Origin of the sequence: Micrococcus porci (assembly GCF_020097155.1) — a bacterium.
GTDB classification, from domain to species: domain Bacteria; phylum Actinomycetota; class Actinomycetes; order Actinomycetales; family Micrococcaceae; genus Micrococcus; species Micrococcus porci.
The window spans coordinates 1,119,892-1,175,389 of sequence record NZ_CP083691.1; the positions used below are offsets into that span (position 1 = coordinate 1,119,892).

Consider the following 55,498-nt stretch of genomic DNA (forward strand, 5'->3'; position numbering starts at 1 on the left):
GCGACGCGGTGTTCTCCCCGCGCCTGGCCGGGTTCGTGCTCGATGCCTTCCGGGGCCTGCCGACGGAGTCCGCGCCCGCGGGGCCGGCCCCGTCCGAGGGGGACCTGGACCGTCTCTCGGCGCGCGAGCGCGAGGTGATGCGGCTGATCGCGCGCGGCTACACGTACCGCGAGGCCGGCGCCGAGCTGTTCATCTCGGACCGCACGGTGGAGAGCCACGTCTCCTCCGTGCTGCGGAAGCTGCAGCTCTCCAACCGCCACGAGCTCACGCGCTGGGCCGCGCGCCACGGCTGGGCCTGAGCCCGGAGGCCCGTCCCGGGCGTGCCCGGGCCCCGCGTCGGCGCAACGCGGCGCCCGGGGAGGCGAGAAATCAGGCGGAGAGGAGGGCCCGGATGCGCTCGACGCCCTCGGCCAAGTCCTCGTCGCCGAGCGCGTAGGACAGGCGCAGGTAGCCCGACGGGCCGAAGGCCTCGCCCGGCACCACGGCGACCTCGGCCTGGTCGAGGATGAAGTCGGCCAGCTCGGCCGAGGTGGCGGGGGTGACGCCGCCCGTGTAGGTGCGGCCGAGGGCCTCGCGCACGTCCACGTAGGCGTAGAAGGCGCCCTCGGGGGTCGGGCAGTGGAAGCCGGGGACGCGGTTCAAGGCCTCGACCATGGCGCGGCGGCGGCGGTCGAAGGCGGTCTTCATCTCCTCGACCGCGTCCAGCGGCCCGGCCACGGCGGCCAGGGCGGCGCGCTGGGACACGTTGGCCACGTTGGAGGTCGCGTGGGACTGCAGGTTCGTGGCGGCCTTGACGACGTCGAGGGGGCCCGCGAGCCATCCCACGCGCCAGCCCGTCATGGCGTAGGTCTTGGCGACGCCGTTGAGGATCACGCCCTGCTCGGCGAGGCCGGAGACGGCCTTCAGGATGGAGGTGAAGGGCACGCCGTCGTAGGTGAGGTGCTCGTAGATCTCGTCGGTGACGACCCACAGGCCCTTCGCGAGGGCCCACTCGCCGATCGCCCGGGTCTCCTCGGGGGAGTACACGGCGCCGGTGGGGTTGGACGGGGAGACGAACAGCAGGACCTTCGTGCGCTCGGTGTGGGCGGCCTCGAGCTGGTCCACGGTCACCTTGTAGCCCTGATCGGGCCCGGCGAACACGTCCACGGGGACGCCGCCGGCGAGGCGGATGGCCTCGGGGTAGGTGGTCCAGAAGGGGGAGGGGACGAGGACCTCGTCCTGCGGGTCGAGCAGTGCGGCGAAGGCGTTGTAGACGGCCTGCTTGCCGCCGTTGGTCACCAGGACCTGGGAGGCGTCGAGCTCCACTCCGGAGTCCCGGAGGGTCTTGGCGGCGATCGCCTCGCGCAGCTCGGGCAGTCCGGCCGCGGGGGAGTAGCGGTGGTTCTTCGGGTCCCGGGCGGCGGCGACGGCCGCCTCCACGATGTAGTCCGGGGTGGGGAAGTCGGGCTCCCCGGCCCCGAAGCCGATGACGGGCCGGCCGGCCGCCTTCAGCGCCTTGGCCTTGGCGTCGACGGCGAGCGTGGCCGAGGGGGCGATCGCGGAGAGTCGCGCGGAGACGCGGTGGGCGGGGGTGGCCATGGGGACCTTCCTCATCTGCTCGGGAGGGCGCCGGACGCGGACGCGCCGGCCGTGGGGCCAGCCTACTGAACCGCCGTCGGGGGCCGACGTGCCCGCCCGGTTCGACGGCGCGCGCGTCATGGCGTATCCTGGATCCTCGGTACCGCGGGACGGTGCCCGGGATTCCCCGGGCCACGGACGCGGCAGCCTAGGGTAGTGGCGCAATTGGTAGCGCAGCGGTCTCCAAAACCGCAGGTTGCAGGTTCGAGTCCTGTCTGCCCTGCTCGGTGCCGGACCTCGTGTCCGGCACTGGACGTGTCAGCGTTCCGGCGATCCGATCGAGTGAGGCCACGTGACTGAGATGACGGCGAACCACGGGAGCTCGGCTTCCGGGCCCGAGTCCCGTCGCCGCGGGCCGTTCGGTCGGATCGCGCTGTTCCTGCGCCAGGTCCTCGACGAGCTCCGCAAGGTGGTCACCCCCACCGGCGACGAGCTCCTGAAGATGACCGGCGTGGTGCTCGCCTTCGTGGCCGTCATGATCCTGTTGGTCATGGGGCTCGACTGGGTGTTCGGCACCCTGGCGGGTCTGCTGTTCGGAGCGGGCCCCGCCTGAGGCGCCCGCCCGGCGGGAGAGCGGCGGCCGGCACGCGCAGCACCCGTCCGCACCGGCCCGTCGCGGGCCGTCCGAGCCCCGTGAGCAGAAAGCAGGAAGCCGTGTCCGAGCAGGAACTGGATCGTCAGGACGTCGAGGAGACCGCCGTCGCGGAGGACTCCACCGCGCTCGAGGCCCCCGTGGAGGACACCGCCGCGGAGGAGGCCGAGCAGACCGTGCAGGAGGCCGACCTCGCGATCGCCGAGGGTGACCAGGACGCCGCGGAGGCCCCCTCCGCCGAGGAGCTCGACGCCGCCGGGCAGGCGCCCGCCCAGCCCGACGTCGAGGCCGCCGAGCAGCTGCGCACCCGCCTGCGCCGTCAGCCGGGCGACTGGTACGTCGTCCACACCTACGCGGGCTACGAGAAGCGCGTGAAGACGAACCTCGAGGCGCGCATCCAGACCCAGGACATGGAGGACTCGATCTACGAGATCGAGGTGCCCATGGAGGAGGTCGTGGAGATCAAGAACACGACCCGCAAGATCGTCTCCCGCGTCCGCATCCCCGGCTACGTGCTGGTCCGCATGGACCTCGACGACGCCTCGTGGGGCGTCGTGCGCCACACCTCCGGCGTCACCGGCTTCGTGGGCAACGACGCCCACCACCCGCAGCCCCTGACCCTGGACGAGGTGTACGACATGCTCGCCCCCTCCGTGGTCCAGGAGGCCGTGCGCGAGGCCGAGAAGGCCGGCCTGGTCCCGGTCGCCGTCGCCGAGTCCGGCGCGGCGGGCGCCCCGGCCATCCACGTCGACTTCGAGGTCGGCGAGTCCGTCACCGTGGACGACGGCCCGTTCGAGACCCTCCCGGCCACGATCTCCGAGATTAAGCCGGAGACCCAGCAGCTGGTGGTGCTCGTGTCCATCTTCGAGCGCGAGACCCCCGTGACCCTGTCCTTCAACCAGGTGACCAAGGTCATCTGAGGACCCCCAGTCTTCCGCCCCGCGCCGGCCGCCTGCCGGTGGGGAGCGGTCCCGGCCGCCGCGCCACGGCGGCCACCCTCCGCGGTGCGCTCCTGCGTCGCGGGTCCCCCAGTGAGAGAAGGATCCACTCATGGCTCCCAAGAAGAAGGTCGCCGGTCTGATCAAGCTTCAGATCCAGGCCGGCGCGGCCAACCCGGCCCCGCCCATCGGTCCGGCCCTCGGCCAGCACGGCGTGAACATCATGGAGTTCTGCAAGGCCTACAACGCCGCCACCGAGGCCCAGCGCGGCAACGTGATCCCGGTCGAGATCACCGTGTACGAGGACCGGTCGTTCACCTTCATCACCAAGACCCCGCCGGCCGTCGAGCTGATCAAGAAGGCCGCGGGCGTCCAGAAGGGCTCCTCGACCCCCCACACCGCCAAGGTCGGCACCCTGACCCAGGCGCAGTGCGAGGAGATCGCCCAGTCCAAGATGGAGGACCTGAACGCCAACGACGTGAAGGCCGCCGCCAAGATCATCGCCGGCACCGCCCGCTCCATGGGCATCACCGTCGAGGGCTGACGCCCACCCCCCCCACCCTTCCCAGTGGCAGGGCCGAGCGCGGCCCACACAGACCACGACTGCACAAGGAGAACAGAGCAGATGGCACAGCGCAGCAAGGCATACAAGGCGGCCAAGGCCGCGATCGGGGACACCGTCTACGCCCCGGCGGAGGCGATCGCCCTCGCCAAGGAGACGAACCCCTCCAAGACCGACGCCACCGTGGAGGTCGCCCTCCGCCTGTCGGTCGACCCCCGCAAGGCCGACCAGATGGTGCGCGGCTCCGTGAGCCTGCCCCACGGCACCGGCAAGACCGCCCGCGTCGTCGTGTTCGCCACCGGTGAGCGCGCCGAGGCCGCCCGCGCCGCCGGCGCGGACCACGTGGGCGACGACGACCTGATCGCCAAGATCGCCGACGGCTGGACCGACTTCGATGCCGCCGTGGCCTCCCCGGAGCTCATGGGCAAGGTCGGCCGCCTGGGCAAGGTCCTCGGCCCCCGCAACCTGATGCCGAACCCCAAGACCGGCACCGTGACCCCGGACGTGGCCAAGGCCGTGGCCGACATCAAGGGCGGCAAGATCGACTTCCGCGTCGACAAGCACTCGAACCTGCACTTCATCATCGGCAAGACCTCCTTCGAGGCCAACCAGCTGGTGGAGAACTACGCCGCCGCCCTCGAGGAGGTGCTTCGCCTGAAGCCGTCCTCCTCCAAGGGCCGCTACATCTCCAAGGCCACCGTGGCCACCACCTTCGGCCCCGGCGTCCAGATGGATCCGAACGCCGCCCCGCCGAAGGACGAGGCCCAGGCCTGACAGGTCCGGCACGCGGCGCACGCCGCGCACCGCGACGGCCGGTCGCCCCGCTCGGGGCGGCCGGCCGTCGCCGCGTCCCGGGGCTCCGCGCGTGGCCGCCGGGAGATTTGGCGGCGGCCGATCGACCGTGTACGATGAGAGCACCGAAGACCGCCGGTCGCAGGTCGATGAGCTTCCGCTCCTCGCGCCTGTCGAAGGCCCTCCTGATGGAGGCGGCCCGCGCAGGTGCAGCTGAGCCCCATGTCGGCGCCTCTCCCCGGAGACGGCGTCCGCGTCATGTCGCGCCCCGTGCATCTGCACGGGGCGTTTCTCGTGTGAGGCCCCAGGCGGTCCCCAGAACCACCGAGAGGAGTGCCATGGCGACGTCCGCGAAGGAGTCGGCGGTGGCCGAGCTGACGGACCTGTTCCGCAGCTCGAGCGCCGCTGTTCTCACGGAATACCGTGGTCTGACGGTGTCCGAGCTCAAGCAGCTCCGCGACTCCATCCGTCAGGATGCGACCTACTCCGTGGCGAAGAACACGCTCACCGAGATCGCGGCGAAGGAAGCCGGCGTGGAGGGCCTCGACGCCCACCTGGCCGGCCCCACCGCGATCGCGTTCGTGACCGGTGACCCGGTCACCGTCGCGAAGGCGCTGCGTGACTTCGCCAAGGACCACGACAAGCTCGTGCTCAAGGGCGGCTACATGGATGGCCAGCCCCTGGACGAGGCCGGCATCGAGAAGCTCGCGGACCTCGAGTCCCGCGAGGTGCTGCTGGCCAAGTTCGCCGGCGCGATGAAGGGCAGCATGTCCAAGGCCGCCGCCCTGTTCCAGGCCCCGCTGTCGAAGACCGCCCGCACGGTCGAGGCCCTCCGGGCCCAGCAGGACCAGGCTGCCTGACGCAGCCCCCACCCGGGCTGCACGGCCCACCCACTTTCACACGTACACACGTCGTACACGTAAAGGAGCCATCATGGCCAAGCTGACCACCGAAGAGCTGCTCGCCGCGTTCGAGGAGCTGACCCTCATCGAGCTGTCCGAGTTCATCAAGGCGTTCGAGGAGAAGTTCGACGTCACCGCCGCCGCCCCCGTGGCGATGGCCGCCGCCGGCGCCCCCGCCGGTGGCGATGCCGCCGCCGCCGAGGAGAAGGACGAGTTCGACGTCATCCTCGAGGCCGCCGGCGACAAGAAGATCGGCGTCATCAAGGAGGTGCGCGCCCTGACCTCCCTCGGCCTGAAGGAGGCCAAGGACCTCGTCGACGGCGCCCCCAAGCCGATCCTCGAGGGCGTCAACAAGGAGACCGCCGAGAAGGCCAAGGAGCAGCTCGAGGGCGCCGGCGCCACCGTCACCCTCAAGTGACGACCGCGGCCTGAGCCGCGATCCCGCTTCACCGGACCCCCGTCCGACCCGCCCCGCGCGGATCGGACGGGGGTCCGGTCGTCGTGGGGGAGGGGGCGCCGACGGGTGCGCGGGATCACCGTGGAGGGGGTGGACGAGGGTGGAACCCCGGGTTAGGATGGTTCTTTGCACCTCCCCTGTCCCAGCGTGCTCGGAAACGGGTGACGACGGGAGGGACTGCGCGGCCTTCATATAGCGGTGGGCCCGGTCCTGATGCCTCGCAGCGGGGGAGGCTGACCGGAACCCTGCAGTCCTGTGGAAGGATCCTACGTGGTCGCCTCGAGCACCTCCAACGAAACCGCTGCCGTCTCCCCCCGCTCCGCCGCCTCGGCCGGACGCATCTCCTTCGCCAAGATCCATGAGCCGCTGGACGTGCCGGATCTGCTGGCGCTGCAGACCGAGTCGTTCGACCGCCTGATCGGCAATGAGCGCTGGGCCGCCCGCGTGGACGCGGCCGTCGCCGCCGACGACCACTCCGTCTCCGTGACGTCGGGCCTGACCGACATCTTCGAGGAGATCTCCCCGATCGAGGACTTCCAGGGCACCATGTCCCTGTCCTTCTCCGATCCGGAGTTCGCGGACGCGAAGATGACGGAGGAGGAGTGCAAGGACCGCGACGCGACCTTCGCCGCCCCGCTGTACGTCAAGGCCGAGTTCATGAACAACACGACCGGTGAGATCAAGCAGCAGACCGTCTTCATGGGCGACTTCCCGCTGATGACCCGCAACGGCACGTTCATCATCAACGGCACGGAGCGCGTCGTCGTCTCCCAGCTGGTCCGCTCCCCGGGCGCCTACTTCGAGCGCACCCCGGACAAGACCTCGGACAAGGAGATCTTCTCCGCCAGGATCATCCCCTCCCGCGGCGCCTGGTTCGAGCTCGAGGTGGACAAGCGCGACCAGGTCGGCGTCCGCCTCGACCGCAAGCGCAAGCAGCCCGTGACCGTGCTGCTCAAGGCCCTGGGCTGGACCGAGTCCCGGATCCTCGAGGAGTTCGGCCAGTACGACTCCATCCGCGCCACCCTGGAGAAGGACGGCACCGCGGACCAGAACGAGGCCCTGCTCGACATCTACCGCAAGCTGCGCCCGGGCGAGCCCGCGGCCGTCGACGCGGCGCAGAACCTGCTGAACAACCTGTACTTCACGGCGAAGCGCTACGACCTGGCCAAGGTGGGCCGCTACAAGCTCAACCGCAAGCTGGGCGTGGACGTGCACCTCGGCGATCCGAACGCCTCCGTGCTCACCGAGGACGACATCGTCCAGATGGTGCACTTCATCGCCGCGCTGCACGCCGGCGAGAAGACGATCAAGGGCGCCCGCGACGGCGAGCCCGTGGAGGTGCGCGTCGAGGTCGACGACATCGACCACTTCGGCAACCGCCGCATCCGCGCGGTCGGCGAGCTGATCGAGAACCAGATCCGCACCGGCCTGTCTCGCATGGAGCGCGTCGTGCGCGAGCGCATGACCACCCAGGACGTCGAGGCGATCACCCCGCAGACCCTGATCAACATCCGCCCCGTCGTGGCGGCGATCAAGGAGTTCTTCGGCACCTCCCAGCTGTCCCAGTTCATGGACCAGAACAACCCGCTGGCCGGACTGACGCACAAGCGTCGCCTGAACGCGCTGGGCCCGGGCGGCCTCTCCCGCGACCGCGCCGGCATGGAGGTCCGCGACGTCCACCCGTCGCACTACGGCCGCATGTGCCCCATCGAGACCCCGGAAGGCCCGAACATCGGCCTGATCGGCTCGCTGGCCACCTTCGGACGCATCAACCCGTTCGGCTTCATCGAGACCCCGTACCGCCGCGTCGTCGACGGCCGCGTCACCGACCAGCTGGACTACCTCACCGCCGACGACGAGCTCGCCTTCCAGATCGCCCAGGCCAACGCGCCGGTGGACGAGGACGGCCGCTTCGTCGAGGAGCTCGTGCTCTGCCGTCAGCGCGGCGGCGGCGGCGAGCCTGTGCTGTCCACCGTGGACGACATCGACTACATGGACGTGTCCCCGCGCCAGATGGTGTCCGCGGCGACCGCCCTGATCCCGTTCCTCGAGCACGACGACGCGAACCGCGCGCTCATGGGCGCGAACATGCAGCGCCAGGCCGTGCCGCTGCTCCAGTCCGAGGCCCCCTACGTGGGCACCGGCATGGAGAAGTACGTGGCCGTGGACGCCGGCGACTCCGTGACCGCCGCCCAGCCGGGCGTCGTCACCGAGGTGGCCGCGGACCTGGTGACCGTCATGAACGACGACGGCTCCACCACGCACTACCCGATCATGAAGTTCTCACGCTCGAACCAGGGCAACGCCTACAACCAGCGGGTGCGCGTCTCCGAGGGCGATCGCGTGGAGCGGCTGTCGATCATCGCCGACGGCCCCGCCACCGACAACGGCGAGCTCGCGCTCGGCAAGAACCTCCTCGTCGCGTTCATGCCCTGGGAGGGCCTGAACTACGAGGACGCGATCATCCTCTCCCAGCGCATGGTCTCCGACGACGTCCTCACCTCGATCCACATCGAGGAGCACGAGGTCGACGCCCGCGACACCAAGCTGGGCGCCGAGGAGATCACCCGCGACATCCCGAACGTGTCCGAGGAGGTGCTGTCCCAGCTCGACGAGCGCGGCATCATCCACATCGGCGCCGAAGTGGAGGCCGGCGACATCCTGGTCGGCCGCGTCACCCCGAAGGGCGAGACGGAGCTGACCCCGGAGGAGCGCCTGCTGCGCGCCATCTTCGGCGAGAAGTCCCGCGAGGTGCGCGACACTTCCCTGAAGGTGCCCCACGGCGAGTCCGGCACCGTCATCGGCGTGCGCATCTTCGACCGCGACGAGGACGACGACCTGCCCCCGGGCGTCAACCAGCTGGTGCGCGTCTACGTGGCGCAGAAGCGCAAGATCACCGACGGCGACAAGATGGCCGGCCGCCACGGCAACAAGGGCGTCATCTCCAAGATCCTGCCCCTCGAGGACATGCCGTTCCTGGCGGACGGCACCCCGGTCGACGTCGTGCTGAACCCGCTCGGCGTGCCCGGCCGCATGAACCTCGGCCAGGTCATGGAGATCCACCTCGGCTGGGCCGCCTCCCGCGGCTGGGACATCGAGGGCGAGCCCGAGTGGATCAAGGACCTGCCGGACTTCCCGCGGCAGTCCGGTCCGGTGAACGTCGCCACCCCGGTGTTCGACGGCGCCGAGGCGTACGAGATCACGGGTCTGCTGGGTCACGTGAACAAGACGCGCGACGGCGACCGCCTCATGGGCACCACCGGCAAGGCGCAGCTGTTCGACGGCCGCTCGGGCGAGCCGTTCCCGGACCCCGTGTCCGTGGGCTACATGTACATGCTGAAGCTGCACCACCTGGTGGACGACAAGATCCACGCGCGCTCCACGGGCCCGTACTCGATGATCACGCAGCAGCCGCTGGGCGGAAAGGCCCAGTTCGGCGGCCAGCGGTTCGGCGAGATGGAGGTGTGGGCGCTGGAGGCGTACGGCGCCGCGTTCACCCTCCAGGAGCTGCTGACCATCAAGTCGGACGACATCCACGGCCGCGTGAAGGTCTACGAGGCGATCGTCAAGGGCGAGAACATCCCCGAGCCGGGCGTCCCCGAGTCCTTCAAGGTGCTCATCAAGGAGATGCAGTCCCTCTGCCTGAACGTCGAGGTGCTCTCGGCCGACGGCCAGACCATCGAGATGCGTGACGCGGAGGACGAGACGTACCGCGCCGCGGAGGAGCTGGGCATCGACCTGTCCCACGCCGAGCCGAGCTCGGTCGAAGAGGTCTGATCCTCTCCCTCTCCCACAGACGTCCTCTGAGAACCACGGAACCAAGGAGTTCACCGGAGCATGACCACTGAAAACCCCTTCGGCCTGATGCGCATCGGCCTGGCCACCGCGGACGACATCCGCCGCTGGTCCTACGGCGAGGTCAAGAAGCCCGAGACCATCAACTACCGCACCCTGAAGCCGGAGAAGGACGGGCTCTTCTGCGAGAAGATCTTCGGCCCGACCCGCGACTGGGAGTGCGCCTGCGGCAAGTACAAGCGCGTGCGCTTCAAGGGCATCATCTGCGAGCGCTGCGGCGTCGAGGTGACCCGCTCGAAGGTCCGCCGCGACCGCATGGGCCACATCGAGCTGGCCGCCCCCGTCACCCACATCTGGTACTTCAAGGGCGTGCCCTCGCGCCTCGGGTACCTGCTGGACCTCGCCCCGAAGGACCTCGAGAAGGTCATCTACTTCGCGGCGTACATGATCACGTCCGTCGACGAGGAGGCGCGTCACCGCGACCTGCCGAACCTCCAGGCGGAGCACGACCAGGAGACCCGCGTCCTCGAGGACCAGCGCGACGCCGACATCGCCGCCGTCGCCGCCGACCTCGAGAAGGACCTCGCCAAGCTCGAGGCCGAGGGCGCCAAGGCCGCCGAGAAGAAGAAGGCCCGCGACGCCGCGGACAAGACCATGGCCCAGATCCGCAAGCGCGCGGACGCCGAGCTGGACCGCAAGGCCCAGGTCTGGGACCGCTTCAAGAACCTCAAGGTCGCCGACCTCGAGGGCGACGAGGGCCTGTACCGCGCCATGCGGGACAAGTTCGGCGCGTACTTCGAGGGCTCGATGGGCGCGGAGGCGATCCAGCGTCGCCTCCAGACCTTCGACCTCGCCGCCGAGTCCGAGCTCCTGCGCGAGACCATCAAGACCGGCAAGGGCCAGCGCAAGACCCGCGCCCTGAAGCGCCTGAAGGTCGTCAACGCGTTCCTCACCACGGACAACTCGCCCGAGGGCATGGTCCTGGACGCCGTCCCGGTGATCCCGCCGGAGCTGCGCCCCATGGTGCAGCTGGACGGCGGCCGCTTCGCGACCTCCGACCTCAACGACCTGTACCGTCGCGTGATCAACCGCAACAACCGCCTGAAGCGACTGCTCGACCTCGGCGCGCCCGAGATCATCGTGAACAACGAGAAGCGCATGCTCCAGGAGGCCGTGGACTCCCTGTTCGACAACGGCCGCCGCGGCCGCCCGGTCACCGGTCCGGGCAACCGCCCGCTGAAGTCGCTGTCCGACATGCTCAAGGGCAAGCAGGGCCGCTTCCGCCAGAACCTGCTCGGCAAGCGCGTGGACTACTCGGGCCGCTCGGTCATCGTGGTGGGCCCGCAGCTCAAGCTGCACCAGTGCGGCCTGCCGAAGCAGATGGCGCTCGAGCTGTTCAAGCCGTTCGTGATGAAGCGTCTGGTGGACCTCAACCACGCCCAGAACGTGAAGTCCGCCAAGCGCATGGTGGAGCGCTTCCGCCCGCAGGTGTGGGACGTGCTCGAGGAGGTCATCTCCGAGCACCCGGTGCTGCTGAACCGCGCCCCCACCCTGCACCGCCTCGGCATCCAGGCGTTCGAGCCGCAGCTCGTCGAGGGCAAGGCCCTGCAGCTGCACCCGCTCGTCTGCTCGGCGTTCAACGCGGACTTCGACGGCGACCAGATGGCCGTGCACCTGCCGCTCTCCCCGGAGGCGCAGGCCGAGGCCCGTCTGCTGATGCTCTCGAGCCACAACATCCTGAAGCCCTCGGACGGCCGCGCCGTCGCCGTGCCGGCCCAGGACATGATCATCGGCCTGAACCACCTCACCACGGTGCGGGCCGAGGGGAAGGGCGCGGGCCGTCAGTTCGCCACCGTGGGCGAGGCCGTCATGGCCTTCGACAACGGCGAGCTGCACTTGAACGCGCCGGCGACCATCGGCGTCGAGGGCTTCGTGCCGTCGGCCGCCGTGGCCGCCCCGGAGGGCTGGACCGAGGGTGAGGTCGCGCTCATCGAGACCACCCTGGGCAAGGTCATCTTCAACGACCTGCTGCCGGCCGACTACCCGTGGCTGGACACCCAGGCCACCAAGGGCACCCTCGGCCAGCTGGTCAACGACCTCGCCGAGCGCTACCCGATGGTCGTCACCGCCCAGACCCTCGACAACCTCAAGGACGCGGGCTTCCACTGGGGCACGTGGTCCGGCGTGACCGTGGCGATCTCCGACATCACGTCCGACTTCGACAAGGCCTCGATCATGCAGGGCTACGAGGACCAGGCGCAGCGCGTGCAGGCCCAGTACGACAAGGGCCTGATCGCGGACGACGAGCGCCGCTCCGAGCTGATCGACATCTGGAACAAGGCCACCGACGAGGTCGCCGCGGCCATGAAGGCGGGCCTGTCCGAGCTGAACACCATCAACCGCATGGTGTCCTCCGGCGCCCGAGGCAACTGGCTCCAGGTGCGCCAGATCGCGGGCATCCGCGGCCTGGTGGCCAACCCGAAGGGCGAGATCATCCCGCGCCCGATCAAGTCCTCCTACCGCGAGGGCCTGTCGGTGCTCGAGTACTTCTCGGCCACCCACGGCGCCCGCAAGGGCCTGGCGGACACCGCCCTCAAGACGGCGAACTCGGGCTACCTGACCCGTCGTCTCGTGGACGTGTCCCAGGACGTGATCGTGCGCGAGGACGACTGCGGCACCGGCCGCGGCCTGTCCGTGACGATCGCCGAGCCGAACCACGACGGCGAGCTCGTCGTGCGCGAGCAGGTCGAGAACTCGGCCTTCGCGCGCACCCTGGCCCAGGCCGTCACGGCCGAGGACGGCACCGTCCTCGCGGAGGCCGGCGCCGACGTGGGCGACGTCCTCATCGGCGAGCTCGTGGCCGCCGGCGTGACCGAGATCAAGGTCCGCTCCGTGCTCACCTGTGAGTCCGCCGTCGGCACCTGCGCCAAGTGCTACGGCCGCTCCATGGCCACCGGCAAGCTGGTGGACATCGGCGAGGCCGTGGGCATCATCGCCGCGCAGTCGATCGGCGAGCCCGGCACGCAGCTGACCATGCGCACGTTCCACACCGGCGGCGTCGCCTCCGCGGACGACATCACGCAGGGTCTGCCCCGCATCCAGGAGCTCTTCGAGGCTCGCACCCCGAAGGGCGTGGCACCGATCTCCGAGGTCGCCGGCCGCGTGACGATCGAGGACACGGACGCGTCCGTGCGCCTGATCCTCACCCCGGACGACGGCTCCGAGGAGATCGCCTACCCGGTGCTGCGCCGCGCCCGCCTGCTGGTGGCCGACGGCGAGCACGTGGCCGTGGGCACCCAGCTCGTGGCCGGCGCCGTGGACCCCAAGCAGGTCCTGCGCGTGCTCGGCCCGCGTGCCGCCCAGCGCTTCCTCGTTCAGGAGGTGCAGGACGTGTACCAGTCCCAGGGCGTGGGCATCCACGACAAGCACGTGGAGGTCATCGTCCGCCAGATGCTGCGCCGCATCACCGTCATCGAGTCGGGCGAGACCGATCTGCTGCCGGGCGAGCTCACGGACCGCTCCCGGTTCGTGGCGGCGAACCGCGCCGCGGTCGCCGAGGGCAAGCAGCCCGCGGCCGGCCGTGACGAGCTGATGGGCATCACCAAGGCCTCGCTGGCCACGGACTCGTGGCTGTCCGCCGCGTCCTTCCAGGAGACCACCCGTGTCCTGACGCAGGCGGCCATGGAGGGCAAGGAGGATCCGCTGCTGGGCCTCAAGGAGAACGTGATCATCGGCAAGCTGATCCCGGCCGGCACGGGCCTGGACCGGTACACCCAGACCACGGTCGAGCCCACGGAGGAGGCCAAGGCGAACCTGTTCGCCGCGCCGGTCGGCTTCGCGGACTTCGACTACCCGGGCCTGGACCAGCCGCTGGGCGAGGCCGAGTTCCACGCGGTGTCCCTGGACGACTACGGCCGGGGCGGCGACTTCCGCGCCTGATCCGGCGTCGGCCCCGGCGTGAGCCGGGGCCGGCCCCGCGGGCCGCATCCCCATCGGTGCGGCCCGTGCACGAGGGGGCCCCCGACGGATTCCGATCCGTCGGGGGCCTCCTCGTCTGTGCCGGGGGACCGGGGTGCCCGGACTCAGCGGCGGGACATGTACAGGCCGAACGCGTGGGCGAGCGTCTTGTGGAGCGGGAAGTCCCACTCCCCGTGCGTCTGCACGATGTCCGCGCCCTGCGTCGTCTTGAACTCGGTGAGGCCGGTGATGCGGTCCTCGGAGTCCACGGAGCCGGGCACGCCGCCCAGGTCCAGCCAGTGGCAGCCGTCCGCGATGCCCTGGCGGATCTGCTCGAACTCGAGCAGGCGCGGGGCGTCGCGCTTGCGCTCCTTCTGGGAGGAGGCGGAGTACGGGCGCCAGCAGACGTGGCCCTGGCGGAAGTGGAACGCGGCGGCGACGGGATCGCCCTGGTACTCGGCCAGATAGTAGGTCACGTCGGCCAGCTCGGAGCCGCCCAGCTCGTCCATGAGGCGGGCGAAGTACTCCTTGCGGCGGCCCGTGAAGCCGTCGCGCTCGGCGGTCTCGTCCTGCAGGGCCTCCCACTCGTCCAGGCGCTCGGGGCCGCCCACGACGACGTCCAGGTCGTTGCGGAGCGACCGGCGGGTGCGCTTGCGGCTGGATCCGGACATGCGGGCGAGCACGCCCTCCTCGTCGAGACCCTCCAGGGGGATCCGAGCCTGGAACATCGGCTGGCCGGCGGAGAAGCCGGGCAGCACCTCGGGGGCGCGCCAGCCGGCCTCGCGCAGGCGGCGCTCGAGCTCCAGCGCGTCGGCGTGCTCCTCGGCGGGCTCGAGGTCGGTGAGCATGCGGTGCGCCGGGTCCGGCAGCGCCTTGCGCACGGTGTCCGCGTCCCAGCGCCGGACGACGCCGGGCGGGGCCACCCGCACGAGGAACGCGCCCTGCGCGTGCAGCTCCGCGACGAGAGCGGCGAGGGCTTCGACCACGTCCACGCCGGCGTCGAGCACGGGGCCCTCCGCCACGTAGGCGAGGAACGAGCGGCCCAGGAGCGGGGTGCGGCCGGGGACGGGGAGGCGGCGGCCCAGGACGAGGGCGGCGCCCACGAGGCGGCCGTCGGCCTCGAACCCGAGCGACTGGCCGCTCCAGTCCGTCTTCACGCGGGCCCAGCGGGGGTTCTGGAGGAAGGAGGCGCCCGGGTGGCGCCGCAGGACCTCGACGTGCTCCGCCTCGGTGATGGGTCGGACGGTCAGCGGCCCGACGGGCGGGGCGGCGGGCGCGGGGCCCCCCGTCGCGGACGGCGGCGCGGGGGAGGGGTGCGGGGCGTCGGGAGTCTGTTCAGTCACGGCGCCCACTATACGGTCGGCCCTGTTGGAGCGCCCGAGGGTGCGTGCTATGCTGGGCGAGATTGTTTTTCCAAGTGGCAGAGTGGACTCGGTCCGGTCGCGGGGTTGTTGCGCGACAGATGCCACACTTTTGCACGCCTGCGGACGTTCGCTCGACTCGAGCTCCCGGAAGCGGCAGAGCCGAGGAACGAGCAGGACCGCCCCCCGAGGCCGGTCCGTCACGTCAGCGATCACAGAACAGGAAGGCTGGAGAGTGCCTACGATTCAGCAGCTGGTCCGCAAGGGCCGCTCACCGAAGGTCGTCAAGACCAAGGCCCCTGCACTGCAGGGCAACCCCATGCGTCGTGGCGTGTGCACCCGCGTGTACACCACGACCCCCAAGAAGCCGAACTCCGCGCTGCGCAAGGTCGCCCGCGTCCGCCTCAACGGCGGCGTCGAGGTCACCGCGTACATCCCGGGCGAGGGCCACAACCTGCAGGAGCACTCGATCGTGCTCGTGCGCGGCGGCCGCGTGAAGGACCTGCCGGGCGTGCGCTACAAGATCGTCCGCGGCGCGCTCGACACGCAGGGCGTGAAGAACCGCGGCCAGGCCCGCTCCCGCTACGGCGCCAAGAAGGAGAAGAAGTAATGCCTCGTAAGGGTCCCGCCCCGAAGCGCCCCCTCGTCGTCGACCCGGTCTACGGCTCGCCCCTGGTCACCCAGCTGATCAACAAGGTGCTGATCGACGGCAAGAAGTCCACCGCCGAGCGCATCGTCTACGGCGCCCTCGAGGGTGTCCGCGCCAAGAACGGCGCCGATCCCGTGGCCACGCTCAAGAAGGCCATGGACAACATCAAGCCGGCCCTCGAGGTCCGCTCCCGCCGCGTCGGCGGCGCCACCTACCAGGTGCCGGTCGAGGTCAAGCCGGGCCGCTCCACCGCCCTCGCGCTCCGCTGGCTCGTGGGCTTCTCCAAGGCCCGTCGCGAGAAGACCATGACCGAGCGTCTGATGAACGAGATCCTGGACGCCTCGAACGGTCTGGGCGGCGCCGTCAAGCGTCGCGAGGACACCCACAAGATGGCCGAGGCCAACAAGGCGTTCGCCCACTACCGCTGGTGATCCGTCCGACCCGGTGTGCCGGCCGGCGCACCGGGCCGACGACGGCGCGGGCCTGAGGGCCCGCGCCGTCGACCCGCATCCACCTCACGAGACCCCCACACCACCCGAGCAAGGGAGACACCGTGGCACAGGACGTGCTGACCGACCTGAACAAGGTCCGCAACATCGGCATCATGGCCCACATCGATGCCGGCAAGACCACCACCACCGAGCGCATCCTGTTCTACACGGGTGTCAACCACAAGCTGGGCGAGACGCACGACGGCGCGTCCACCACCGACTGGATGGAGCAGGAGAAGGAGCGCGGCATCACCATCACCTCCGCCGCGGTGACCTGCTTCTGGAAGAACAACCAGATCAACATCATCGACACCCCCGGCCACGTGGACTTCACGGTCGAGGTCGAGCGCTCCCTGCGCGTGCTCGACGGCGCCGTCGCGGTCTTCGACGGCAAGGAGGGCGTGGAGCCCCAGTCCGAGACCGTGTGGCGCCAGGCGGACAAGTACAACGTCCCCCGCATCTGCTTCGTCAACAAGATGGACAAGCTCGGCGCGGACTTCTACTTCACCGTGGACACCATCGTGAAGCGCCTCGGCGCCAAGCCGCTCGTGATGCAGCTGCCCATCGGCTCCGAGAGCGACTTCATCGGCGTCGTCGACCTGCTCACCATGAAGGCCTTCGTGTGGCCGGGCGACGCCAAGGGCGACGTGACCATGGGCGCGGAGTACGAGACGCAGGAGATCCCGGCCGACCTCCAGGAGAAGGCCGAGGAGTACCGCACCCAGCTGCTGGAGGCCGTCGCGGACACCTCCGAGGAGCTCATGGAGAAGTACCTCGAGGGCGAGGAGATCTCCGAGGAGGAGATCGTCGCCGGCGTGCGTCAGCTCACCGTGAACGCCGAGGCCTACCCGGTCTTCTGCGGCTCCGCGTTCAAGAACCGCGGCGTGCAGCCGATGCTCGACGCCGTCGTGGCCTACCTCCCGAACCCGCTGGACGCCGGTGCCGTGAAGGGCCACGCCGTGGGCGACGAGGAGCAGGTCCTGGAGCGCGAGCCCTCCAAGGAGGCCCCGTTCTCCGCGCTGGCGTTCAAGATCGCCTCGCACCCGTTCTTCGGCACGCTGACCTTCATCCGCGTGTACTCCGGCCGCCTGGAGGGCGGTGCGCAGATCCTCAACGCCACCAAGGGCAAGAAGGAGCGCATCGGCAAGCTCTTCCAGATGCACGCCAACAAGGAGAACCCGGTGGATGAGGTCGTCGCCGGCCACATCTACGCCGTGATCGGCCTGAAGGACACCACCACGGGTGACACCCTCTGCGACCCGCAGAACCCGATCATCCTCGAGTCGATGACCTTCCCGGAGCCTGTGATCTCCGTGGCCATCGAGCCGAAGACCAAGGGTGACCAGGAGAAGCTCTCCACCGCCATCCAGAAGCTCGTCGCCGAGGACCCGACGTTCCGCGTCAACCTCAACGACGAGACCGGCCAGACCGAGATCGGCGGCATGGGCGAGCTCCACCTGGACGTGTTCGTGGACCGCATGCGCCGCGAGTTCAAGGTCGAGGCGAACGTGGGCAAGCCCCAGGTCGCCTACCGCGAGACCATCAAGCGCAAGGTCGACAAGGTCGACTACACGCACAAGAAGCAGACCGGCGGCTCCGGCCAGTTCGCCAAGGTGCAGCTCTCCTTCGAGCCGCTGGACACCGCCGAGGGCGAGGTCTACGAGTTCGAGAACGCCGTGACCGGTGGCCGCGTGCCCCGCGAGTACATCCCCTCCGTGGACGCGGGCATCCAGGACGCCATGCAGTTCGGCGTGCTGGCCGGATACCCGATGGTCGGCGTGAAGGCCACCCTGCTCGACGGCGCCTACCACGACGTCGACTCCTCCGAGATGGCGTTCAAGATCGCCGGCTCGCAGGCGTTCAAGGAGGGTGTGCGCAAGGCCAACCCGGTCCTGCTCGAGCCGCTCATGGCCGTCGAGGTCCGCACCCCCGAGGAGTTCATGGGCGACGTGGTCGGCGACCTGAACTCCCGCCGCGGCCAGATCCAGTCCATGGAGGACGCCACCGGCGTCAAGGTGGTCAACGCCCTCGTGCCGCTGTCCGAGATGTTCGGCTACATCGGCGACCTGCGCTCCCGCACCCAGGGCCGCGCGGTCTACTCGATGACCTTCCACTCCTACTCCGAGGTCCCGAAGAACGTGGCCGACGAGATCATCCAGAAGTCTCAGGGGGAGTGACCTCGCGTCACCCGCTCTGAGAGCACGACCTGTCCTCCGGGGGCAGTGCCCACCGCCCCCGGAGGACCCCCGACCCGGCGCCCGGCGCGCCGGGGCGGGTGCAGGACGGTCAGGTCCGGTCCGCTTCCGCGGTCTCGACGGCCTGGAGCCGGACTGGTCCTCGAAATCGCCGGATTTCACCAACCCCGCATCCGCCAAGTAGACTCGCCGAGTTGTCAGCTCGTCACCCGTGGCTGAGCAGTCTTCTTGACGAGGAAACAGTTCTTTAGGAGGAACCTGTGGCAAAGGCAAAGTTCGAGCGGACCAAGCCGCACGTCAACATCGGCACCATCGGCCACGTTGACCACGGCAAGACCACTCTCACCGCTGCGATCTCGAAGGTCCTGTACGACAAGTACCCGGACCTGAACGAGAAGCGTGACTTCGCGTCCATCGACTCCGCTCCGGAGGAGCGTCAGCGCGGCATCACCATCAACATCTCCCACGTGGAGTACCAGACCGACAAGCGTCACTACGCCCACGTGGACGCCCCCGGTCACGCCGACTACATCAAGAACATGATCACCGGCGCCGCGCAGATGGACGGCGCGATCCTCGTGGTCGCCGCCACCGACGGCCCGATGGCCCAGACCCGCGAGCACGTGCTCCTGGCCCGCCAGGTCGGCGTGCCGGCGCTGCTGGTGGCCCTGAACAAGTCCGACATGGTCGAGGACGAGGAGCTCCTCGAGCTCGTCGAGATGGAGGTCCGCGAGCTGCTGTCCTCCCAGGAGTTCGACGGCGACGAGGCTCCGGTCATCCGCACCTCCGGCCTGAAGGCCCTCGAGGGCGACGCCCAGTGGGTCAAGTCCGTCGAGGACCTCATGGACGCCGTGGACGAGTACATCCCGGATCCGGTCCGCGACAAGGACAAGCCGTTCCTCATGCCGATCGAGGACGTCTTCACCATCACCGGCCGTGGCACCGTGGTGACCGGTCGCGCCGAGCGCGGCACCCTCGCCATCAACTCCGAGGTCGAGATCGTGGGCATCCGCCCCGTGCAGAAGACCACCGTGACGGGCATCGAGATGTTCCACAAGCAGCTCGACGAGGCCTGGGCCGGCGAGAACTGCGGCCTGCTGCTCCGCGGCCTGAAGCGTGACGACGTCGAGCGCGGCCAGGTCGTCGTGCAGCCGGGCTCCATCACCCCGCACACCGACTTCGAGGCGAACGTGTACATCCTGTCCAAGGACGAGGGCGGCCGTCACAACCCGTTCTACTCGAACTACCGTCCGCAGTTCTACTTCCGCACCACCGACGTCACCGGCGTCATCACGCTGCCCGAGGGCACCGAGATGGTCATGCCCGGCGACACCACCGAGATGTCGGTCGAGCTCATCCAGCCGATCGCCATGGAGGAGGGCCTCGGCTTCGCCATCCGCGAGGGTGGCCGCACCGTGGGCTCCGGCCGCGTCACCAAGATCAACAAGTGATCTGACGGCTCCGGCCGCGGCGCGCTGAGCGCCGCACCTGAGGACCCCCGTCTCCCGTGAGGGAGGCGGGGGTCCTTCGTCGCCCCCGAGGGCCCGGTAGGCTGGTGGGCATGGAATGGCTCATCGCGCTGGTCGTCATCGCCGCCGTCGTCGCCGGGGGACTCTGGGCGCGGCGCGCCTTCGCCCCCGAGATCGAGCGCGCCCGTCGCATCCGGCGGGCCGAGCGCGGCGGACGGCTGGAGCGATGAGGGTGCCCGGACCCCGGTCGCTGTATCGCGCCACCGCCGTCGCGGAGATGGCCACCTGGACTCTGCTGCTGCTTGCGATGGCCCTGAAGTACGGGGGAGTGACCGCCGCGCTCATGCCGGCCGCCGGCGGCGTCCACGGCTTCGTCTTCCTCTGCTACGCCGCCGTCGTCGTCGCCGTGTGGATCGACGGCCGTTGGGGCGTCGGGCGTGGCCTCCTCGCCCTGGGCTCGGCGGTCGTGCCCTACATGACAGTCCCCATGGAACGGGCCCTCCTGCGCCGCGGCGAACCGGCGCCCCGGTGGCGTGTCCTCGAGGAGGCGGGCCGGACTTCGGCGACGGACCGCCTGCTGCGGACGGTCCTCCGGCGACCCCGGGTGTCTGCCCTGGCGGTCCTCGTGGCGGTCGTGGTCGTGTTCTCGCTGCTGCTGCGCGCGGGTCCGCCCACGGAGTGGTTCTCCCGCTGATCCCCCGCGCGCCGGGGTGAGGGAGGGCACTCGCCCCCGACTGGCGCGCGGCGGGCATGTCTGACATACTTGTCAAGTTGCTCAAGCGCCTATGCGCAGCCGTCCACATGTCTCGAGGCGGCCGCGTGGCCCAGATGTGACTCCTCCCCTCCGTCCGCACCCGCGGCGCGCGCCCGGCAGAAGGGCGACACGCCCGACCGCGTGGACCGGAGGCCGGCGGAGGCGAGGAACCCGGTGGAACCGGATTCGCCCCGCGCGGGAAGGAACAAGAGGGCCGCCCTCCGGGGCGTCCGAACAGGGACAGGAACAGCACACCCGACAAGAGAGGCGTGACGCCATGGCGGGACAGAAGATCCGCATCCGGCTGAAGTCGTACGACCACGAGGTCATCGACGTCTCGGCCCGCAAGATCGTTGACACGGTCACGCGCGCAGGCGCGACGGTGGTGGGCCCCGTGCCGCTGCCGACGGAGAAGAACGTGTACTGCGTTATCCGTTCTCCCCACAAGTACAAGGACAGCCGCGAGCACTTCGAGATGCGCACCCACAAGCGGCTCATCGACATCATCGACCCGACTCCCAAGGCCGTCGACTCGCTCATGCGACTGGACCTGCCCGCGGACGTCAACATCGAGATCAAGCTCTGAGAGGGAGGTGCTGAGAGACTATGACCAACACCCAGAACGTCAAGGGCCTGATGGGCACGAAGCTCGGCATGACCCAGGTCTGGGATGAGGACAACAAGCTCATCCCCGTGACCGTGGTCCAGGCAGACGCCAACGTCGTCACCCAGCTGCGCTCCGAGGAGACCGACGGCTACACCGCCGTGCAGATCGCCTACGGCCAGATCGACCCCCGCCGCGTGACCAAGCCGCTGGCCGGTCACTTCGAGAAGGCCGGCGTGACCCCCCGCCGTCACCTCGTCGAGCTGCGCACCGCCGACGCCGCCGAGTACACCCTCGGCCAGGACGTCACCGTCGAGGTCTTCGAGGCCGGCCAGAAGGTCGACGTCGTGGGCACCACCAAGGGCAAGGGCTTCGCCGGCGCCATGAAGCGCCACGGCTTCGCCGGCGTCTCCGCGTCCCACGGCGCCCACAAGAACCACCGCAAGCCCGGCTCCGTGGGCGGCGCGTCCACCCCGGCGCGCGTGTTCAAGGGCCAGCGCATGCCCGGTCGCATGGGCGCGGTGCGTCAGACCACCATGAACCTGACCCTCCACGGCATCGACGTGGAGAACAACCTCCTGCTGATCAAGGGCGCGGTGCCCGGCTCCAAGGGCCAGGTCGTGCTCGTCCGCAGCGCCGTGAAGGGAGCCTGAGACCATGGCTGAGAACACCGTGAAGACCGTCCAGGTCGAGCTGCCCGCCGAGATCTTCGACGTGCAGGCCAACGTCCCGCTCATGCACCAGGTCGTCGTCGCCCAGCTCGCCGCCGCCCGCCAGGGCACCCACAAGGTGAAGCGCCGCGGCGAGGTCTCCGGCGCCGGCCGCAAGCCGTTCAAGCAGAAGGGCACCGGCCGCGCCCGTCAGGGCTCGATCCGCGCCCCGCACATGACCGGCGGTGGCATCGTCCACGGACCGACGCCGCGCGACTACTCGCAGCGCACCCCCAAGAAGATGAAGGCCGCCGCCCTCCGCGGCGCCCTGTCGGACCGCGCCCGCAACGGCCGCGTCCACGTCATCGAGGCCCTCGTGTCCGGCACCACGCCGTCCACGAAGGCGGCCAAGGCCGGTCTCGAGTCCCTGAACACGGGCCGCAAGAACGTCCTGCTGGTCATCGACCGCGCCGACGATCTCACCGCGCTGTCCGCCCGCAACCTTCCGGCGGTCCACACCCTGTACGCCGACCAGCTGAACACCTACGACGTCCTCGTCTCCGACGACGTCGTGTTCACCAAGGTCGCCTACGAGGCGTACGTGGCCCAGGCCTCCGGCGCCAAGAAGGAGGATGCCCAGTGAGCGGCTCCATCAACAAGGATCCCCGCGACGTGATCATTGCTCCCGTCGTGTCGGAGAAGAGCTACGGCCTGATCGACGAGGGCAAGTACACCTTCCTCGTCGACCCGCGCTCCAACAAGACCGAGATCAAGCAGGCGATCGAGCGCATCTTCGATGTGTCCGTGGCCTCGGTCAACACCCTGAACCGTCCGGGCAAGCGTCGCCGCACCCGCTTCGGCTGGGGTCAGCGCAAGTCCACCAAGCGCGCGATCGTGTCGCTCAAGGACGGCGCCACCATCGACATCTTCGGAGGTCCGCTCGCCTCCTGAGGCGACGCGGAGACCACTTAATCGAGGAAGACACCCATGGCTATCCGTAAGTACAAGCCGACCACCCCGGGCCTCCGCGGCTCGTCCGTGGCCGACTTCGCAGAGATCACCCGGTCCACGCCGGAGAAGTCCCTTCTCCGTCCGCTGCACAAGACCGGCGGCCGCAACAACACCGGCCGCATCACCACCCGCCACAAGGGCGGCGGTCACAAGCGCCAGTACCGTCTGATCGACTTCCGTCGTCACGACAAGGACGGCGTGCCCGCCACCGTCGCGCACATCGAGTACGACCCCAACCGCACCGCCCGCATCGCGCTCCTGCACTACGCGGACGGCGCCAAGCGCTACATCCTGGCCCCGGCCAAGCTGCAGCAGGGCGACGTGGTCGAGGCCGGCCCGAACGCCGACATCAAGCCCGGCAACAACCTGCCGCTGCGCAACATCCCCGTGGGCACCACGATCCACGCCGTGGAGCTGCGTCCCGGCGGCGGCGCCAAGATGGCCCGCTCCGCCGGCGCCTCCATCCAGCTGGTCGCCCGTGAGGGCAAGTACGCGCAGCTGCGCCTTCCCTCCGGCGAGATCCGCAACGTCGACGTGCGCTGCCGCGCCACCGTGGGCGAGGTCGGCAACGCCGAGCAGTCCAACATCAACTGGGGCAAGGCCGGCCGCATGCGCTGGAAGGGCGTCCGCCCGACCGTCCGCGGTGTCGTCATGAACCCCGTGGACCACCCCCACGGCGGTGGTGAGGGCAAGACCTCCGGTGGTCGCCACCCGGTCAACCCCAACGGCAAGCCTGAGGGCCGCACGCGCCGCCCGAACAAGGAAAGCGACAAGCTCATCGTGCGTCGCCGCCGCACCGGCAAGAACAAGCGATAAGGGAGCTGAGAAGACATGCCTCGCAGCCTGAAGAAGGGCCCCTTCGTCGACCAGCACCTGTACCTCAAGGTTCTGGCCGAGAACGAGAAGGGCAGCAAGAACGTCATCAAGACCTGGTCCCGCCGGTCGATGATCATCCCGGACATGCTGGGTCACACCATCGCCGTGCACGACGGGCGCAAGCACGTCCCGGTGTTCGTCACCGAGTCCATGGTGGGCCACAAGCTCGGCGAGTTCGCCCCCACCCGGACGTTCCGCGGCCACGTGAAGGACGACAAGAAGGGCAAGCGCCGCTGAGCCTGACGGCACAGCACGCTTGACCTTCGAGAGAATCGAAAGAGAGAAGCAATGGAAGCCAAGGCAATTGCGCGCCACCTGCGCGTGACGCCGATGAAGGCCCGGCGCGTCGTCGACCTGGTCCGTGGCAAGCAGGCCACCGAAGCACTGGCCATCCTGAAGTTCGCCCAGCAGGGCGCTTCGGAGCCGGTGTACAAGCTGGTGGCCTCCGCGGTGGCGAACGCCCGCGTCAAGGCCGACCGTGAGGGCGTCGCCTTCAACGAGGACGCCCTGTACATCACCGAGGCCTTCGTGGACGAGGGCCCGACCATGAAGCGGTTCCAGCCCCGTGCACAGGGCCGCGCCTACCGCATCAACAAGCGCACGAGCCACGTGACCGTGGTCGTCGCTTCCCAGGACGAGAAGGGTGGCAACTGACAATGGGTCAGAAGATCAACCCCAACGGGTTCCGCCTCGGCATCACCACGGATCACGTCTCGCACTGGTTCGCCGACTCCCACAAGGAGGGCCAGCGCTACGCGGACTTCCTCAAGGAGGACGTGAAGATCCGCGAGCTCATGACCGACGGCATGGAGCGCGCCGGCATCTCCAAGGTGGAGATCGAGCGCACCCGTGACCGCGTGCGCGTCGACATCCACACCGCCCGCCCGGGCATCGTGATCGGCCGCCGCGGTGCCGAGGCCGACCGCATCCGCGGCGAGCTCGAGAAGCTCACCGGCAAGCAGATCCAGCTGAACATCCTCGAGGTCAAGAACCCCGAGACCGATGCGCAGCTGGTGGCCCAGGGCGTCGCCGAGCAGCTCGCCTCCCGCGTGGCCTTCCGCCGCGCCATGAAGAAGGCCATCCAGTCGGCCATGCGTGCGGGCGCCCAGGGCATCCGCATCCAGTGCTCCGGCCGCCTGGGCGGCGCCGAGATGAGCCGTTCGGAGTTCTACCGCGAGGGCCGCGTGCCGCTGCACACCCTCCGCGCGAACATCGACTTCGGCAAGTTTGAGGCGAAGACCACCTACGGCCGCATCGGCGTGAAGGTGTGGATCTACAAGGGCGACCTCACCGCCAAGGAGCTCGCGGCCAAGGAGGCCGCGCAGCCCTCCGGCCGCGGCCGCGGCGGCGAGCGTCGTGGCCCCGGCGGCGGCGAGCGCCGTCGTCGCAATGACCGTGCCGAGCGCGCTCCCCGCCAGGAGAACGCCGGCGCCGGCGCCGAGCAGTCGGCCGCCGCTCCCGCTGAAGGAGGCAACGCCTGATGCTGATCCCTCGTCGCGTCAAGCACCGTAAGCAGCACCACCCCAAGCGCTCCGGCATGGCCAAGGGCGGCACCACCGTCACCTTCGGCGAGTGGGGCATCCAGGCGCTGAGCCCGGCCTATGTGACCAACCGTCAGATCGAGGCCGCGCGTATCGCCATGACCCGCTACATCAAGCGTGGCGGCAAGGTCTGGATCAACATCTACCCGGACCGCCCGCTGACCAAGAAGCCCGCCGAGACCCGCATGGGCTCCGGCAAGGGCTCGCCCGAGTGGTGGGTCGCCAACGTCAAGCCCGGCCGCGTGCTCTTCGAGCTCTCGGGTGTCTCGGAGGAGGTCGCCCGCGAGGCGCTCCGCCTGGCCATCCACAAGCTGCCGCTCAAGGCCCGAATCATCCGTCGAGAGGGTGGTGAGTGATCCCATGGCCATCGGTACCAAGGATCTGAACGTCGAGTCCCTGGACGGGATGGACAACGCCCGTCTGCTGGAGGCCCTGAAGTCCTCCAAGGAGGAGCTGTTCAACCTGCGCTTCCAGGCCGCCACCGGCCAGCTGGAGGACTCCAGCCGCCTGAAGGCCGTCAAGCGCGACATCGCGCGCATCTACACGATCCTGCGCGAGCGTGAGCTCGGCATCCGTGGTGATGTCGAGACGGCCGGCGCCGAGAAGAACGAGGAGGCTGCCAAGTGACCGAGCAGACCGCCGCTCCCGTCGAGGAGCGCAACTACCGCAAGTCGCTGCGCGGCGTCGTCGTCTCCGACAAGATGGACAAGACCATCGTCGTCGAGGTCGAGGACCGCAAGAAGCACGCCCTGTACGGCAAGGTGATGAAGACCTCGAAGCGCGTCAAGGCGCACGACGAGGACAACACCGCCGGCGTCGGCGACCGCGTGCTCATCGTCGAGACGCGCCCGCTGTCCGCCGACAAGCACTTCCGCCTCGTCGAGATCGTCGAGCGCGCCAAGTGATCCCCGCCCGGGACCGACCCGGGCGTGTTGTGGGAGGCCGCTCCGTGCACTGGCACGGGGCGGCCTTCTGCGCTACCATTGGCTGTTCGTGCGCCCTTTGTTGGCAGGACCATCCATCCTGTGTGCCGAGGGAAGCGCACGACCGTCCCGGATCCGCCTCGGCCCTGCCCTGCGCGCCGATCCGCCCAAAGACCCCGCCGCTGTCTGAACATGCGGCGGAGGACTGCGCGGTGGAGGAGCACGCCCAGGGGGAGGGGTAAGCGTCCCCGGGATGACCGTTTCAACCGTTCCGCAAGGCTCGCCCGACTCGGGGGAGAACCGGCGCGACGCAAGGAGATACAAGTGATCCAGCAGGAGTCGCGGCTCAAGGTCGCCGACAACACCGGTGCGAAGGAGATCCTGACCATCCGTGTTCTCGGTGGTTCCGGACGCCGTTACGCAGGCATCGGCGACACCATCGTCGCCACCGTGAAGGACGCCATCCCCGGCGGCAACGTCAAGAAGGGCGACGTCGTCAAGGCCGTGGTGGTCCGCACCCGCAAGCAGTCCCGTCGCCCCGATGGCTCGTACATCCGCTTCGACGAGAACGCGGCCGTCATCCTCAAGAACGACGGCGAGCCCCGTGGCACGCGCATCTTCGGCCCGGTGGGCCGCGAGCTGCGCGACAAGAAGTTCATGAAGATCGTGTCGCTCGCCCCGGAGGTGATCTGACCTCATGGCCAAGATCAAGAAGGACGACCTCGTCCAGGTCCTCTCTGGCAAGGACAAGGGCAAGCAGGGCAAGGTCCTGCGCGTGTTCCCGGCTGACGAGCGCGTGCTCGTCGAGGGCGTGAACCGCGTGACCAAGCACCTGCGCGCCGGCCAGAACAACAACGGCTCCACCGAGGGCGGCCTGCAGGTCGTCGAGGCCCCGATCCACATCTCGAACGTGGCCGTGGTGGACCCCGAGACCAAGAAGCCGACCCGCGTGGGCTACCGCTTCGAGACCGTCGAGAAGAACGGCGAGCAGGTCACCGTCAAGGTGCGCTTCGCCAAGGCCTCGGGGAAGGAGCTGTGATGACCGAGGTGCAGCAGACCGAGAAGGTCACGCCCCGTCTGAAGACCAAGTACCGCGAGGAGATCCGCGCCTCGCTGCAGGAGCAGTTCGAGTACGCGAACGTCATGCAGGTGCCCGGCCTGGTGAAGGTCGTCGTCAACATGGGCGTCGGCGAGGCCGCGAAGGATTCGAAGATCATCGACGGCGCCATCGCGGACCTCACCGCGATCACCGGCCAGAAGCCGATGGTCACCAAGGCCCGCAAGTCCATCGCGCAGTTCAAGCTGCGCGAGGGCATGCCGATCGGCACCCACGCCACCCTCCGTGGCGACCGCATGTGGGAGTTCCTGGACCGCCTCGTCACGCTCGCGCTGCCGCGCATCCGTGACTTCCGCGGCCTGTCCGACCGCCAGTTCGACGGCAACGGCAACTACACCTTCGGCCTGTCCGAGCAGACCGTGTTCCACGAGATCGACCAGGACAAGATCGATCGCGTGCGCGGCATGGACATCACCGTGGTGACGACCGCCAAGAACGACGACGAGGGCCGCGCGCTGCTGAAGGCGCTGGGCTTCCCGTTCAAGACCGACAAGTAAGACCTCCACGCCACAGGTCCCCCACCGGTGAACCGGTGCGGGAAACCACGGCGAGAAAGGGCGGAAGCCCACATGACCATGACCGATCCCGTCGCAGACATGCTCACCCGTCTGCGCAACGCAAACTCGGCCTACCACGACACCGTGTCCATGCCCTCCTCGAAGCTCAAGGTCCGCGTGGCCGAGATCCTCAAGGCCGAGGGCTACATCCAGGACTGGCGTGAAGAGGAGGCCGAGGTCGGCAAGAAGCTGACCATCGACCTCAAGTTCGGCCCGCAGCGTGAGCGCGCGATCGCCGGCCTGCGCCGCATCTCCAAGCCGGGCCTGCGCGTGTACGCGAAGTCCACGAACCTGCCCCACGTGCTGGGCGGCCTCGGCATCGCCATCCTGTCCACCTCCTCCGGTCTGCTCACGGACCGTCAGGCGTCCCAGAAGGGCGTGGGCGGAGAAGTCCTCGCCTACGTCTGGTGACGGACGAGACAGAAGAAAGGCTGAACTGACATGTCGCGAATCGGACGTCTCCCGATCACCGTTCCCAGCGGCGTCGATGTGACCATCGACGGCGCCCGCATCTCCGTGAAGGGCCCCAAGGGCCAGCTGGAGCACACGCTCCCGTCCCCCATCACGGCCACCCTCGAGGAGGGCCAGGTCATCGTGGCCCGCCCCGACGACGAGCGTGAGTCCCGCTCCCTGCACGGCCTGTCCCGCACCCTGATCAACAACATGGTGCTGGGCGTGACCGAGGGCTTCACCAAGGCCCTCGAGGTCGTCGGCACCGGCTACCGCGTGCAGGCCAAGGGCCAGGACCTCGAGTTCGCCCTGGGCTACTCCCATCCCGTGCCGGTGAAGTGCCCCGAGGGCATCTCCTTCACCGTCGAGGGCAACAAGGTCACCGTGGCCGGTATCGACAAGCAGAAGGTCGGCGAGACCGCCGCCAACATCCGCAAGCTGCGCAAGCCCGACCCGTACAAGGGCAAGGGCGTGCGCTACGCGGGCGAGCAGATCCGCCGCAAGGCCGGAAAGGCAGGTAAGTGATGTCCACGCTCAAGGTGAAGGGCAAGGGCAAGTTCAACGCCCGCACCCGCCGCCACCTCCGGGTGCGCAAGCGGATCTCCGGCACCGCCGTCCGTCCCCGTCTGGTCGTCAACCGCTCGGCACGCCACATGTTCGTGCAGGTCGTGGACGACACCCAGAGCCGCACGCTGGCGTACGCCTCCACCATGGAGGCCGACGTGCGCGCGTTCGACGGTGACAAGACCGCCAAGGCCAAGCGCGTGGGCGAGCTCGTCGCCGAGCGCGCGAAGGCCGCCGGCATCGAGGCCGTCGTGTTCGACCGCGGCGGCAACAAGTACCACGGTCGCGTCGCGGCCGTGGCCGACGGCGCCCGCGAGGGAGGGCTGCAGCTGTGACCGAGACCAACGATCAGAAGGACACCCAGGTGAGCGAGACCACCGAGACCACCGTGTCCGAGACCTCCGCGGGCTCGGCCGGCCAGTCCACCGAGCGCTCCGGCGGCCGTGGCGGTCGCGACGGCGGCCGTGGCGGCCGTGACGGGGATCGTCGTGGCGGCCGCCGCGACGACCGCAACCGTCGTGGCGCCCAGGAGGACGAGAAGGACGCGTTCCTCGAGCGCGTCGTCGCGATCAACCGCGTCTCCAAGGTCGTCAAGGGCGGCCGCCGCTTCTCCTTCACCGCCCTCGTGGTGGTGGGTGACGGCGACGGCACCGTCGGCGTCGGCTACGGCAAGGCCAAGGAGGTGCCCGCCGCGATCCAGAAGGCCGTGGAGGAGGCCAAGAAGTCCTTCTTCCGCGTGCCGCGCGTCGGCTCCACCATCCCGCACCTCGTGCAGGGTGAGGACGCCGCCGGCGTCGTGCTCCTGCGTCCGGCCTCCCCGGGTACCGGCGTGATCGCCGGCGGTCCGGTGCGCGCCGTCCTCGAGTGCGCCGGCATCCACGACGTGCTGTCCAAGTCCATGGGGTCCGCCAACGCGATCAACATCGTGCGCGGCACCGTGGACGCCCTGAAGCGTCTGGAGGAGCCCCAGGCCGTTGCCGCCCGCCGTGGCAAGGCCCTGGACGAGGTCGCCCCTCATGCGATGCTTCGCACGATGGAGAACGATCGCGCCTCCAAGGGCGCTCAGAAGGCAGGTGTGTGAGCCGTGCTGCAGACCACCCGTAAGAACATCCAGCCCTCGGACGCCACCCTGGTGATCACCCAGACCCGCGGCGTGACGGGGACCAAGCAGAACCAGCGCGACACCCTGCGCTCGCTCGGCCTCAAGCGGATCGGCCACCAGGTCACCCGCAAGGCCGACGCGGCGACCGTGGGCATGGTCAACACCGTGCCGCACCTGGTGTCCGTGGAGGAGGTCAACCATGGCTGAGAACGACGCCATCAAGGTCCACGACCTGCGTCCGGCCCCCGGTGCCAAGACCGCCAAGACCCGTGTGGGTCGCGGTGAGGGCTCCAAGGGCAAGACCGCCGGTCGCGGCACCAAGGGCACCAAGGCGCGCTACCAGGTGCGTGCCGGCTTCGAGGGCGGCCAGCTTCCGCTGCAGATGCGTCTGCCGAAGCTGCGCGGCTTCAAGAACCCGTTCCGCACGGAGTACCAGGTCGTGAACCTGGACAAGCTCTCCGAGATGTTCCCGGAGGGCGGCGAGGTGACCGTGGAGACCCTGGTGTCCAAGGGCCTCGTGCGCAAGAACCAGCCCGTGAAGGTGCTGGGCACCGGCGAGATCACCTCCGCCGTGCAGATGAAGGCCGACGCCTTCTCCGCCTCTGCGATCGAGAAGATCAAGGCCGCCGGCGGCTCCGCCGAGACCGTCTGATCGACTGATCGACACCACAGGGCCCCTGGCCCGGGCGAACGCCCGGACCAGGGGCCCTGGTGCGTGTGTGTAGACTCCGATGGCGGTCCCGTCTGCGCGGGGCCGTGTGCGTCGGCGTCCCCCGTGGGGGTGCCGCGCCTCGTCGACACCCTGCAGGAGGACATGTGTTCAAGGCCATCGCCCGGATCGTCCGGACGCAGGACCTGCGGCGGAAGATCCTCTTCACGCTGGCGCTGGTGGCCGTGTACCGCCTCGGCGCGTTCATCCCGGCGCCCGGCGTGGACTACGCCGCCGTCCGCCAGTGCCTGGCGGCGGGCTCCGCCCAGGGCGGGCTGTACTCGTTCGTGAACATGTTCTCCGGCGGTGCCCTGCTGCAGGTGTCGATCTTCGCGCTGGGGATCATGCCCTACATCACGGCGTCGATCATCGTGCAGCTGTTGCGCGTGGTGATCCCGCGCTTCGAGCAGCTCCACCAGGAGGGCCCGCAGGGGCAGGCCACCCTCACGCAGTACACGCGCTACCTCACCATCGCCCTGGCCGTGCTCCAGGGCACGACGATGGCCTCCCTCGCGCGCACCGGCGCCCTGCTGGGGTGCCGGGTCCCGCTGCTGCACGATCAGTCGATCGCCACGGTCCTGCTCGTCGTCGTCGTGCTCACCACCGGCTGCGTGATCGTCATGTGGCTGGGCGAGCGCATCACGGAGAACGGCATCGGCAACGGCATGTCCCTGCTGATCTTCGCGTCGATCGCCGCGGGCTTCCCGGCCGGCATCGGCCAGGTGCTCCAGACCCAGGGCTGGCGCACGTTCGCGATCGTCATGGTGGTGGGCCTGCTGACCATGCTGGCCGTCGTGTTCGTGGAGGAGTCCCAGCGGCGGATCCCGGTGCAGTACGCCAAGCGGCAGATCGGCACCCGCACCGTGGGCGGCACCAGCACCTTCATCCCGATCAAGGTGAACATGGCCAACGTGATCCCCGTGATCTTCGCGTCCTCGGTGCTGATGCTCCCGGGCATCCTCGCGCAGTTCAACACTCCGCAGGACGGGTCCGCCCCGCCCGCGTGGGTCTCCTTCCTGAGCACGTACTTCGTGGGCGGCGACCACCCGCTCTACATGGCCCTGTACCTGCTGATGATCATCGGCTTCACGTACTTCTACGTGTCGATCACCTTCAACCCGCAGGAGATCTCCGACAACATGAAGCGCTACGGCGGCTTCATCCCGGGCGTCCGCGCCGGGCGTCCCACGGAGCGCTACCTGCAGTACGTCATCAGCCGCATCACTCTCCCCGGCGCCCTCTATCTGGGTATCGTGGCCATGATCCCGCTGATCGCGTTCGTGCTGATCGGCGCGAACCAGAACTTCCCGTTCGGCGGCACCTCCATCCTGATCATGGTGGGCGTGGGCCTCCAGACGGTGAAGCAGATCAGCGCCCAGATGGAGCAGCGCCACTACGAGGGCCTGCTCCGCTGAGCGTCCGTCCGTTCGACAGTGAGGAACACACGATGACCCGCATGCTGCTGATGGGCCCCCCCGGCTCGGGCAAGGGAACCCAGGCCACCCGCATCGCCGACAAGCTGGGGATCGTCGCCGTCTCGACGGGCGACATCTTCCGCCACAACGTCAAGAACATGACGGAGCTCGGCAAGGAGGCCAAGCGCTACATGGACGCCGGCGACTTCGTCCCGGACGAGGTGACCAACCGCATGGTCGCCGACCGGCTCTCCCAGTCCGACGCCGAGACCGGCTTCCTCCTCGACGGCTACCCGCGCACCGCGGGTCAGGTCGACGCGCTCGACGCCATGCTGAAGGACACGGGCCAGGCGCTGTCCGCCGTCGTCGAGCTCGAGGTGCCGGACGCCGAGCTCGTGGCGCGCCTGCTCAAGCGTGCCGAGATCGAGGGCCGCGCGGACGACACCGAGGAGGTCATCCAGCACCGCCTGGACCTGTACCACCGCGAGACCGAGTCCGTGATCGAGTCCTACGCGGAGCGCGGCATCGTCGCCCGCGTGGACGGCACCGGCCAGATCGACGACGTCACGGAGCGCGTGCTGCAGTCGGTGTACTCCGTGCGCGCCGCGACCGGCACCCTGCCGATCATCACCCCGGACACCCAGGCCTGACGGGCGTGTTCTCCCGCCGCTCCATCGAGCTCAAGACCACCCCCCAGCTGCAGACCATGCAGCGCGCGGGCGTGGTCCTGTCCGAGGCCCTGGACGCCGCCGTCGCGGCCGCGGCCCCCGGGGTGACCACCGCCGAGGTCGACGCCGTCTTCGCGGACGTGCTGGCGCAGCACGGGGCCACGTCCAACTTCCTGGGCTACTACGGGTATCCGGCCACGGTCTGCGCGTCCGTCAACGAGGAGGTCGTCCACGGCATCCCCGGGGAGCGGGTGCTGCAGCAGGGCGACGTGCTGAAGATCGATGGCGGGGCCATCGTCGACGGGTGGCACTCGGACTCGGCCCGAACCCTCATCCTGGGCTCGTCTGAGGCGGGCACCGCGGACCCGGAGGACGAGCGACTCTCCGAGATCACCCGGCAGGCGCTCTGGGTCGGCATCGCCGCGTTCGCGCAGGCCCGCCACGTGGGAGAGATCGGCGACGCCGTCGACGACTTCGTGACCTCCCAGCCGGGTGCGCCGCTCGGCATCCTCGAGGACTACGTGGGCCACGGCATCGGCTCCGCCATGCATCTGGCGCCCGACGTGTTCAACTACCGCACCGGCCACCGCGGCCCGAAGGTGCAGCACGGCATGGCGCTGGCCATCGAGCCGATGCTCGTGCGCGGCGGCATCGAGACCCGCACCCTCGAGGACGAGTGGACCGTGGTGACCACGGACGGCGCCCGCGCCAGCCAGTGGGAGCACACCGTCTGCCGGCACCCCGGCGGCGTGTGGGTGCTCACCGCGCCCGACGGCGGCGCCGCGGAGCTCGCGGCCCACGGCGTCGTGCCGGTGCCCCCGGGGGAGTGACCCCGGCCCTCCCTCTGCGGGGGCCAGGACGGGCCGGGTGGTCGACCGCCCGGCCCGTCGTCGTCGGCGTTGCCCGGGCCGGGCTCTGTGGGGTATCATCGAACGTTGACCGTGCCTAGGCGCATGCGCGTGAGGCGCGGTCAGACCCGTTCCCGTCATGCGACACGCCTCCGCGCGCCGCATGGCACGACGATTGTGGAGGACATGGCTAAGAAGGAAGGTGTCATCGAGGTCGAGGGCACGGTCACCGAGGCATTGCCGAACGCGATGTTCCGTGTGCGCCTGCAGAACGAGCACGTCGTGCTCGCGACGATCTCCGGAAAGATGCGTCAGCACTACATCCGCATCCTCCCCGAGGACCGCGTGGTGGTGGAGCTTAGCCCCTACGACCTCAACCGAGGACGTATCGTCTACCGCTACAAGTAAGAATCATCCGTCCGAAGCGAACGCAGGAGGAAGAGCCGTGAAGGTTCAGCCGAGCGTGAAGCGGATTTGCGACAAGTGCCAGGTCGTGCGCCGTAAGGGCCGCGTGCTGGTGATCTGCGAGAACCCGCGCCACAAGCAGCGCCAGGGCTGATCGCGTCCCCGGGAGCCCGGGGGCCGACGCCGTGCGTTGACCACACCCATCACCGGCCACACGGCCGAACATCAAGGACAACGCGCCTGCGGGCGCGTGACCTCCGGTCGCAGGGGCCGGAGACCGATGACGGCACGTCGCCGCCGCGGAGCACCACCGGAACTTCCCCGGTGCCGCGGTCGGGGCGCGCGAGGCCCGAGGGCCGCGTCAGACGGGGCGTCCCTGGTGCAGACCCCTGCTGCAGAAGGAATCAGGAGGACGGCCCATGGCTCGTCTTGCAGGCGTTGACATTCCGCGCGAGAAGCGCGTGATCATCGCACTCACCTACATCTACGGTGTGGGGAAGACCCGCGCTGAGGAGACCCTGGCGGCGACCGGCATCGACCGGGACATCCGCGTGAAGGACCTCACCGACGATCAGCTGGTGCAGCTGCGCGACCACATCGAGGGCAGCTACAAGGTGGAGGGCGACCTCCGCCGCGAGGTCGCCGCCGACATCCGCCGCAAGGTGGAGATCGGCTCCTACGAGGGCCTGCGCCACCGCCGCGGCCTGCCGGTGCGCGGCCAGCGCACGAAGACCAACGCCCGTACCCGCAAGGGCCCGAAGAAGACGGTCGCCGGCAAGAAGAAGTGACCCGTCCCCGCGCTGAGCCCGGCCCACGCCGGAGGCCGCGCGGGACCCGTCGCTTCCACCACCAGCTTTCCCGGAGGAGAATCACATGCCCCCCAAGACCCGTTCTGCGGTCCGCAAGCCGCGTCGCAAGGACAAGAAGAACATCACCGTGGGTCAGGCCCACATCAAGAGCACCTTCAACAACACCATCGTGTCCATCACGGACACCACCGGTGCCGTCATCTCCTGGGCCTCGTCCGGCGAGGTGGGCTTCAAGGGCTCGCGCAAGTCGACCCCCTACGCCGCCCAGATGGCCGCCGAGCAGGCCGCCAAGCGCGCCCAGGAGCACGGCATGAAGAAGGTTGACGTCTTCGTGAAGGGCCCGGGCTCGGGCCGCGAGACCGCGATCCGCTCGCTGCAGGCCGCCGGCCTCGAGGTGGGGTCCATCCAGGACGTCACCCCGCAGGCGCACAACGGCGCCCGTCCGGCCAAGCGCCGCCGCGTCTGATCTGAGCACTGTGCCCGTGCCCTCCCGACCGGGAGGGCACGGGCAGGTCGTCCGTCGACCCCCATCCCGTCCTCGTTTCCACCCCCCGCGTGCGTCATATGGCGGACGCTCGCCGAAAGGAAATGTCCGTGCTCATTGCACAGCGCCCCACGCTGACCGAAGAGGTCGTGTCCGACCATCGCTCCCGGTTCGTCATCGAGCCCCTCGAGCCCGGCTTCGGCTACACCCTCGGCAACTCCCTGCGCCGCACTCTGCTGTCCTCCATCCCCGGTGCTGCCGTGACCAGCATCCGCGTGGACGGTGTGCTGCACGAGTTCAGCACCGTCAACGGCGTGAAGGAGGATGTCACCGAGATCATCCTCAACATCAAGAAGCTCTCCGTCTCCTCGGAGAACGACGAGCCCGTCGTCGCCTACCTGCGCAAGCAGGGCTCCGGCGTCGTCACCGCCGCGGACATCACGGCGCCGGCCGGCGTCGAGATCCACAACCCGGACCTGCACATCGCGACGCTGAACGCGAAGGGCAAGTTCGACATGGAGCTGACCGTCGAGCGCGGCCGCGGCTACGTCACCGCCGCGCAGAACAAGTCCGCGGACCAGGAGATCGGCCGCATCCCGGTCGACTCCATCTACTCGCCGGTGCTGAAGGTGACGTTCAAGGTCGAGGCGACCCGCGTCGAGCAGCGGACCGACTTCGACCGCCTGATCCTGGACGTGGAGACCAAGGAGTCGATGCTCCCGCGCGACGCCGTGGCCTCCGCAGGCTCCACCCTGGTGGAGCTCTTCGGCCTGGCCAAGGGCCTGAACGTCGAGGCCGAGGGCATCGACCTGGGCGAGGCCCCCGCCGAGGCGGACGGGTCCGCCGACCTGGCGCAGCCGATCGAGGACCTCGAGCTCACCGTGCGCTCGTACAACTGCCTCAAGCGCGAGGGCATCCACACCGTGGGCGAGCTCGTCGCGCGCTCCGAGGCCGACCTGATGGACATCCGCAACTTCGGCGCGAAGTCCATCGACGAGGTCAAGGAGAAGCTGTACGAGCTCGGCCTGTCCCTCAAGGACTCGCCGGCCGGCTTCGACCCGCAGGCGCACGCGAGCCAGGACGACGACCCGTTCTCGGACTTCTGAGCCGTACGCACCACTGACATCTTCGACCCGCCGCCGCAGCCGGCGGAGGGTCCCACCCGAGGAGTTACACCATGCCTACCCCCACCAAGGGTCCGCGCCTGGGCGGCAGCCCGGCCCACGAGCGCATCATGCTGGCCAACATGTCGGCCCAGCTGTTCGAGCACAAGTCGATCACGACCACGCTCACCCGCGCCAAGCGCCTGCGTCCCCACGCCGAGCGCCTGATCACCATCGCGAAGAAGGGCGACCTGCCCGCGCGTCGCAAGGTGCAGGGCATCATCGCGGCGAAGTCCCGCACGAACAAGTCGATCGTGCACGAGCTGTTCACCGTGATCGCCCCCGCCATGGCCGAGCGCAACGGCGGGTACACCCGCATCACCAAGATCGGCAACCGTCAGGGCGACAACGCGCCGATGGCCGTGATCGAGCTCGTCATGGAGCCCGTCTCCGGCAAGCAGGCCGTCGTCCGCGAGGCCGAGCAGGCCGCCGCCTCCGCTCCGGCCGCCGCGCCCGTCGAGGAGACCCCGGTCGAGGTCGTCGACCCGGCCGCCACCGAGGAGGTCACCGTCGCCGAGTCGGAGGAGACCGCCGCGGAGATCGACGGCGCCGTCGCCACCACCGAGGACGGCTCGGCCCCCGAGGGCGCGACCATCAAGGGCAACGCCAGCTCGAAGAAGTACCACGTGCCCGGCTCGCGCTGGTACGACCAGACCACCGCCGAGGTCTGGTTCTCCACCGTCGAGGAGGCCAAGGCGGCGGGCTTCGAGCCCGCCGGCGGCGAGGCCGCCCAGAAGATGGCCTGAGCCGGCTCCGGCGCCTCCGGGCGCCGGGACCCGCCGACGGTCGTCGGCACCGCACGAGCGGGCCGTCACCCCACGGGGTGGCGGCCCGCTCGCGTGCGTCCGGGCCCCGTTCGACGGCCGGCCCAGCGCCTAGCATGGTCGGCATGCCCGACGACGCCCTCCCCGCCGCCCCCGTGGAACCCCGCCCGGAGCCCACGACCGGCCTGCCGCGTGAGGGGGAGGTCCGGCTGCGCCTGGACCTGGCGTACGACGGCTCGGACTTCCGCGGCTGGGCTGCGCAGCCGGGCCTGGCCACCGTCCAGGGCGCGCTGGAGGGCGCCCTCGAGACGATCGTGCGGCGCCCCGTCCGCACCGTGGTGGCCGGCCGCACCGACGCCGGCGTCCACGCGCGCGGACAGGTGGTGCACTGCGACCTCACGGAGGCCGAGTGGTCGGCCCTGGCCCGCGGCCGCGCGGACGTGGACCCCGCGGACGCCCTGGTGCGTCGCCTCCAGGGCGTGCTGCGCCCGTGGCAGGGCGCCGTCGTCGTCCGCGGGGCCCGACGAGCGCCCGACGGGTTCGACGCCCGGTTCAGCGCGCTCTGGCGCGCGTACGAGTACCGGATCAGCGACCGGCCGGAGACCCGCGACCCGCTCGCCCGGCACGGCGTGCTCTGGCATGGCGCCCGCGTGGACGAGCGGCTGATGGCCGTGGAGGCCGGCGCGCTGCTGGGCCTGCACGACTTCCTGTCCTTCTGCCGCCCGCGCGAGGGGGCCACCACCGTCCGCGAGGTCCAGGACGCGGAGGTCGTCCGCACCCCGGACGGGCTGGTCCGGGTGCGGTTGCGGGCGGACGCGTTCTGCCACTCCATGGTGCGGACCATCGTGGGGGCGTTGCTCGAGGTGGGGGAGGGGCGGCGGACGCCCGGGTGGACGGCCGCCCGCGTGGCCGGCCCGGTGCGGGACTCGGCCGCCCGGCTCGCGCCGGCGCACGGGCTGACCCTTCTCGAGGTGGGCTACCCGGAGACCGGTGAGGAACTCCGGGCCCGCGCCGAGGGGACCCGCGCCCGGCGCGCCCCCCTCGCCGACCTCGGCTGAGGTCCGCGGGACGCTTTTGGCCCGGACCGGATGAGCCGGTATCATGGGTGGACGTTGCGCATGCCCGCACCCGGATGCGTCGTGCCGCGAGTGGCTCAGTTGCATGGCCTCGACTCGCGCCGCACCCCCGGGGCTCCTCGGGCCCGGCCGCCTTCCAGCCCTCACCTGGGGGACCGGCGCGCACGGAGAACTGAACGGCCGCCCGCCTCGGACTCACGACCCGGAGCCGGCGGCTGTGACCGAACCGAACTGAAGGCAGACAACGTGCGTACGTACACTCCCAAGCCTGGTGACGCCGACCGCCAGTGGCACATCATCGATGCCACGGACGTCGTCCTCGGCCGCCTGGCCACCCACACCGCCACCCTGCTGCGCGGCAAGCACAAGCCGACGTTCGCCCCCCACACGGACATGGGCGACTACGTCATCATCATTAACGCCGAGAAGGTGGCCCTCACCGGCGCCAAGCTCGAGAAGAAGCGCGCCTACCGCCACTCCGGCTACCCGGGTGGCCTGAAGTCCGAGTCCTACGCCGAGCTCCTCGAGAAGAACCCGGTGCGCGCCGTCGAGAAGGCCGTCAAGGGCATGCTCCCCAAGAACTCCCTCGCGGCCCAGCAGCTGACCAAGCTGAAGGTGTACCGCGGTGCCGAGCACCCCCACGCGGCCCAGAAGCCCGCCACCTTCGAGATCGGCCAGGTCGCCCAGTGACCCTCGTGGTCGCCTGAGCAGACCTCTTCCAAGGAGAGACATGAGCATCAACCAGAACGACGACGTGGAGCTGACGAGCTACACCTCCGAGTCCACCGCCGCCTCGGAGACCGCCGCCGTCTCCGAGCGTCCGGCCCTGACCGTGCCGGGTTCCGCCGTGGGCCGCCGCAAGGAGGCTGTCGCCCGCGTCCGCCTCGTGCCGGGCTCCGGCCAGTGGTCCGTGAACGGCCGCACCCTGGAGAACTACTTCCCGAACAAGCTGCACCAGCAGGAGGTCAACGACCCCTTCACGCTGCTGGAGCTCAACGGCGCCTACGACGTGATCGCCCGCATCCACGGCGGCGGCCCGTCCGGCCAGGCCGGCGCGCTGCGCCTGGGCATCTCCCGCGCCCTGAACGAGATCGACCGCGAGCACAACCGCCCGGCCCTCAAGAAGGCCGGCTTCCTCACCCGCGACGCCCGCGTGATCGAGCGCAAGAAGGCCGGCCTCAAGAAGGCCCGCAAGGCCTCGCAGTTCTCGAAGCGCTGATCCGGCGCCGACCGGCCCGCCGGTCGCGAGACGAGCCCCGTGCGCCCTCCTTTCGGAGGGGCACGGGGCTCCCTGCGTTCCGGGGCGCGCAGCCCGCGGAACGGGGCCCGGGGATCGGCCGCGCGTCCTCCGGCGGCGTAGACTGACGGGGTCCGGCGACGCCGCCGGGCCGGGCCGCACGCCCACACCGGTGAGCGGTCCGTCGCACCGCGACCTCAGGAGACGCCCGTGGCTGAGAACACGACGACGCCCCCCACCGACCCCTCCGCCGACGGCGTCCTGGCCGGCGAGCACCCGCTCGAGAGCGGCCGGCGCGAACAGCCGTTCGCCGTCACGGAGGACTACGCCGCCGAGGTCGACGAGATCCGCGAGCTGGGGCGCACGCTCCACGGCGACTCCCTCCCGAGCCCCGACCCCACCGCCTGGCGCGAGGGCTACCCCTACAAGACCAAGCTGAGCCGCAAGACCTACGAGCGCCGCAAGCGCGAGCTGCAGATCGAGCTGCTCAAGATGCAGCTCTGGGTCAAGGAGACCGGCCAGAAGGTGCTCATCATCTTCGAGGGCCGCGACGCCGCCGGCAAGGGCGGCGCCATCAAGCGCTTCAACGAGCACATGAACCCCCGCGGCGCCCGCACCGTGGCCCTCGAGAAGCCCACCGAGGCCGAGGCCTCGCAGTGGTACTTCCAGCGGTACATCCAGCATCTGCCCTCCGGCGGCGAGATCGTCATGTTCGACCGCTCCTGGTACAACCGGGCCGGCGTGGAGCGGGTCATGGGCTACTGCACCCCGCAGCAGTACCTGGAGTTCATGCGCGAGACCCCGGAGCTGGAGCGGATGCTCTCCAACTCGGGCATCCACATCATCAAGTTCTGGTTCTCCGTGTCCCGCCGCGAGCAGCTCAACCGCTTCGCCGCCCGCGAGACGGATCCGGTGCGCCGCTGGAAGCTCTCGCCCACAGACCTGGCCTCGCTGGACAAGTGGGACGACTACACGAACGCCAAGGAGGCCATGTTCTTTTACACGCACACGGCGGACGCCCCGTGGACCGTGGTGAAGTCGAACGACAAGAAGCGCGCCCGCCTGGAGGCCATGCGCCACGTCCTGTACACCCTGCCGTACCCGAACAAGGACGAGCGCATCGTGCACCTGCCGGACCCGCAGATCTGCGCGTCCGCCGACGTCCTCTCCGAGATCGACGAGGCGGACGGCGGCTCCTTCCCGCGCGTCCGCTGAGCCGCCGGCCGGCCGTCCGGTCGCCCGGACCACGAGGCGCCCCACTCCCGGACCGGGAAGGGGCGCCTCGTCGTCCCTCGGGCGCGGGGCCCGTCAGGACCTCTTCTGGAAGTCCTCGTAGTTCTCCACGTTGATCTTGGCGTCGTCCAGGAGGTTGTCCGCGCCGAAGCCCTCGGTGATCTGGTACTCGCCGGTCTCGAGGGAGCGCTTGACGTCCTCACGGAGGATCGGGAGCTTGGCGTAAAAGGCGTCGCCGCAGCAGCTCGTCTTCACGACGTCGCGGTGGCCGATGATCCGCGACGGCGGCAGCTCGTACTGCTGGCAGATGAAGGCGGAGAGCTTCACGAGGCCCGCGTAGAGGGACTGCGGGGGCGGGCTGACCATGTAGAAGCCCTCGCACTCGATGCCCACCGCGTAGGCGTTGAAGCCCAGGGCATGGACGCCGAGGATGAACGTCTCCCCGCCCTGCAGCGCGTAGAGGGAGCCGTGGCGGCCCTCCATCGCGAACCCGCCGCGCGACATGGTGAACTGCTGGCCGGAGTCGCCCCACTGCTGGTTGATGTGCTGGTTCTGCACGCGCTGGGCCAGGGCGATGGCCGCGTCCCGCGAGCCGTCCGTCACGTTGGGCGTCGTGGTGTGGTGGATCACCAGGTAGGACGGCTTCTCGTAGAGCGTCTGCTGCCAGTTCTCCGGGATGCGCGCGCCCCAGTCGATGGTGGAGAGGATCTCCGGCTCCGGCAGGCGCGGGCCCGTCGAGGCCGCGGAGCCGTCCGCCGAGGTGCTCTGCGCGGCGTCGCCGCCGGTGCCGCAGCCGGCGACCGTGCCGGCGATCGCGAGCCCGGCGCCGCCGAGGACGGCGCGGCGCGGCCACGACGAGGAGAGGATCTGGTGATCGGGCATGGAGGAGGGGTCCTTCGGGTCGGGTCGGGGGCCACGGGCTGCCGCGCCGGATCGCCGGTGCGGGCCGCTCGCCGAGGCTCCCCCGGGGTGATCCTACCGCGCGGCCCCCACGGATCGTGACCGGATCGCGACGTCGGGGAGGGCGGGTCGGGACGTCCACGCTGACGCGTGCTCGTACACTCGGGGATCATGTCGAGATTGTTCGGAACCGACGGCGTCCGTGGCCTGGCCAACGACGTCCTCACAGTGGAACTGTCCGTCCAGCTGGCCCAGGCGGCCGCTCCGGTGCTGGGCGCGGACGCGCTCGCGGCGGGTCGCCGACCGGTGGCGGTCGTCGCCCGTGACCCCCGCATCAGCGGCCAGTTCATCGCGGCCGCGGTGATCGCCGGGCTCGCGTCGTCGGGCGTGGACGTCCACGACGCCGGCGTGGTGCCCACGCCGGCCGCCGCGTTCCTCGTGGGGGACCTGGACGCGGACTTCGGCGTGATGATCTCCGCCTCGCACAACCCCGCCCCGGACAACGGCATCAAGTTCCTCGCGCGCGGCGGTGAGAAGCTCACCGACGAGCAGGAGGACGAGATCATCCAGCACCTCGAGTCGGAGCATCCGCTGCGCCCGACCGGGGCCGAGGTCGGCCGGGTCCGGACCTTCTCCGACGCGGAGGACCGCTACGTGGTCCACCTCCTGCAGACGCTGCCCCACCGTCTGGACGGGCTCACCGTGGTGCTGGACTGCGCCCACGGCGCCGCCTCCGGCTGCTCCCCGGACGCGTTCCGTGACGCCGGTGCGCAGGTGATCGTGATCGGCGCCGAGCCGGACGGCCTGAACATCAACGAGGGCGTCGGCTCCACACACCTGGAGAAGCTCCAGGCGGCCGTGAAGGAGCACGGCGCCGACCTGGGCATCGCCCACGACGGCGACGCCGACCGCTGCCTGGCCGTGGACGAGCTCGGCGAGGTCGTGGACGGCGACCAGATCATGGGCATCATGGCGCTCGCCCTGAAGGACCGCGGGCAGCTCAAGGAGGACACCCTCGTGGTGACCGTCATGTCCAACCTCGGGCTGAAGCTCGCCATGCGCGGGGCCGGCATCGAGCTCGTGGAGACCCAGGTCGGCGACCGCTACGTCCTGGCCGGCATGCGCCTGGGGGAGTACTCCCTGGGCGGCGAGCAGTCCGGCCACGTGATCTTCGCCGACCACGCCACCACCGGCGACGGTGTCCTCACCGGCCTGCAGATCGCCGCCCGCGTGGCGGAGACCGGCACGCCGCTCTCCCAACTGGCGGCCGTGATGACCCGCCTGCCGCAGGTGCTCGTCAACGTCCGCGGCGTGGACAAGTCCCGCGCCGCCGAGGACGCCGCCGTGCAGTCGGCCGTCCGGGAGGCCGAGGCACGCCTGGGCGAGACCGGCCGTGTGCTGCTGCGCCCGTCCGGGACCGAGCCCGTGGTGCGCGTCATGGTGGAGGCCCCCGACGAGGAGACCGCCCGCCGCGAGGCCGAGGCCCTGGCCGAGGTCGTCCAGCGCGAGCTGCGCCTCCACGACTGACGCCGTGAGCCCCCGTCGCGACCCCGGCCGACTGCGCCCGCTCGCGGGCCCGGCGGCGCTGCTCGCGGCGCTGTGGGTGGCCGCCTGGCTCGCCGTGTCCGTGCCGGTGTGCGACCGCGGCGGACCCGCGGACTGGCTCCCGTGCGTGGACCCGGGCCGGTCCGTCCCGGCGCCCGGCGCGCCCTGACCGGCGGCCGGGGCGCGCCGGGCCCGGCACGACGACGAGGGCCCCGGTCCGCCTCCTGGGGAGGCGGGCCGGGGCCCTTCAGGTTGACGGGGGATCAGACGCGCGGGGCGCCGTTCTGACGCGCGAGCAGGTCGCGGATCTCGGTCAGCACGGCGACGTCCGGAGCGACCTCGTCCTCGGCCGGGGTGATGCCGAGGCGGCGGTTGCGGCGCTCGATCATCGTGTTCATCGGCAGCACGATGCAGAAGTACACGGCGGCGGCGATGAGCAGGAAGTTGACGATGGCGGTCAGCACGACGCCGAACTTCACGTCCACGCCGTTGAGGTTGAGCACGAGCCAGCTGTCGAAGCTCGGCGCCTTGAACAGCGCCGCGATGAGCGGCATCAGCACCGAGTCGACGAGGGCGGTGACGACCTTGCCGAAGGCGGCGCCGATGACGACGGCGACCGCCAGGTCGACGACGTTGCCCTTCATGATGAAATCCTTGAATCCCTGAAGCATTGGCCCAGTCTAGGGAACATTCGACGGGACACGTATTCCGGGAGGGGTGTCCACCGGTGGGGTCGGTCACACCGGCGTCCGGCTCACACCTTCCGCATCAGGACCCGGGTCACCTCGTGCTGCCGGTTCTTCGTCAGCACCAGCCGGGCGCGCCCGCGCGTGGGCTGCACGTTCTGGGCCAGGTTCGGCCCGTTGATGCGGTCCCAGATGGACCGGGCGGTCTCCCGGGCCTCCTCGTCGGACAGGGAGGCGTACCGGTGGAAGAAGGCGTCGGGGTCGCGGAACGCGCTCGAGCGCAGACCCATGAACCGCTCCACGTACCAGTCCCGGATCCAGTCGGCCCGTGCGTCCACGTAGACGGAGAAGTCGAAGAAGTCCGACACGCTCAGCCCCGGGGTGCCGTCCGCCCGGAGGAGCGGCGGGGCCAGGACGTTCAGGCCCTCGACGATGAGCACGTCCGGCCGGTGCACGACCTGGCGCCGCTCCGGGACGATGTCGTAGGTGACATGCGAGTAGACCGGCGCGCTCACCTCGGCCGCGCCCGACTTCACGTCCGCCATGAACCGCAGCAGCGCCCGGCGGTCGTAGGACTCGGGGAAGCCCTTGCGGTCCATGATCCCGCGCTCCTGGAGCACGGCGTTGGGATGCAGGAAGCCGTCCGTGGTGATCAGTTCCACCCGCGGGGTGGACGGCCAGCGGCGCAGCATCTCCTGGAGCACGCGCGCGGTCGTGGACTTGCCGACGGCCACCGAGCCGGCCACGCCGATCACGTAGGGGGTGCGGCCCGTGCGCTCCCCGAGGAACTCGTTGGTGGCCCGCCGCAGCGCGCCGGCCGCCTCGACGTGGATGCCCAGCAGGCGCGAGAGGGGCAGGTACACCTCGGCGACCTCGCGGAGGGAGAGGGTCTCCCCGAGCCCGCGCAGCCGCTCGACGTCGTCCTGGTCGAACGGCTGGTCCAGCTGGTCCGCCAGGCGCGCCCACGTCTGCCGCTCCAGCTCCACGAAGGGGCTCAGGTGGGGATCGCCGGCGGAGGCGGGGCCGGGCGCGTCGGCCGGGGCGGTGGGGGCGCCGCCGCCCCCGTCTCGGGTGTCCTTCACCGGTCCATCATGGCAGGCCCGGGGCCGGCGGCCGGCCACCGCGTCCCGCCGACCGGCCAGGACGACGGCGCAGGGGGGGGGGGGGGGGGGGGGCGCGTCCGCCCGCATAGGATCGGGGCATGCGTGCTCTCGTGACCGGCGGCGCCGGGTATCTCGGCTCCCACACCGTGACGACCCTCCTCGACGCGGGTCACGACGTGCTGGTGCTGGACAGCCTGGCCGGCGCCGGGCGTGCGGGGCTCGAGCGCGCGGCGGAGGTCTGCGGCGTGGGGCTCGGGGGCGCGCGCCTGCGCCTGGTCGTGGCGGACATCCGCCGCCCGGAGGACTGGGCCGACGAGGTCGTCGCCTGGGCCCCCGACACCGTGGTCCACTTCGCGGGCCTGAAGTCGCCGACCGAGTCGATGGCCTCGCCCGCCGAGTACTACAGCGTGAACGTCGGCGGCACCGCCCACGTGGCCGAGGCCGCCGTGCGCGCCGGCGCCCGGACCCTGCTGTTCTCCTCGTCCGCGACCGTGTACGGCGACCGGGCGCCCGTGCCGGTCGCCGAGTCCGCGCCGATCGACCCCGTCAGCCCCTACGGCCGCTCCAAGGCCATGGCCGAGCAGGTCCTGACCGACGTCCACGCCGCCTCGCCGGGACTGTCCGTCGCGTCCCTGCGCTACTTCAACCCGGTGGGCGCCCACCCCTCCGGCCGCATGGGCGAGGACCCGCAGGGCACCCCGGCGAACCTGATGCCCTTCGTCTCCCGGGTGGCCTCCGGCGCCTACCCCGAGCTCACGGTCTTCGGCGCGGACTTCGCCACCCGGGACGGCAGCGCCGTCCGCGACTTCATCCACGTCATGGACCTGGCCGAGGCGCACGTGGCCGCCCTCGAGTGGATGGCGGCCCGCCCCTCCGAGGAGGCCGGGGTGCGGGTGTGGAACATCGGCCGCGGGGAGGGGGTCACCGTGTTCGAGATGGTGCGCGCCTTCGAGGAGGTCACCGGCCGCCCGGTGCCGTTCACCGTGGGGGGCCGCCGCGCGGGGGACATCGCCGAGTCCTGCGCCGACGTCGGCGCCGTCGCCCGCGACGTGGGCTGGCGGGCCCGTCGCGACGTGCGGGAGATGGTGCGCGACCTCTGGGCCTGGCAGCAGGCCGAGCAGGAGGGCGACGGCGGCCCCTGAGCCCGCGCCCGCGGGCCGTCCCCCTGCGGCGGCGGGGTCCCCTGTCCGCCCGCGGCGGATGCGCACGGGCACCCGGTATCCTCATGCGCATGTGTGGAATCGTCGGATACATCGGGCAGCCGTCCTCGACCCGTGAGCACGATGCTCTCGAGGTCCTCATGGAGGGGCTGCGCCGCCTCGAATACCGTGGATACGACTCCGCGGGCGTCGCCGTCGTCGCCGACGGCGAGCTGTACCACCGCAAGAAGGCGGGCAAGCTCGCCAACCTGGCGGCCGAGCTTGAGGCCGAGCCGGTGCCGTCCGCGCAGGTGGGCATCGGCCACACCCGCTGGGCCACCCATGGCGGCCCGACCGACGTCAACGCCCACCCGCACGTCGCGGACGAGGGCCGCCTGGCCCTGATCCACAACGGCATCATCGAGAACTACGCCGAGCTGCGCGCCGAGCTGCTGGAGAAGGGCGTCACCTTCCTCTCCGAGACCGACACCGAGGTGGCCGCCCACCTGCTGGCCGACGTCTACCGCGGCGCCGGCGAGGGCGACCTCACCCGGACCATGCAGTTGGCCTCCCAGCGCCTCGAGGGCGCCTTCACGCTGCTCGCCGTCCACGTGGACCACCCGGACCGCGTGGTGGCCTCCCGCCGCAACTCCCCGCTCGTCGTCGGCGTGGGGGAGGGCGAGAACTTCCTCGGCTCCGACGTCTCCGGCTTCATCGATTTCACCAAGGAGGCGATCGAGCTCGAGCAGGACCAGGTGGTGACGATCACCGCCGACGCCGTCGAGATCACCGACTTCCAGGGCGCCCCCGCGCAGGGCAAGGCCTTCACCGTGGACTGGGACGCCTCCGCCGCGGAGAAGGGCGGCTTCGACACCTTCATGGAGAAGGAGATCCACGACCAGCCGCAGGCCGTGCAGGACACCCTGCTGGGCCGCACCGACGCCACCGGCGCGCTGGTCCTGGACGAGCTGCGCATCGACCCGGAGGAGCTCAAGGCGGTCCGCAAGATCATCGTGCTGGCGTGCGGCACCTCCGCCTACGCGGGCACCGTGGCCAAGTACGCCATCGAGCACTGGTGCCGCATCCCCGTGGAGGTCGAGCTCTCCCACGAGTTCCGCTACCGCGACCCGATCATCGACGACCACACCCTCGTGGTGTCCATCTCCCAGTCCGGCGAGACCATGGACACCCTGATGGCCGTGCGCTACGCCAAGGAGCAGGGCGCCCGCACCCTGTCCATCTGCAACACCAACGGGTCCACCATCCCGCGCGAGTCCGACGCCGTGCTCTACACGCACGCCGGCCCGGAGATCGCCGTGGCCTCCACCAAGGCGTTCCTGGCGCAGATCACCGCCGCTTACCTGCTGGGCCTGTACCTGGCGCAGCTGAACAAGAAGCTGTTCACCGGCCAGATCAAGGACATCCTGGCCGACCTGGCGGAGATCCCCGGCAAGATCCAGGAGATCTTGGACTCCTCCACGCCGGTCCGCGAGCTCGCCCGCTCCATGGCCGACACCTCCTCCGTGCTGTTCCTGGGCCGCAACGTCGGCTTCCCGGTGGCCATGGAGGGCGCCCTGAAGCTCAAGGAGCTGGCCTACATCCACGCCGAGGGCTTCGCGGCGGGCGAGCTCAAGCACGGGCCCATCGCCCTGATCGACGAGGGCCAGGCCGTGTTCGTGGTCATGCCCTCCCCGCTGGACCGCCACTCGCTCCACGCGAAGGTCGTCTCCAACATCCAGGAGGTCCGCGCCCGCGGCGCCCGCACCTTCGTGGTGGCGGAGCGCGGCGACGAGGCCGTGCGCGACCATGCCGAGGTCGTGTTCGAGGTCCCGGAGACCCAGCCCGTGCTGATGCCGCTGCTGACCACCGTGCCGCTGCAGATCTTCGCCCTCGAGCTGGCCTCGGCCAAGGGCTACGACGTGGACCAGCCGCGCAACCTCGCCAAGTCCGTCACCGTGGAGTGACCTCGCCCTGACGAGCGACGACGACGCCCCCGCCGGGAACGACGGGGGCGTCGCCGCGTCCGGGGCGGTGCCGGACCCGGTGCGGCCGAGGGCTCTCCTCCACGGGCGCGGCGGCGTCGGCTGAGCCGAGGGGCGGCCGGGCTCCGCGCACTAGACTCGGGGTGAGTGCGTGCCGGATCCGGCGCGCCCCCCGAGACTTCCGGAGAGGCCTTCATGCACACAGTGGACATCGGACAGCCGTACCCCCTGGGGGCCACGGTGGACGAGGCCGGCACGAACTTCGCCGTCGCCGTGGGCAGGGAGGTCGAGGCCGTCGAGCTGTGCCTGATCGCCGAGGACGGATCCGAGGAGCGCATCCCGGTCACCGAGCGGCACGACACCACCTGGCACGTGCACGTGGCCGGGATCGGCGGCGGCCAGCGCTACGGCTGGCGCGTCCACGGCCCCTGGGACCCGGCGCGGGGCCTGTGGCACAACCCCCACAAGCTCCTCGCGGACCCCTACGCCCGCGCGTTCACCGGGGACTACGCCTGGGGGCAGCAGCACTTCTCCTACGCCTTCGACGAGCCCGACCGCATGGACACCGCCGACAGCCGCGGCACGTCCATGGTCGGCGTCGTCGTCGACGACGACTTCGACTGGGGCGACGACGCGCCGCCGCAGCGGCTGCTCACGGACACCGTCGTCTACGAGACGCACGTGAAGGGCCTCACCGCCCTGCACCCGGACGTGCCGGAGGAGCTGCGCGGCACCTACGCCGGCGTGGCCCACCCGTCCGTGCTCGAGCACCTGACGTCCCTGGGCGTGACGGCCGTGGAGCTGATGCCCGTGCATCAGTTCGTCAACGACTCGATCCTCCAGGAGAAGGGGCTGTCCAACTACTGGGGCTACAACAGCCTCGGCTACCTCGCGCCCCACGCGGCGTACTCCTCAGCCGACACCGTCGGCGGCCAGGTCCACGAGTTCAAGCAGATGGTCAAGGACCTCCACGCCGCCGGGCTGGAGGTCATCCTCGACGTGGTCTACAACCACACCGCCGAGGGCAACGACAAGGGCCCCCTGCTGAGCTTCCGGGGCTTCGACAACGCCGGGTACTACCACCTGGTCGAGGGCGACGAGCGCCACTACATGGACTACACGGGCACCGGGAACTCGGTGGACCTGTCCAGCCCGAAGGCCCTCCAGCTCGTCATGGACTCCCTGCGCTACTGGGTGACCGAGATGCACGTGGACGGCTTCCGGTTCGACCTGGCCACCACGCTCACCCGCGTGGAGGGCGAGCAGGGCCCCGACATGTTCTCCGGGTTCTTCGACGTCGTCCGTCAGGACCCGGTGCTGCGCACCGTCAAGCTCATCGCGGAGCCGTGGGACGTGGGCTGGGGCGGCTACCAGGTCGGCAACTTCCCGGGCATCTGGAGCGAGTGGAACGGCATGTACCGGGACACCGTGCGCGACTTCTGGCGGGGCGAGCCCGGCACCCTGGGCGAGTTCGCCACCCGGCTGACCGGCTCGGCCGACCTCTACGAGGGCGACGGGCGCAACCCGGGCGCCTCCGTGAACTTCGTGACGGCGCACGACGGGTTCACCCTGCGCGACCTCGTCTCCTACAACGAGAAGCACAACCACGCCAACGGCGAGGACAACAACGACGGCGACTCCCATAACCGCTCCTGGAACTGCGGCGTCGAGGGCGAGACGGACGACCCGGAGGTGCTGACGCTCCGCGCCCGCCAGCAGCGCAACTTCCTCACCACCCTCATGGTCAGCGAGGGCGTGCCCATGCTGAGCCACGGCGACGAGCTGGGGCGCACCCAGAAGGGCAACAACAACGTCTACTGCCAGGACAACGAGCTCTCCTGGATCGACTGGAGCACGCGGGACGACGCGCTGATCGCCTTCACCCGGGACGTGATCGCCCTGCGCCGGGACCACGCGGTGTTCCGCCGTCGCCAGCACTTCGACGGCCGGCCCGCCGAGCGCGACGTCGAGGCGCCGCTGCCCGACATCGTGTGGCTCGAGCCGGACGCGACCGCCAAGACGGAGGCGGACTGGGGCGCGGAGGCGCGCTCGATCGCCTTCTACCTCAACGGCCACGACCTCCAGCGCCGCGAGGGCGAGCCGGACGAGGCGTTCCGCGACTTCTACGTCCTGATGAACGCCTGGTGGGAGCCCGTGCCGTACACCCTGCCCGGCCCGCTGTTCCCGGGGGAGTGGGAGATCGTCGTGGACACGTCCTCGCACGTGGCCCCGGCCGGCACCCGCCCCCACGTGGTGGCGGGGGAGGTCATCGAGGTCCCGGGCCGCTCGACGATGATCCTGCGGGAGGTCGTGCGGCAGGAGCAGGGGTGAGCCGCCCCGCCGGGTCCGCGCCGGCTGTCGACGGCGACGCCCAGGCCGCGCCGCGCGGCCCCCAGGCCGGGCGTCGCGTCCAGGCGGACCGGGGGCGGGGCCGCCGACGGCGCCGGATCCTGGGCGCTGTCCTGGCGGCCGCCGCCCTCGTGCTCGCCGCGGCGTTCGGCCCCGGGCTGATGCGCGCCGCGGACATGACGCTGCACCCCCGCCCGGACGACCCGCCCCGGGTGGACGCGCTGCTGGTGCTCTACAGTCAGCCCGCGGTCTACGACGCCGCCCTGGAGCTGCTGGACCGCGGCGTCGCCGACCGGGTGTTCGTCTCCGCGCACCTCGGCCCGGACGGGTTCGAGAAGTTCTGCGGCACCCCGGCCCAGCGCGACCCCCGCACCCGGGGCGTCGAGGTCGAGTGCTTCTCCCCGGACCCCGTCACCACCCAGGGCGAGGTCATGTTCGCCGCGGACCGCATGCGTGCCCTCGGGCTGCGCCGGCTGGGGGTGCTGACCTTCGACCAGCACCTCGAGCGCGCCCGCCTGCTGGCCGAGCGGTGCCTCCCCGCCGCGGACGGCAGCGTCTCCATGTACCGGTTCGACGGCGGCTACACCGGCGCCGAGAAGGTGCGCCAGGACGTCTACGGCACGGCGGCCTTCGCCAAGGTCGCCCTGACCACGGACTGCTCCGGCGAGCTCCCGGACGTCCTGCAGTGGCCGCTGGACCTGGTCAAGCGGACGGCCGGCATGCCGGTCGGGGCCGTCGCGGAGTCGGCCGCCGGCGTCGGCCGCGCGGGCGCGGGGGTGCGGCCGTGATCGTCGGGATCGGCGTGGACGTGGTGGACGTCCCCCGCTTCGAGCGGCAGCTGGCGCGCACGCCCGCCCTGCGGGAGCGGCTGTTCACGGAGGAGGAGCGGGACCTGTCCCTGCGCTCCCTCGCCGCCCGGTTCGCCGCGAAGGAGGCGATCGCCAAGGCCCTGGGGGCACCGCCGGGCATGATGTGGCACCACTGCAGCATCCCGCGCCCCGCGCACGGGGACGGACGGCCCGAGGTCCGGCTGACGGACTCCGTCCGGGACCGGGCCGACGAACTGGGCGTCACCCACTGGCACCTGTCCCTGAGCCACGACGGCGACGTGGCGGTGGCGTACGTCGTCGCCGAGCGCCACGACTGAGGCCCGGCCGGGCCGGAGCGGGAGGAGCACCTGATGCGAGCACACACGGGAACCGACGTGCGGGCGGCCGAGCGGCCCCTGCTGGATGAAGGGCGGGGCGAGGCGCTCATGCGGACCGCCGCGTGGGGCCTGGCCGAGCACGTGGCCGCCGAGCTGCGGGCGCGGGGACCGGTGGCCGGGGCGACCGTGGCGGCCCTGGTGGGGCCGGGCAACAACGGCGGGGACGCGCTGTGGGCTCTGGCCTTCCTGCGTCGCCGCGGCGTCGAGGCGGTCGCGGTGCCCGTGCGTCGGAACGAGGCGGGCGAGCCGGTGTGGCATGCCGCCGGCTGGGCCGCCCTGCAGGCCGCCGGCGGACGGCGGTCCACGGCGGTCCCGGCCCGGGCGGCCGTCGTGGTGGACGCGATGCTCGGCACGGGTGCCCGCGGGGGCTTCACCCTGCCGGAGCCGGCGCGGCACCTGCCGTCCGGGGCCGCCGTGGTGGCCTGCGACCTGCCCTCGGGCGTGGACGCCGACACCGGGGCCGTCCCCGGCGAGGCCCTGGCCGCCGACCTCACCGTGACCTTCGGCGCGTCCAAGACGGGGCTGCTGCTCGGCGCCGGACCGGGCCGGGCCGGGCGGGTGGTGTGCGTCGACATCGGCCTGGGACCACACCTGCCGGCCGATCCCGCCGCCGGGCTGCATGTCGTGGACGACGACGCCGTCGCCCGCCTGCACCCGGTCCCGGCCCGGGACGCCCACAAGTACACGCGCGGGGTGGTCGGCGTCGTCGCCGGCTCGGAGCGGTATCCGGGGGCCGCGGTCCTCGCGGTGGGCGGGGTCCTGGCGGGCGGCGCCGGGATGGCGCACCACGGCGGGCCGGCCCGGGCGGGGGACCTCGTCCTCGCCGCGCATCCGGCCGCCCTGACCTCCGCGGACGGCCCGGCGCCGGAGCGCGCCGACGCCTGGGTGCTCGGCCCCGGCCTGGGCGACGGCGACGGCGCGCGGGAGCGGGTCCGCGCGACCGTCGCCGCGGTGCTCGCCTCCGGGGCGGACGGCGACCGCGGCCCGGCGGCGCTCGTGGTGGACGCGTCCGCCCTCGACCTCGTGACCGGGGAGGATCTGGCGGCGCTCGCCGCCGTGGACGCTCGCACGGTCATCACCCCGCACGCGGGGGAGTGGGCGCGTCTGCGCGACCGCCTCCCCGTGCCCGCCGCCGACGCCGTGGACGTGGACGAGGACGGCGCCGGGGAGCTGGCGCGGCTGCGGGCGTGGACCGCCGCGCGCGGGGTCACGGTCCTGCTCAAGGGGCCGGCCTCGCTGGCGGTCGCCCCGGACGGGCAGGCCTGGCTCATGCGCGACGGCGGCCCGCAGCTCGGCGTCGCCGGCACGGGCGACGTCCTGGCCGGGGCCCTGGGGGCCGTCCTCGCGGCCGAGACCGCCCGGGCACGCCGGGGCGGCGACGAGCGGCACGGGGCCGCGCGGGGTGGCCGGCCGTCGCCCGCCGCGCTCGCGGCGGCCGCGGCCTGGCTGCACGCCCGGGCCGGCGTCCGGCAGGCGGCCGACGGCCGCGCCACGGCGGACACCCTCCCCGCCGCGCTGGGCGACGTGGTGGCCCGGCGCTGGTGGGAGAATGACGCGCATGGACGACGCCCCTGACCTGACACCCTCCGCCGCCGAGGCGGCGCCGGCCGAGCGGCGCGCGCTCGTGGACCTGGCCGCGGTGCGCTCCAACGTGGCGGCCCTGCGCGCGCGCCTGGGCCGCCCGGACGGCGCCTCGACCGCGCTGATGGCCGTGGTCAAGGCCGACGCCTACGGCCACGGCGCCGTGCCCGTGGCGCGAGCTGCCCTCGAGGCCGGGGCCGACCGGCTCGGCGTGGCCCACGTGACCGAGGCCCTGGCCCTGCGCGCCGCCGGGGTCACCGCTCCGATCCTCGCGTGGCTCCACACCCGGGACACCCCGTTCCGCGCCGCAGTGGAGACGGACGTCGCCCTGGGCGTCTCCGGCATGTGGGACCTCGAGGCCGTGGCGCAGGCCGCCCGGGCGGCCGGACGCCGCGCCACCGTCCACGTGAAGGCGGACACGGGCCTGGGGCGCAACGGCTGCCTGCTCGCGGACCTGCCGGCGCTGGCCGCCCGCGCCGCCGCGCTGCAGGACGAGGGCGTCGTCGACGTCGAGGGCCTGTTCTCCCACCTGGCCGTCGCCGACGAGCTCGACCGCGCCGCGGAGACCGACGCCCAGGCCGCCGCCTTCGGCGAGGCCACGGTGGCGTTGGACGCCGCCGGCCTGCGCCCGCGCGTGCGCCACCTGGCGAACACGCCGGCCGCCCTCACCCGGCCCGACCTGCACCACGACATGGTGCGCGTGGGGCTGGGCCTCTACGGGCTCAGCCCGTTCCCGGACCGCGCCCCCGCCGAGTTCGGCCTCCGCCCCGCGATGTCGCTGCAGACCACGCTCGCCGCCGTGAAGGCCGTCCCCGCCGGGCAGGGCGTCTCCTACGGCTTCCGCCACCGCACCGCCGAGCCCACCGTCCTGGGCCTGGTGCCCCTGGGCTACGCGGACGGGGTGCCGCGCATCGCCGAGGGCGCTCCGGTGGCCGTCGCCGGGCGCCGCGTGCCGCATGTCGGCCGCGTGGCCATGGACCAGCTCGTCGTGGACCTGGGGCCGGGCGCCGCCGAGCGCGTCGGCGACCCGGTGGAGCTGTTCGGCCCCGCCTCGGGCATCCCCGCGGACGCGTGGGCCGAGGCTGCCGGGACCATCAACTACGAGCTCGTCACCCGCATCTCGCCGCGCGTGCCGCGCGTGCACGTGGACGGCGCCGCCGCGGGGGAGGTGGCCGCATGATCGCCGGCCGCCGTGCTGAGCAGCCCCTCCCCGCCCCGGTCTGGGAGCGGCGCGTGCCCCTCGACGGCGCCGCCGGCACCCGGGAGTTCGGCGCCGCGCTCGCGGGCGTGCTGCGCGCGGGCGACGTGCTGATCCTCACCGGGGAGCTCGGCGCGGGCAAGACGACCCTCACGCAGGGCCTCGGCGCGGGCCTGGGCGTGCGCGAGGGCGTGATCTCCCCGACCTTCGTGCTCTCCCGCATCCACCCGTCGCTGGCGGACGGGCCCGACCTGGTCCACGTGGACGCTTACCGGCTGCGCTCGGCCGGGGAGTTGACGGACCTGGACCTCGAGGCCACCGCCGACCGCTCCGTCACCGTGGTCGAGTGGGGCCGCGGCATGGCCGAGTCCCTCGCAGGCTTCCCCGAGGACCCGGAGGCGTCCTGGCTGGACGTCGAGGTCCTCCGGGCCCGCGGCGGGGCGGACCTCCCCGACGGCCCCGCCGGCGGCGACGCCGCCCCCGACGCGCCGGTGATCGTCACCGACTTCTCCGACGAGGAGGGCGAGGCGGCCGAAGAGGTGCGCACCGCCGTCGTGCGCGCCCACGGCCCCCGCTGGGCCGCGGTGGCCCTTCCGTAGACTGGCGGGCATGCCCCTGCTCCTGGCCCTCGACTCCTCCTCCGCCGCGTCCGTCGCCCTCCTGCGCGACGGAGAGCCCCTCGCCGCCTGGTCCACCGCGGACACGACCAGCCACGCCGAGGTCCTCGCCCCGGCGGTGCGGCAGGTTCTCGCGGAGGCCGGCGTCGCGGGGGGCGACCTGGACGGGATCGCCGCGGGCGTCGGGCCGGGCCCGTTCACCGGCCTGCGGGCCGGGCTGGCCACCGCGGAGGCCCTGGGCTTCGCGTGGGACGTGCCGGTGCACGGGATCCGGAGCCTGGACGCCCTGGCCCACCGGGCGGGCACGGACGCGTTCGCGCACGCCGTCGAGGAGTTCGTCGTCGTCACCGACGCGCGGCGCCGCGAGGTCTACTGGGCGCACTACGCCCAGGTCGGCGGGCAGCCGACCCTCCTGCACGGGCCCTTCGTCACCCCCGCCGCCGAGGTCACCCCG

The 55,498-nt window shown here is 71.0% G+C and carries 64 protein-coding genes and 1 tRNA gene (2 of these 65 running past the window's edge); 60 read left to right on the plus strand and 5 right to left on the minus strand.

The window, feature by feature from the left end:
* Nucleotides 1-299 carry the end of a LuxR C-terminal-related transcriptional regulator gene (locus KW076_RS05370; protein WP_224356560.1) on the plus strand. It extends 391 nt beyond the left edge of the window, so the window shows 299 of its 690 coding nt (coding positions 392-690); the start codon falls outside the window, past its left edge; it ends in the stop codon at nt 297-299.
* A 70-nt stretch (nt 300-369) separates the two neighbouring features.
* Here the strand turns inward: KW076_RS05370 and KW076_RS05375 are convergent, their stop codons facing one another.
* Entirely contained in the window at nt 370-1,578 is a 1,209-nt protein-coding gene (locus KW076_RS05375; protein WP_224356561.1) for a pyridoxal phosphate-dependent aminotransferase, read from the minus strand.
* A gap of 189 nt (nt 1,579-1,767) precedes the next feature.
* On the opposite strand from KW076_RS05375, the gene KW076_RS05380 reads away from it, so the two are divergent.
* The 9 genes from KW076_RS05380 (at nt 1,768) to KW076_RS05420 (ending at nt 13,594) form a co-directional block, all read left to right on the plus strand.
* Nucleotides 1,768-1,840, plus strand: a tRNA-Trp gene (locus tag KW076_RS05380).
* Between the two features lie 78 nt (nt 1,841-1,918).
* A complete protein-coding gene (secE, locus tag KW076_RS05385; RefSeq protein WP_224356789.1) occupies nt 1,919-2,170 on the plus strand; it encodes a preprotein translocase subunit SecE in 252 nt (83 codons plus the stop codon).
* Between the two features lie 101 nt (nt 2,171-2,271).
* Nucleotides 2,272-3,129: a transcription termination/antitermination protein NusG gene (nusG, locus tag KW076_RS05390; protein ID WP_224356562.1), complete on the plus strand. Its 858-nt coding sequence runs from the start codon at nt 2,272-2,274 to the stop codon at nt 3,127-3,129.
* Between the two features lie 130 nt (nt 3,130-3,259).
* Nucleotides 3,260-3,691: a 50S ribosomal protein L11 gene (gene rplK / locus KW076_RS05395; RefSeq protein ID WP_224356563.1), complete on the plus strand. Its 432-nt coding sequence runs from the start codon at nt 3,260-3,262 to the stop codon at nt 3,689-3,691.
* Nucleotides 3,692-3,772: 81 nt separating this feature from the next.
* Nucleotides 3,773-4,483 (plus strand): 50S ribosomal protein L1, encoded by a 711-nt coding sequence (gene rplA / locus KW076_RS05400; protein ID WP_224356564.1) that lies wholly within the window; start codon nt 3,773-3,775, stop codon nt 4,481-4,483.
* A gap of 356 nt (nt 4,484-4,839) precedes the next feature.
* Nucleotides 4,840-5,361 (plus strand): 50S ribosomal protein L10, encoded by a 522-nt coding sequence (rplJ, locus tag KW076_RS05405; protein ID WP_224356565.1) that lies wholly within the window; start codon nt 4,840-4,842, stop codon nt 5,359-5,361.
* Nucleotides 5,362-5,434: 73 nt separating this feature from the next.
* Nucleotides 5,435-5,821, plus strand: coding sequence for a 50S ribosomal protein L7/L12 (gene rplL / locus KW076_RS05410; protein ID WP_224356566.1), 387 nt, complete (start codon nt 5,435-5,437; stop codon nt 5,819-5,821).
* Between the two features lie 309 nt (nt 5,822-6,130).
* Nucleotides 6,131-9,637 carry a DNA-directed RNA polymerase subunit beta gene (rpoB, locus tag KW076_RS05415; RefSeq protein WP_224356567.1) on the plus strand — a complete coding sequence of 1,169 codons (3,507 nt, stop codon included), beginning with the start codon at nt 6,131-6,133 and terminating at the stop codon, nt 9,635-9,637.
* Nucleotides 9,638-9,697: 60 nt separating this feature from the next.
* Nucleotides 9,698-13,594, plus strand: a complete 3,897-nt coding sequence (locus tag KW076_RS05420) for a DNA-directed RNA polymerase subunit beta' (RefSeq protein WP_224356568.1) — start codon at nt 9,698-9,700, stop codon at nt 13,592-13,594.
* A 143-nt stretch (nt 13,595-13,737) separates the two neighbouring features.
* Here KW076_RS05420 and KW076_RS05425 read toward each other — a convergent pair whose 3' ends face one another.
* Nucleotides 13,738-14,955, minus strand: a complete 1,218-nt coding sequence (locus KW076_RS05425; protein ID WP_224356569.1) for a lipid II:glycine glycyltransferase FemX — start codon at nt 14,953-14,955, stop codon at nt 13,738-13,740.
* 253 nt (nt 14,956-15,208) lie between these two features.
* Between KW076_RS05425 and rpsL the strand changes: the two genes are divergently transcribed.
* The 39 genes from rpsL (at nt 15,209) to ppk2 (ending at nt 40,719) form a co-directional block, all read left to right on the plus strand.
* Entirely contained in the window at nt 15,209-15,583 is a 375-nt protein-coding gene (gene rpsL / locus KW076_RS05430) for a 30S ribosomal protein S12 (protein ID WP_224356570.1), read from the plus strand.
* Nucleotides 15,583-16,053, plus strand: a complete 471-nt coding sequence (gene rpsG / locus KW076_RS05435; protein WP_224356571.1) for a 30S ribosomal protein S7 — start codon at nt 15,583-15,585, stop codon at nt 16,051-16,053. Before rpsL ends, rpsG begins: the two co-directional genes overlap by 1 nt.
* Nucleotides 16,054-16,175: 122 nt before the next feature.
* Nucleotides 16,176-18,290, plus strand: a complete 2,115-nt coding sequence (gene fusA, locus KW076_RS05440) for an elongation factor G (RefSeq protein ID WP_224356572.1) — start codon at nt 16,176-16,178, stop codon at nt 18,288-18,290.
* 278 nt (nt 18,291-18,568) lie between these two features.
* The gene (tuf, locus tag KW076_RS05445; protein ID WP_224356573.1) at nt 18,569-19,759 is read left to right on the plus strand and encodes an elongation factor Tu; all 1,191 of its coding nucleotides are present in this window, start codon (nt 18,569-18,571) and stop codon (nt 19,757-19,759) included.
* 110 nt (nt 19,760-19,869) lie between these two features.
* Nucleotides 19,870-20,007, plus strand: coding sequence for a hypothetical protein (locus tag KW076_RS05450; protein WP_224356574.1), 138 nt, complete (start codon nt 19,870-19,872; stop codon nt 20,005-20,007).
* A complete protein-coding gene (locus tag KW076_RS05455; RefSeq protein WP_224356575.1) occupies nt 20,004-20,471 on the plus strand; it encodes a DUF3817 domain-containing protein in 468 nt (155 codons plus the stop codon). The genes KW076_RS05450 and KW076_RS05455 overlap by 4 nt, the downstream gene beginning before the upstream one ends.
* A gap of 337 nt (nt 20,472-20,808) precedes the next feature.
* Nucleotides 20,809-21,117, plus strand: a complete 309-nt coding sequence (rpsJ, locus tag KW076_RS05460) for a 30S ribosomal protein S10 (protein WP_002857463.1) — start codon at nt 20,809-20,811, stop codon at nt 21,115-21,117.
* Between the two features lie 20 nt (nt 21,118-21,137).
* Nucleotides 21,138-21,788 (plus strand): 50S ribosomal protein L3, encoded by a 651-nt coding sequence (rplC, locus tag KW076_RS05465; RefSeq protein WP_224356576.1) that lies wholly within the window; start codon nt 21,138-21,140, stop codon nt 21,786-21,788.
* Nucleotides 21,789-21,792: 4 nt separating this feature from the next.
* Nucleotides 21,793-22,428 (plus strand): 50S ribosomal protein L4, encoded by a 636-nt coding sequence (gene rplD, locus KW076_RS05470; protein ID WP_224356577.1) that lies wholly within the window; start codon nt 21,793-21,795, stop codon nt 22,426-22,428.
* Nucleotides 22,425-22,736 carry a 50S ribosomal protein L23 gene (gene rplW, locus KW076_RS05475; RefSeq protein WP_224356578.1) on the plus strand — a complete coding sequence of 104 codons (312 nt, stop codon included), beginning with the start codon at nt 22,425-22,427 and terminating at the stop codon, nt 22,734-22,736. The genes rplD and rplW overlap by 4 nt, the downstream gene beginning before the upstream one ends.
* Nucleotides 22,737-22,772: 36 nt before the next feature.
* Complete coding sequence (gene rplB, locus KW076_RS05480) at nt 22,773-23,612, plus strand: 50S ribosomal protein L2 (RefSeq protein WP_224356579.1); 840 nt, start codon at nt 22,773-22,775, stop codon at nt 23,610-23,612.
* A 15-nt stretch (nt 23,613-23,627) separates the two neighbouring features.
* On the plus strand, nt 23,628-23,909 hold the full coding sequence (gene rpsS, locus KW076_RS05485; protein WP_010080387.1) for a 30S ribosomal protein S19: 282 nt from the start codon (nt 23,628-23,630) through the stop codon (nt 23,907-23,909).
* A 51-nt stretch (nt 23,910-23,960) separates the two neighbouring features.
* Entirely contained in the window at nt 23,961-24,326 is a 366-nt protein-coding gene (gene rplV / locus KW076_RS05490; protein WP_224356580.1) for a 50S ribosomal protein L22, read from the plus strand.
* A gap of 2 nt (nt 24,327-24,328) precedes the next feature.
* Entirely contained in the window at nt 24,329-25,153 is an 825-nt protein-coding gene (gene rpsC / locus KW076_RS05495; protein ID WP_224356581.1) for a 30S ribosomal protein S3, read from the plus strand.
* Nucleotides 25,153-25,569 (plus strand): 50S ribosomal protein L16, encoded by a 417-nt coding sequence (gene rplP / locus KW076_RS05500; RefSeq protein ID WP_224356582.1) that lies wholly within the window; start codon nt 25,153-25,155, stop codon nt 25,567-25,569. Before rpsC ends, rplP begins: the two co-directional genes overlap by 1 nt.
* Before the next feature lie 4 nt (nt 25,570-25,573).
* Entirely contained in the window at nt 25,574-25,840 is a 267-nt protein-coding gene (gene rpmC / locus KW076_RS05505; protein ID WP_239237997.1) for a 50S ribosomal protein L29, read from the plus strand.
* The gene (rpsQ, locus tag KW076_RS05510) at nt 25,837-26,118 is read left to right on the plus strand and encodes a 30S ribosomal protein S17 (protein WP_224356583.1); all 282 of its coding nucleotides are present in this window, start codon (nt 25,837-25,839) and stop codon (nt 26,116-26,118) included. Before rpmC ends, rpsQ begins: the two co-directional genes overlap by 4 nt.
* 342 nt (nt 26,119-26,460) lie before the next feature.
* The gene (gene rplN, locus KW076_RS05515; RefSeq protein WP_224356584.1) at nt 26,461-26,829 is read left to right on the plus strand and encodes a 50S ribosomal protein L14; all 369 of its coding nucleotides are present in this window, start codon (nt 26,461-26,463) and stop codon (nt 26,827-26,829) included.
* Nucleotides 26,830-26,833: 4 nt separating this feature from the next.
* Complete coding sequence (rplX, locus tag KW076_RS05520) at nt 26,834-27,175, plus strand: 50S ribosomal protein L24 (protein ID WP_224356585.1); 342 nt, start codon at nt 26,834-26,836, stop codon at nt 27,173-27,175.
* Entirely contained in the window at nt 27,175-27,750 is a 576-nt protein-coding gene (rplE, locus tag KW076_RS05525) for a 50S ribosomal protein L5 (RefSeq protein ID WP_224356586.1), read from the plus strand. The genes rplX and rplE overlap by 1 nt, the downstream gene beginning before the upstream one ends.
* 72 nt (nt 27,751-27,822) lie before the next feature.
* On the plus strand, nt 27,823-28,221 hold the full coding sequence (gene rpsH / locus KW076_RS05530; protein ID WP_224356587.1) for a 30S ribosomal protein S8: 399 nt from the start codon (nt 27,823-27,825) through the stop codon (nt 28,219-28,221).
* A 30-nt stretch (nt 28,222-28,251) separates the two neighbouring features.
* Complete coding sequence (rplF, locus tag KW076_RS05535) at nt 28,252-28,785, plus strand: 50S ribosomal protein L6 (RefSeq protein ID WP_224356588.1); 534 nt, start codon at nt 28,252-28,254, stop codon at nt 28,783-28,785.
* Nucleotides 28,785-29,159: a 50S ribosomal protein L18 gene (rplR, locus tag KW076_RS05540; RefSeq protein ID WP_224356589.1), complete on the plus strand. Its 375-nt coding sequence runs from the start codon at nt 28,785-28,787 to the stop codon at nt 29,157-29,159. Before rplF ends, rplR begins: the two co-directional genes overlap by 1 nt.
* A complete protein-coding gene (rpsE, locus tag KW076_RS05545) occupies nt 29,156-29,905 on the plus strand; it encodes a 30S ribosomal protein S5 (RefSeq protein WP_224356590.1) in 750 nt (249 codons plus the stop codon). The genes rplR and rpsE overlap by 4 nt, the downstream gene beginning before the upstream one ends.
* A 3-nt stretch (nt 29,906-29,908) precedes the next feature.
* Nucleotides 29,909-30,133, plus strand: a complete 225-nt coding sequence (rpmD, locus tag KW076_RS05550) for a 50S ribosomal protein L30 (RefSeq protein ID WP_224356591.1) — start codon at nt 29,909-29,911, stop codon at nt 30,131-30,133.
* On the plus strand, nt 30,126-30,578 hold the full coding sequence (gene rplO, locus KW076_RS05555) for a 50S ribosomal protein L15 (RefSeq protein WP_224356592.1): 453 nt from the start codon (nt 30,126-30,128) through the stop codon (nt 30,576-30,578). Before rpmD ends, rplO begins: the two co-directional genes overlap by 8 nt.
* A 164-nt stretch (nt 30,579-30,742) precedes the next feature.
* Nucleotides 30,743-32,050: a preprotein translocase subunit SecY gene (gene secY, locus KW076_RS05560; protein WP_224356593.1), complete on the plus strand. Its 1,308-nt coding sequence runs from the start codon at nt 30,743-30,745 to the stop codon at nt 32,048-32,050.
* 32 nt (nt 32,051-32,082) lie between these two features.
* On the plus strand, nt 32,083-32,700 hold the full coding sequence (locus KW076_RS05565) for an adenylate kinase (RefSeq protein WP_224356594.1): 618 nt from the start codon (nt 32,083-32,085) through the stop codon (nt 32,698-32,700).
* Between the two features lie 5 nt (nt 32,701-32,705).
* Nucleotides 32,706-33,548 (plus strand): type I methionyl aminopeptidase, encoded by an 843-nt coding sequence (gene map / locus KW076_RS05570; protein ID WP_224356595.1) that lies wholly within the window; start codon nt 32,706-32,708, stop codon nt 33,546-33,548.
* 204 nt (nt 33,549-33,752) lie between these two features.
* Complete coding sequence (gene infA, locus KW076_RS05575; RefSeq protein WP_224356596.1) at nt 33,753-33,974, plus strand: translation initiation factor IF-1; 222 nt, start codon at nt 33,753-33,755, stop codon at nt 33,972-33,974.
* A 37-nt stretch (nt 33,975-34,011) separates the two neighbouring features.
* The gene (gene rpmJ / locus KW076_RS05580; RefSeq protein WP_010145295.1) at nt 34,012-34,125 is read left to right on the plus strand and encodes a 50S ribosomal protein L36; all 114 of its coding nucleotides are present in this window, start codon (nt 34,012-34,014) and stop codon (nt 34,123-34,125) included.
* 265 nt (nt 34,126-34,390) lie between these two features.
* Nucleotides 34,391-34,759, plus strand: a complete 369-nt coding sequence (gene rpsM, locus KW076_RS05585) for a 30S ribosomal protein S13 (RefSeq protein WP_224356597.1) — start codon at nt 34,391-34,393, stop codon at nt 34,757-34,759.
* A gap of 85 nt (nt 34,760-34,844) precedes the next feature.
* Nucleotides 34,845-35,246 (plus strand): 30S ribosomal protein S11, encoded by a 402-nt coding sequence (gene rpsK, locus KW076_RS05590; RefSeq protein WP_135028737.1) that lies wholly within the window; start codon nt 34,845-34,847, stop codon nt 35,244-35,246.
* Nucleotides 35,247-35,374: 128 nt separating this feature from the next.
* Entirely contained in the window at nt 35,375-36,370 is a 996-nt protein-coding gene (locus tag KW076_RS05595; RefSeq protein WP_224356598.1) for a DNA-directed RNA polymerase subunit alpha, read from the plus strand.
* A gap of 71 nt (nt 36,371-36,441) precedes the next feature.
* On the plus strand, nt 36,442-37,173 hold the full coding sequence (gene rplQ / locus KW076_RS05600) for a 50S ribosomal protein L17, sunset domain variant (RefSeq protein WP_224356599.1): 732 nt from the start codon (nt 36,442-36,444) through the stop codon (nt 37,171-37,173).
* A gap of 143 nt (nt 37,174-37,316) precedes the next feature.
* Complete coding sequence (gene truA / locus KW076_RS05605; protein ID WP_224356600.1) at nt 37,317-38,249, plus strand: tRNA pseudouridine(38-40) synthase TruA; 933 nt, start codon at nt 37,317-37,319, stop codon at nt 38,247-38,249.
* 264 nt (nt 38,250-38,513) lie between these two features.
* Entirely contained in the window at nt 38,514-38,957 is a 444-nt protein-coding gene (gene rplM / locus KW076_RS05610) for a 50S ribosomal protein L13 (protein WP_224356601.1), read from the plus strand.
* 40 nt (nt 38,958-38,997) lie between these two features.
* Entirely contained in the window at nt 38,998-39,486 is a 489-nt protein-coding gene (gene rpsI, locus KW076_RS05615) for a 30S ribosomal protein S9 (protein ID WP_224356602.1), read from the plus strand.
* Between the two features lie 279 nt (nt 39,487-39,765).
* The gene (ppk2, locus tag KW076_RS05620) at nt 39,766-40,719 is read left to right on the plus strand and encodes a polyphosphate kinase 2 (protein WP_224356791.1); all 954 of its coding nucleotides are present in this window, start codon (nt 39,766-39,768) and stop codon (nt 40,717-40,719) included.
* A gap of 93 nt (nt 40,720-40,812) precedes the next feature.
* Here the strand turns inward: ppk2 and KW076_RS05625 are convergent, their stop codons facing one another.
* Entirely contained in the window at nt 40,813-41,619 is an 807-nt protein-coding gene (locus tag KW076_RS05625) for a peptidoglycan recognition protein family protein (RefSeq protein WP_224356603.1), read from the minus strand.
* A 189-nt stretch (nt 41,620-41,808) separates the two neighbouring features.
* On the opposite strand from KW076_RS05625, the gene glmM reads away from it, so the two are divergent.
* On the plus strand, nt 41,809-43,164 hold the full coding sequence (gene glmM, locus KW076_RS05630) for a phosphoglucosamine mutase (RefSeq protein WP_224356604.1): 1,356 nt from the start codon (nt 41,809-41,811) through the stop codon (nt 43,162-43,164).
* Nucleotides 43,165-43,168: 4 nt separating this feature from the next.
* Nucleotides 43,169-43,351: a hypothetical protein gene (locus KW076_RS05635; protein ID WP_224356605.1), complete on the plus strand. Its 183-nt coding sequence runs from the start codon at nt 43,169-43,171 to the stop codon at nt 43,349-43,351.
* Between the two features lie 94 nt (nt 43,352-43,445).
* Here KW076_RS05635 and mscL read toward each other — a convergent pair whose 3' ends face one another.
* Nucleotides 43,446-43,853, minus strand: coding sequence for a large conductance mechanosensitive channel protein MscL (mscL, locus tag KW076_RS05640; protein WP_224356606.1), 408 nt, complete (start codon nt 43,851-43,853; stop codon nt 43,446-43,448).
* Nucleotides 43,854-43,936: 83 nt separating this feature from the next.
* Nucleotides 43,937-44,950, minus strand: coding sequence for a type I pantothenate kinase (coaA, locus tag KW076_RS05645; protein WP_434084360.1), 1,014 nt, complete (start codon nt 44,948-44,950; stop codon nt 43,937-43,939).
* A gap of 119 nt (nt 44,951-45,069) precedes the next feature.
* On the opposite strand from coaA, the gene galE reads away from it, so the two are divergent.
* The 9 genes from galE to tsaB form a co-directional block, all read left to right on the plus strand.
* Entirely contained in the window at nt 45,070-46,113 is a 1,044-nt protein-coding gene (gene galE / locus KW076_RS05650; protein WP_224356607.1) for a UDP-glucose 4-epimerase GalE, read from the plus strand.
* 89 nt (nt 46,114-46,202) lie between these two features.
* Nucleotides 46,203-48,074 (plus strand): glutamine--fructose-6-phosphate transaminase (isomerizing), encoded by a 1,872-nt coding sequence (gene glmS, locus KW076_RS05655; RefSeq protein WP_224356608.1) that lies wholly within the window; start codon nt 46,203-46,205, stop codon nt 48,072-48,074.
* 213 nt (nt 48,075-48,287) lie between these two features.
* Nucleotides 48,288-50,423, plus strand: a complete 2,136-nt coding sequence (gene glgX / locus KW076_RS05660) for a glycogen debranching protein GlgX (RefSeq protein ID WP_224356609.1) — start codon at nt 48,288-48,290, stop codon at nt 50,421-50,423.
* Nucleotides 50,420-51,229: a hypothetical protein gene (locus tag KW076_RS05665; protein WP_224356610.1), complete on the plus strand. Its 810-nt coding sequence runs from the start codon at nt 50,420-50,422 to the stop codon at nt 51,227-51,229. Before glgX ends, KW076_RS05665 begins: the two co-directional genes overlap by 4 nt.
* On the plus strand, nt 51,226-51,588 hold the full coding sequence (locus KW076_RS05670) for a holo-ACP synthase (RefSeq protein ID WP_224356611.1): 363 nt from the start codon (nt 51,226-51,228) through the stop codon (nt 51,586-51,588). The genes KW076_RS05665 and KW076_RS05670 overlap by 4 nt, the downstream gene beginning before the upstream one ends.
* Before the next feature lie 33 nt (nt 51,589-51,621).
* Nucleotides 51,622-53,223 carry an NAD(P)H-hydrate dehydratase gene (locus tag KW076_RS05675; RefSeq protein WP_224356612.1) on the plus strand — a complete coding sequence of 534 codons (1,602 nt, stop codon included), beginning with the start codon at nt 51,622-51,624 and terminating at the stop codon, nt 53,221-53,223.
* Complete coding sequence (alr, locus tag KW076_RS05680; RefSeq protein WP_434084361.1) at nt 53,198-54,409, plus strand: alanine racemase; 1,212 nt, start codon at nt 53,198-53,200, stop codon at nt 54,407-54,409. The genes KW076_RS05675 and alr overlap by 26 nt, the downstream gene beginning before the upstream one ends.
* Entirely contained in the window at nt 54,406-55,026 is a 621-nt protein-coding gene (gene tsaE / locus KW076_RS05685; RefSeq protein ID WP_224356614.1) for a tRNA (adenosine(37)-N6)-threonylcarbamoyltransferase complex ATPase subunit type 1 TsaE, read from the plus strand. The genes alr and tsaE overlap by 4 nt, the downstream gene beginning before the upstream one ends.
* 10 nt (nt 55,027-55,036) lie before the next feature.
* Nucleotides 55,037-55,498 carry the 5' portion of a tRNA (adenosine(37)-N6)-threonylcarbamoyltransferase complex dimerization subunit type 1 TsaB gene (tsaB, locus tag KW076_RS05690; RefSeq protein ID WP_224356615.1) on the plus strand. It continues 219 nt past the right edge of the window, so the window shows 462 of its 681 coding nt (coding positions 1-462); its start codon is at nt 55,037-55,039; the stop codon falls past the right edge of the window.

Bases quoted from the DNA above. Each gene is read 5' to 3' on its own strand.
- KW076_RS05375 (WP_224356561.1), bottom strand. From the start codon at position 1,578: ATGGCCACCCCCGCCCACCGCGTCTCCGCGCGACTCTCCGCGATCGCC.
- secE (WP_224356789.1), top strand. From the start codon at position 1,919: ATGACGGCGAACCACGGGAGCTCGGCTTCCGGGCCCGAGTCCCGTCGC.
- rplK (WP_224356563.1), top strand. From the start codon at position 3,260: ATGGCTCCCAAGAAGAAGGTCGCCGGTCTGATCAAGCTTCAGATCCAG.
- rplA (WP_224356564.1), top strand. From the start codon at position 3,773: ATGGCACAGCGCAGCAAGGCATACAAGGCGGCCAAGGCCGCGATCGGG.
- rplJ (WP_224356565.1), top strand. From the start codon at position 4,840: ATGGCGACGTCCGCGAAGGAGTCGGCGGTGGCCGAGCTGACGGACCTG.
- rplL (WP_224356566.1), top strand. From the start codon at position 5,435: ATGGCCAAGCTGACCACCGAAGAGCTGCTCGCCGCGTTCGAGGAGCTG.
- KW076_RS05420 (WP_224356568.1), top strand. From the start codon at position 9,698: ATGACCACTGAAAACCCCTTCGGCCTGATGCGCATCGGCCTGGCCACC.
- rpsG (WP_224356571.1), top strand. From the start codon at position 15,583: ATGCCTCGTAAGGGTCCCGCCCCGAAGCGCCCCCTCGTCGTCGACCCG.
- KW076_RS05450 (WP_224356574.1), top strand. From the start codon at position 19,870: ATGGAATGGCTCATCGCGCTGGTCGTCATCGCCGCCGTCGTCGCCGGG.
- KW076_RS05455 (WP_224356575.1), top strand. From the start codon at position 20,004: ATGAGGGTGCCCGGACCCCGGTCGCTGTATCGCGCCACCGCCGTCGCG.
- rpsJ (WP_002857463.1), top strand. From the start codon at position 20,809: ATGGCGGGACAGAAGATCCGCATCCGGCTGAAGTCGTACGACCACGAG.
- rplC (WP_224356576.1), top strand. From the start codon at position 21,138: ATGACCAACACCCAGAACGTCAAGGGCCTGATGGGCACGAAGCTCGGC.
- rplD (WP_224356577.1), top strand. From the start codon at position 21,793: ATGGCTGAGAACACCGTGAAGACCGTCCAGGTCGAGCTGCCCGCCGAG.
- rplB (WP_224356579.1), top strand. From the start codon at position 22,773: ATGGCTATCCGTAAGTACAAGCCGACCACCCCGGGCCTCCGCGGCTCG.
- rpsS (WP_010080387.1), top strand. From the start codon at position 23,628: ATGCCTCGCAGCCTGAAGAAGGGCCCCTTCGTCGACCAGCACCTGTAC.
- rplV (WP_224356580.1), top strand. From the start codon at position 23,961: ATGGAAGCCAAGGCAATTGCGCGCCACCTGCGCGTGACGCCGATGAAG.
- rpsC (WP_224356581.1), top strand. From the start codon at position 24,329: ATGGGTCAGAAGATCAACCCCAACGGGTTCCGCCTCGGCATCACCACG.
- rplP (WP_224356582.1), top strand. From the start codon at position 25,153: ATGCTGATCCCTCGTCGCGTCAAGCACCGTAAGCAGCACCACCCCAAG.
- rpmC (WP_239237997.1), top strand. From the start codon at position 25,574: ATGGCCATCGGTACCAAGGATCTGAACGTCGAGTCCCTGGACGGGATG.
- rplX (WP_224356585.1), top strand. From the start codon at position 26,834: ATGGCCAAGATCAAGAAGGACGACCTCGTCCAGGTCCTCTCTGGCAAG.
- rplE (WP_224356586.1), top strand. From the start codon at position 27,175: ATGACCGAGGTGCAGCAGACCGAGAAGGTCACGCCCCGTCTGAAGACC.
- rpsH (WP_224356587.1), top strand. From the start codon at position 27,823: ATGACCATGACCGATCCCGTCGCAGACATGCTCACCCGTCTGCGCAAC.
- rplF (WP_224356588.1), top strand. From the start codon at position 28,252: ATGTCGCGAATCGGACGTCTCCCGATCACCGTTCCCAGCGGCGTCGAT.
- rplR (WP_224356589.1), top strand. From the start codon at position 28,785: ATGTCCACGCTCAAGGTGAAGGGCAAGGGCAAGTTCAACGCCCGCACC.
- rplO (WP_224356592.1), top strand. From the start codon at position 30,126: ATGGCTGAGAACGACGCCATCAAGGTCCACGACCTGCGTCCGGCCCCC.
- KW076_RS05565 (WP_224356594.1), top strand. From the start codon at position 32,083: ATGACCCGCATGCTGCTGATGGGCCCCCCCGGCTCGGGCAAGGGAACC.
- infA (WP_224356596.1), top strand. From the start codon at position 33,753: ATGGCTAAGAAGGAAGGTGTCATCGAGGTCGAGGGCACGGTCACCGAG.
- rpsM (WP_224356597.1), top strand. From the start codon at position 34,391: ATGGCTCGTCTTGCAGGCGTTGACATTCCGCGCGAGAAGCGCGTGATC.
- rpsK (WP_135028737.1), top strand. From the start codon at position 34,845: ATGCCCCCCAAGACCCGTTCTGCGGTCCGCAAGCCGCGTCGCAAGGAC.
- rplQ (WP_224356599.1), top strand. From the start codon at position 36,442: ATGCCTACCCCCACCAAGGGTCCGCGCCTGGGCGGCAGCCCGGCCCAC.
- truA (WP_224356600.1), top strand. From the start codon at position 37,317: ATGCCCGACGACGCCCTCCCCGCCGCCCCCGTGGAACCCCGCCCGGAG.
- rpsI (WP_224356602.1), top strand. From the start codon at position 38,998: ATGAGCATCAACCAGAACGACGACGTGGAGCTGACGAGCTACACCTCC.
- KW076_RS05625 (WP_224356603.1), bottom strand. From the start codon at position 41,619: ATGCCCGATCACCAGATCCTCTCCTCGTCGTGGCCGCGCCGCGCCGTC.
- glmM (WP_224356604.1), top strand. From the start codon at position 41,809: ATGTCGAGATTGTTCGGAACCGACGGCGTCCGTGGCCTGGCCAACGAC.
- mscL (WP_224356606.1), bottom strand. From the start codon at position 43,853: ATGCTTCAGGGATTCAAGGATTTCATCATGAAGGGCAACGTCGTCGAC.
- galE (WP_224356607.1), top strand. From the start codon at position 45,070: ATGCGTGCTCTCGTGACCGGCGGCGCCGGGTATCTCGGCTCCCACACC.
- glmS (WP_224356608.1), top strand. From the start codon at position 46,203: ATGTGTGGAATCGTCGGATACATCGGGCAGCCGTCCTCGACCCGTGAG.
- glgX (WP_224356609.1), top strand. From the start codon at position 48,288: ATGCACACAGTGGACATCGGACAGCCGTACCCCCTGGGGGCCACGGTG.
- KW076_RS05675 (WP_224356612.1), top strand. From the start codon at position 51,622: ATGCGAGCACACACGGGAACCGACGTGCGGGCGGCCGAGCGGCCCCTG.
- alr (WP_434084361.1), top strand. From the start codon at position 53,198: ATGACGCGCATGGACGACGCCCCTGACCTGACACCCTCCGCCGCCGAG.
- tsaE (WP_224356614.1), top strand. From the start codon at position 54,406: ATGATCGCCGGCCGCCGTGCTGAGCAGCCCCTCCCCGCCCCGGTCTGG.